Annotated in this window: 50 protein-coding genes and 2 tRNA genes (1 of these 52 cut by a window edge); 33 read left to right on the forward strand and 19 right to left on the reverse strand. The window is 70.3% G+C overall.

Going from position 1 to position 57,355, the window contains the following annotated elements; all coding sequences use genetic code 11:
* Positions 1 to 86 precede the first annotated feature (86 nt).
* Positions 87 to 1,727, reverse strand: coding sequence for a phosphoglucomutase (alpha-D-glucose-1,6-bisphosphate-dependent) (pgm, locus tag QM591_RS06160; protein ID WP_415130657.1), 1,641 nt, complete (start codon positions 1,725 to 1,727; stop codon positions 87 to 89).
* 98 nt (positions 1,728 to 1,825) lie between these two features.
* Positions 1,826 to 2,443, reverse strand: coding sequence for a hypothetical protein (locus QM591_RS06165; protein WP_415130659.1), 618 nt, complete (start codon positions 2,441 to 2,443; stop codon positions 1,826 to 1,828).
* A gap of 188 nt (positions 2,444 to 2,631) precedes the next feature.
* On the opposite strand from QM591_RS06165, the gene pheA reads away from it, so the two are divergent.
* Complete coding sequence (gene pheA / locus QM591_RS06170) at positions 2,632 to 3,567, forward strand: prephenate dehydratase (RefSeq protein WP_415130759.1); 936 nt, start codon at positions 2,632 to 2,634, stop codon at positions 3,565 to 3,567.
* A 47-nt stretch (positions 3,568 to 3,614) separates the two neighbouring features.
* Here pheA and QM591_RS06175 read toward each other — a convergent pair whose 3' ends face one another.
* The gene (locus QM591_RS06175) at positions 3,615 to 4,700 is read right to left on the reverse strand and encodes an LLM class flavin-dependent oxidoreductase (RefSeq protein ID WP_415130661.1); all 1,086 of its coding nucleotides are present in this window, start codon (positions 4,698 to 4,700) and stop codon (positions 3,615 to 3,617) included.
* A 111-nt stretch (positions 4,701 to 4,811) separates the two neighbouring features.
* On the opposite strand from QM591_RS06175, the gene QM591_RS06180 reads away from it, so the two are divergent.
* From QM591_RS06180 to QM591_RS06200, 5 genes are all read left to right on the forward strand, one after another.
* A complete protein-coding gene (locus QM591_RS06180) occupies positions 4,812 to 5,837 on the forward strand; it encodes a LacI family DNA-binding transcriptional regulator (protein ID WP_415130761.1) in 1,026 nt (341 codons plus the stop codon).
* 246 nt (positions 5,838 to 6,083) lie between these two features.
* Positions 6,084 to 7,751, forward strand: coding sequence for a glycoside hydrolase family 13 protein (locus tag QM591_RS06185; RefSeq protein ID WP_415130663.1), 1,668 nt, complete (start codon positions 6,084 to 6,086; stop codon positions 7,749 to 7,751).
* 46 nt (positions 7,752 to 7,797) lie between these two features.
* Positions 7,798 to 9,168, forward strand: coding sequence for an ABC transporter substrate-binding protein (locus QM591_RS06190; RefSeq protein WP_415130665.1), 1,371 nt, complete (start codon positions 7,798 to 7,800; stop codon positions 9,166 to 9,168).
* 97 nt (positions 9,169 to 9,265) lie between these two features.
* Positions 9,266 to 10,225 (forward strand): carbohydrate ABC transporter permease, encoded by a 960-nt coding sequence (locus tag QM591_RS06195; RefSeq protein ID WP_415130667.1) that lies wholly within the window; start codon positions 9,266 to 9,268, stop codon positions 10,223 to 10,225.
* Positions 10,222 to 11,190, forward strand: a complete 969-nt coding sequence (locus QM591_RS06200; protein ID WP_415130669.1) for a carbohydrate ABC transporter permease — start codon at positions 10,222 to 10,224, stop codon at positions 11,188 to 11,190. The genes QM591_RS06195 and QM591_RS06200 overlap by 4 nt, the downstream gene beginning before the upstream one ends.
* 114 nt (positions 11,191 to 11,304) lie before the next feature.
* On the opposite strand, the gene QM591_RS06205 is transcribed toward QM591_RS06200, so the two are convergent.
* Positions 11,305 to 12,693 carry a cryptochrome/photolyase family protein gene (locus tag QM591_RS06205; RefSeq protein WP_415130671.1) on the reverse strand — a complete coding sequence of 463 codons (1,389 nt, stop codon included), beginning with the start codon at positions 12,691 to 12,693 and terminating at the stop codon, positions 11,305 to 11,307.
* The gene (locus tag QM591_RS06210; RefSeq protein WP_415130673.1) at positions 12,690 to 13,916 is read right to left on the reverse strand and encodes a diacylglycerol/lipid kinase family protein; all 1,227 of its coding nucleotides are present in this window, start codon (positions 13,914 to 13,916) and stop codon (positions 12,690 to 12,692) included. Before QM591_RS06210 ends, QM591_RS06205 begins: the two co-directional genes overlap by 4 nt.
* Before the next feature lie 215 nt (positions 13,917 to 14,131).
* Here QM591_RS06210 and serS point away from each other — a divergent pair, with 215 nt between their 5' ends.
* From serS to QM591_RS06240, 6 genes are all read left to right on the forward strand, one after another.
* A complete protein-coding gene (gene serS / locus QM591_RS06215) occupies positions 14,132 to 15,412 on the forward strand; it encodes a serine--tRNA ligase (protein WP_415130675.1) in 1,281 nt (426 codons plus the stop codon).
* A complete protein-coding gene (locus tag QM591_RS06220) occupies positions 15,409 to 16,341 on the forward strand; it encodes an HAD family hydrolase (RefSeq protein ID WP_415130677.1) in 933 nt (310 codons plus the stop codon). Before serS ends, QM591_RS06220 begins: the two co-directional genes overlap by 4 nt.
* Positions 16,342 to 16,491: 150 nt before the next feature.
* A tRNA-Ser gene (locus QM591_RS06225) sits at positions 16,492 to 16,576 on the forward strand.
* Positions 16,577 to 16,593: 17 nt separating this feature from the next.
* Complete coding sequence (locus QM591_RS06230; RefSeq protein ID WP_415130679.1) at positions 16,594 to 17,904, forward strand: LCP family protein; 1,311 nt, start codon at positions 16,594 to 16,596, stop codon at positions 17,902 to 17,904.
* An 80-nt stretch (positions 17,905 to 17,984) separates the two neighbouring features.
* Positions 17,985 to 18,076: transfer RNA gene (locus QM591_RS06235), tRNA-Ser, on the forward strand.
* 105 nt (positions 18,077 to 18,181) lie between these two features.
* A complete protein-coding gene (locus QM591_RS06240) occupies positions 18,182 to 18,976 on the forward strand; it encodes a hypothetical protein (RefSeq protein WP_415130681.1) in 795 nt (264 codons plus the stop codon).
* A gap of 25 nt (positions 18,977 to 19,001) precedes the next feature.
* On the opposite strand, the gene QM591_RS06245 is transcribed toward QM591_RS06240, so the two are convergent.
* Both QM591_RS06245 and QM591_RS06250 read right to left on the reverse strand, forming a co-directional pair.
* Positions 19,002 to 20,000 (reverse strand): glycerate kinase, encoded by a 999-nt coding sequence (locus QM591_RS06245; protein ID WP_415130683.1) that lies wholly within the window; start codon positions 19,998 to 20,000, stop codon positions 19,002 to 19,004.
* A gap of 1 nt (position 20,001) precedes the next feature.
* Complete coding sequence (locus QM591_RS06250; protein ID WP_415130685.1) at positions 20,002 to 21,330, reverse strand: MFS transporter; 1,329 nt, start codon at positions 21,328 to 21,330, stop codon at positions 20,002 to 20,004.
* Positions 21,331 to 21,582: 252 nt separating this feature from the next.
* Here QM591_RS06250 and QM591_RS06255 point away from each other — a divergent pair, with 252 nt between their 5' ends.
* From QM591_RS06255 to rpiB, 6 genes are read left to right on the forward strand one after another with little or no spacing between them, the layout of a single operon-like run.
* Entirely contained in the window at positions 21,583 to 22,431 is an 849-nt protein-coding gene (locus tag QM591_RS06255) for a DeoR/GlpR family DNA-binding transcription regulator (protein WP_415130687.1), read from the forward strand.
* Positions 22,432 to 22,452: 21 nt separating this feature from the next.
* Entirely contained in the window at positions 22,453 to 23,484 is a 1,032-nt protein-coding gene (locus QM591_RS06260) for an alcohol dehydrogenase catalytic domain-containing protein (protein ID WP_415130689.1), read from the forward strand.
* Between the two features lie 35 nt (positions 23,485 to 23,519).
* Positions 23,520 to 24,356 (forward strand): class I fructose-bisphosphate aldolase, encoded by an 837-nt coding sequence (locus tag QM591_RS06265; RefSeq protein WP_415130691.1) that lies wholly within the window; start codon positions 23,520 to 23,522, stop codon positions 24,354 to 24,356.
* A gap of 28 nt (positions 24,357 to 24,384) precedes the next feature.
* Positions 24,385 to 25,872 (forward strand): xylulokinase, encoded by a 1,488-nt coding sequence (locus QM591_RS06270; RefSeq protein WP_415130693.1) that lies wholly within the window; start codon positions 24,385 to 24,387, stop codon positions 25,870 to 25,872.
* 20 nt (positions 25,873 to 25,892) lie between these two features.
* Positions 25,893 to 26,858, forward strand: a complete 966-nt coding sequence (locus QM591_RS06275) for a 2-hydroxyacid dehydrogenase (RefSeq protein WP_415130695.1) — start codon at positions 25,893 to 25,895, stop codon at positions 26,856 to 26,858.
* 39 nt (positions 26,859 to 26,897) lie between these two features.
* Positions 26,898 to 27,362 carry a ribose 5-phosphate isomerase B gene (rpiB, locus tag QM591_RS06280; protein ID WP_415130697.1) on the forward strand — a complete coding sequence of 155 codons (465 nt, stop codon included), beginning with the start codon at positions 26,898 to 26,900 and terminating at the stop codon, positions 27,360 to 27,362.
* A gap of 18 nt (positions 27,363 to 27,380) precedes the next feature.
* On the opposite strand, the gene QM591_RS06285 is transcribed toward rpiB, so the two are convergent.
* Complete coding sequence (locus QM591_RS06285; protein ID WP_415130699.1) at positions 27,381 to 30,347, reverse strand: aminotransferase; 2,967 nt, start codon at positions 30,345 to 30,347, stop codon at positions 27,381 to 27,383.
* 434 nt (positions 30,348 to 30,781) lie between these two features.
* Between QM591_RS06285 and QM591_RS06290 the strand changes: the two genes are divergently transcribed.
* The 8 genes from QM591_RS06290 (at position 30,782) to QM591_RS06325 (ending at position 38,267) form a co-directional block, all read left to right on the forward strand.
* Positions 30,782 to 31,702, forward strand: a complete 921-nt coding sequence (locus QM591_RS06290; protein ID WP_415130702.1) for a ribokinase — start codon at positions 30,782 to 30,784, stop codon at positions 31,700 to 31,702.
* Positions 31,699 to 32,694 (forward strand): ABC transporter permease, encoded by a 996-nt coding sequence (locus QM591_RS06295; protein WP_415130704.1) that lies wholly within the window; start codon positions 31,699 to 31,701, stop codon positions 32,692 to 32,694. Before QM591_RS06290 ends, QM591_RS06295 begins: the two co-directional genes overlap by 4 nt.
* 119 nt (positions 32,695 to 32,813) lie before the next feature.
* Positions 32,814 to 33,848 (forward strand): sugar ABC transporter substrate-binding protein, encoded by a 1,035-nt coding sequence (locus QM591_RS06300; RefSeq protein ID WP_415130706.1) that lies wholly within the window; start codon positions 32,814 to 32,816, stop codon positions 33,846 to 33,848.
* Entirely contained in the window at positions 33,848 to 35,392 is a 1,545-nt protein-coding gene (locus QM591_RS06305; protein ID WP_415130708.1) for a sugar ABC transporter ATP-binding protein, read from the forward strand. Before QM591_RS06300 ends, QM591_RS06305 begins: the two co-directional genes overlap by 1 nt.
* A 35-nt stretch (positions 35,393 to 35,427) precedes the next feature.
* The gene (gene rbsD / locus QM591_RS06310; protein ID WP_415130710.1) at positions 35,428 to 35,883 is read left to right on the forward strand and encodes a D-ribose pyranase; all 456 of its coding nucleotides are present in this window, start codon (positions 35,428 to 35,430) and stop codon (positions 35,881 to 35,883) included.
* Positions 35,884 to 35,941: 58 nt separating this feature from the next.
* Entirely contained in the window at positions 35,942 to 36,652 is a 711-nt protein-coding gene (gene deoC, locus QM591_RS06315) for a deoxyribose-phosphate aldolase (RefSeq protein ID WP_067166546.1), read from the forward strand.
* An 86-nt stretch (positions 36,653 to 36,738) separates the two neighbouring features.
* Positions 36,739 to 37,497 (forward strand): GntR family transcriptional regulator, encoded by a 759-nt coding sequence (locus QM591_RS06320; protein WP_415130713.1) that lies wholly within the window; start codon positions 36,739 to 36,741, stop codon positions 37,495 to 37,497.
* A gap of 275 nt (positions 37,498 to 37,772) precedes the next feature.
* Positions 37,773 to 38,267 (forward strand): MarR family winged helix-turn-helix transcriptional regulator, encoded by a 495-nt coding sequence (locus tag QM591_RS06325; protein WP_415130715.1) that lies wholly within the window; start codon positions 37,773 to 37,775, stop codon positions 38,265 to 38,267.
* A 42-nt stretch (positions 38,268 to 38,309) separates the two neighbouring features.
* Here QM591_RS06325 and QM591_RS06330 read toward each other — a convergent pair whose 3' ends face one another.
* Entirely contained in the window at positions 38,310 to 38,780 is a 471-nt protein-coding gene (locus QM591_RS06330) for a MarR family winged helix-turn-helix transcriptional regulator (protein WP_415130717.1), read from the reverse strand.
* A 137-nt stretch (positions 38,781 to 38,917) separates the two neighbouring features.
* Between QM591_RS06330 and QM591_RS06335 the strand changes: the two genes are divergently transcribed.
* Entirely contained in the window at positions 38,918 to 39,295 is a 378-nt protein-coding gene (locus tag QM591_RS06335) for a hypothetical protein (RefSeq protein ID WP_415130719.1), read from the forward strand.
* A complete protein-coding gene (locus QM591_RS06340; RefSeq protein ID WP_415130721.1) occupies positions 39,292 to 39,633 on the forward strand; it encodes a peptide ABC transporter permease in 342 nt (113 codons plus the stop codon). Before QM591_RS06335 ends, QM591_RS06340 begins: the two co-directional genes overlap by 4 nt.
* A 12-nt stretch (positions 39,634 to 39,645) precedes the next feature.
* Here the strand turns inward: QM591_RS06340 and QM591_RS06345 are convergent, their stop codons facing one another.
* Positions 39,646 to 39,984 carry a protein-L-isoaspartate carboxylmethyltransferase gene (locus tag QM591_RS06345; protein WP_415130723.1) on the reverse strand — a complete coding sequence of 113 codons (339 nt, stop codon included), beginning with the start codon at positions 39,982 to 39,984 and terminating at the stop codon, positions 39,646 to 39,648.
* Between the two features lie 96 nt (positions 39,985 to 40,080).
* Positions 40,081 to 40,746, reverse strand: a complete 666-nt coding sequence (locus QM591_RS06350; protein ID WP_415130725.1) for a TetR/AcrR family transcriptional regulator — start codon at positions 40,744 to 40,746, stop codon at positions 40,081 to 40,083.
* Between the two features lie 77 nt (positions 40,747 to 40,823).
* Here QM591_RS06350 and QM591_RS06355 point away from each other — a divergent pair, with 77 nt between their 5' ends.
* On the forward strand, positions 40,824 to 42,932 hold the full coding sequence (locus tag QM591_RS06355; protein WP_415130727.1) for a beta-galactosidase: 2,109 nt from the start codon (positions 40,824 to 40,826) through the stop codon (positions 42,930 to 42,932).
* 2 nt (positions 42,933 to 42,934) lie between these two features.
* Positions 42,935 to 43,549 (forward strand): DUF1349 domain-containing protein, encoded by a 615-nt coding sequence (locus QM591_RS06360; RefSeq protein WP_415130729.1) that lies wholly within the window; start codon positions 42,935 to 42,937, stop codon positions 43,547 to 43,549.
* A 13-nt stretch (positions 43,550 to 43,562) separates the two neighbouring features.
* Here the strand turns inward: QM591_RS06360 and QM591_RS06365 are convergent, their stop codons facing one another.
* From QM591_RS06365 to QM591_RS06385, 5 genes are read right to left on the reverse strand one after another with little or no spacing between them, the layout of a single operon-like run.
* A complete protein-coding gene (locus QM591_RS06365) occupies positions 43,563 to 45,023 on the reverse strand; it encodes a rhamnulokinase (RefSeq protein WP_415130731.1) in 1,461 nt (486 codons plus the stop codon).
* Positions 45,020 to 47,056: a bifunctional aldolase/short-chain dehydrogenase gene (locus QM591_RS06370; protein ID WP_415130733.1), complete on the reverse strand. Its 2,037-nt coding sequence runs from the start codon at positions 47,054 to 47,056 to the stop codon at positions 45,020 to 45,022. Before QM591_RS06370 ends, QM591_RS06365 begins: the two co-directional genes overlap by 4 nt.
* Entirely contained in the window at positions 47,053 to 47,913 is an 861-nt protein-coding gene (locus QM591_RS06375) for an alpha/beta hydrolase fold domain-containing protein (RefSeq protein WP_415130735.1), read from the reverse strand. Before QM591_RS06375 ends, QM591_RS06370 begins: the two co-directional genes overlap by 4 nt.
* Positions 47,910 to 49,076 carry an L-rhamnose isomerase gene (gene rhaI, locus QM591_RS06380; protein ID WP_415130737.1) on the reverse strand — a complete coding sequence of 389 codons (1,167 nt, stop codon included), beginning with the start codon at positions 49,074 to 49,076 and terminating at the stop codon, positions 47,910 to 47,912. Before rhaI ends, QM591_RS06375 begins: the two co-directional genes overlap by 4 nt.
* Positions 49,073 to 49,453 (reverse strand): L-rhamnose mutarotase, encoded by a 381-nt coding sequence (locus QM591_RS06385; RefSeq protein ID WP_415130739.1) that lies wholly within the window; start codon positions 49,451 to 49,453, stop codon positions 49,073 to 49,075. The genes rhaI and QM591_RS06385 overlap by 4 nt, the downstream gene beginning before the upstream one ends.
* Before the next feature lie 131 nt (positions 49,454 to 49,584).
* Here QM591_RS06385 and QM591_RS06390 point away from each other — a divergent pair, with 131 nt between their 5' ends.
* Positions 49,585 to 50,586, forward strand: a complete 1,002-nt coding sequence (locus QM591_RS06390; RefSeq protein ID WP_415130741.1) for a LacI family DNA-binding transcriptional regulator — start codon at positions 49,585 to 49,587, stop codon at positions 50,584 to 50,586.
* A 197-nt stretch (positions 50,587 to 50,783) separates the two neighbouring features.
* Here QM591_RS06390 and QM591_RS06395 read toward each other — a convergent pair whose 3' ends face one another.
* From QM591_RS06395 to QM591_RS06405, 3 genes are all read right to left on the reverse strand, one after another.
* Positions 50,784 to 51,617: a class II aldolase/adducin family protein gene (locus QM591_RS06395; protein ID WP_415130743.1), complete on the reverse strand. Its 834-nt coding sequence runs from the start codon at positions 51,615 to 51,617 to the stop codon at positions 50,784 to 50,786.
* A gap of 96 nt (positions 51,618 to 51,713) precedes the next feature.
* Positions 51,714 to 53,957, reverse strand: a complete 2,244-nt coding sequence (locus QM591_RS06400; protein WP_415130745.1) for a beta-galactosidase — start codon at positions 53,955 to 53,957, stop codon at positions 51,714 to 51,716.
* Between the two features lie 62 nt (positions 53,958 to 54,019).
* Positions 54,020 to 55,021, reverse strand: coding sequence for a serine hydrolase domain-containing protein (locus QM591_RS06405; RefSeq protein WP_415130747.1), 1,002 nt, complete (start codon positions 55,019 to 55,021; stop codon positions 54,020 to 54,022).
* A gap of 97 nt (positions 55,022 to 55,118) precedes the next feature.
* Between QM591_RS06405 and QM591_RS06410 the strand changes: the two genes are divergently transcribed.
* Together QM591_RS06410 and QM591_RS06415 are read left to right on the forward strand one after the other, a co-directional pair.
* Entirely contained in the window at positions 55,119 to 56,237 is a 1,119-nt protein-coding gene (locus tag QM591_RS06410; protein ID WP_415130749.1) for a Gfo/Idh/MocA family protein, read from the forward strand.
* 234 nt (positions 56,238 to 56,471) lie between these two features.
* Positions 56,472 to 57,355 carry the 5' portion of an ABC transporter substrate-binding protein gene (locus QM591_RS06415; RefSeq protein WP_415130751.1) on the forward strand. Its footprint extends 400 nt past the window's final position, so only the first 884 of its 1,284 coding nucleotides appear in the window; it begins with the start codon at positions 56,472 to 56,474; the stop codon falls past the right edge of the window.

Raw genomic sequence — 57,355 nt, forward strand, 5'->3', positions numbered from 1 at the left:
CGACTCTCTTACGATCTCCCACACCCGGCTCCGGCCCGACACCCCGCGGCGGCCCCACACCCCGCGGCGGCCCCACGCCTCGCGGGTCAGCCGTCGAGGGCGGCGGACACGACGGCGCGCGCCTCGGCCTGGACCTGAGCGAGGTGCTCCGGCCCGCGCAGCGACTCCGCGTAGAGCTTGTACACGTCCTCGGTGCCGGACGGGCGCGCGGCGAACCACGCGTTCGCGGTCTGCACCTTGAGTCCTCCGATTGCGGCGCCGTTGCCGGGCGCGTGCGACAGCTTGGCGACGATCTCCTCGCCCGCGAGGGTCGTTGCCGTCACCGACTCGGGCGACAGACGAGCGAGCTCGGCCTTCTGTGCGGGGGTCGCGGGCGCATCCACGCGCGCGTACGCGGAACCGCCGTACTCCGCTTCCAGCTCGGCGTACCGCTGTGATGGGGTCTTCCCCGTGACGGCCAGGATCTCCGCCGCCAGCAGGCACAGGAGGATCCCGTCCTTGTCGGTCGTCCATACCGACCCGTCCCGGCGGAGGAACGAGGCCCCGGCCGACTCCTCGCCACCGAAGGCGACCGAGCCGTCGAGGAGGCCCGGGACGAACCACTTGAATCCCACCGGCACCTCGAGGAGGCGACGACCGAGCGCCGCGACCACCTTGTCGATGATCATCGATGAGACGAGGGTCTTTCCCACTGCAGCGTCTGCCGACCATCCCGGACGGTGCGCGTAAAGGTAGTCGATCGCGACGGCGAGATAGTGGTTGGGGTTCATGAGGCCGGCGTCGGGAGTGACGATCCCGTGACGGTCGGCATCGGCGTCGTTGCCCGTGAGGATGTCGTACTCGTGTCGTCGCGCGACCAGCGCCGCCATCGCCGACGGGGACGACGGGTCCATCCGGATCTTCTCGTCCCAGTCCAGCGTCATGAATCGCCACGTCGGGTCGACCTCGGGGTTCACAACGGTGAGGTCGAGGCCGTAGCGCTCGCCGATCAGGGCCCAGTACTCCACCGACGCGCCGCCCAGCGGGTCGGCGCCGATCCTCACGCCGGCCCGAGCGATCGCCTCGACGTCGATGATGTCGGCGAGGTCGGACACATACGCCTCGCGGAAGTCGTAGGTCGAGAGTCCGTCGGCGTCGATGTCGGCGAACCGCACCCGTCCGACTCCGGACAGGCCCGCCGTGATCAGCTCGTTCGCGCGCGCGGCGATCCACCCGGTGGCGTCGGTGTCGGCGGGGCCCCCGTGGGGCGGGTTGTACTTGAACCCGCCGTCGCGCGGCGGATTGTGCGACGGGGTCACCACGATGCCGTCGGCCCGCCCGGCATCGTCTGCCGCGCGGCCACGGTTGTAGGTGAGGATCGCGTGGCTGAGGGCGGGGGTCGGAACCCACGAATCGCGGGCGTCGACGCGCACGTCGACCCCGTTTGCGACGAGCACCTCGATCGCCGTGCGCTCGGCGGGCCGGGAGAGACCGTGCGTGTCGCGGCCGAGGAAGAGGGGGCCGGTGATCCCCTGCGCAGCCCGGTACTCCACGATCGCCTGGGTCGTCGCCAGGATGTGGTCCTCGTTGAAGCTCGCGGTCAACGACGATCCGCGGTGGCCGCTCGTCCCGAACGCCACCCGCTGCTCGGGTACCGCCGGGTCGGGTTTGCGATCGTAGTAGGCGGCGATGAGCTCGTCGATGTCGATGAGATCGGATGCTTCGGCGGGATGTCCTGCTCGGCTCATGCGTCCAGTCTGCCCCCTCCGCCGTGTGCGTGTGCGGTGGCAGGGAAATCCCTCAGAGCCTCCACAGTCTGTGCGGCCGTCCGCAAAGACGCGGCGGGTCAGTTCCGGCGTTGGAGGGTGGTGGTCACTTCGGTGTCGACGAGCGACGTCGTCAGCTCGAGCGTCGTGGGCGTGCAGGTGAAGGCCGCGTCGGCGAGCGGAACCCCGCCGATCTGCTGCGCGATGCCGCTCGCGTCCACCGGCTTGCCGTCGACGGTGCCGGTGATCTCCAGCCGGTCGTCGACGTCGGCCTCGGTGCGGATCCGTCCCGGTTCGGCCGTGTACGTGCCCGACAGGGTCCCCGTGAGCGAGACCTCCATGCTCCGCCCCGCCACGACGGAGGTGATGCGGGCGTCGGGGCGCCACACGAACGAGCCGTCGTCGCCGATCTCCAGCACCGCGTCGCCCGCGGGGCTGATCTCGGCGGTGCCGTCGAGGAGGTCGTTGACGTGCGCGTAGTAGGCACCCATCCCCTCTTCGTCCAGGACCCACGATCCGACGAGACAGGTGGGGTCGTCGTTAGCCGCCGCGGTGGGCGTCGGGCTGGGACTCGGCGACGGGGCGGTCGATGCGGGAGCCGAGGGGCTCGGGGGCGGGGTGGGCGTCGCGTCGCAGGCTGTGGCGACGAACGCCACCGTCACCAGCGCCGCCGCGGCGAACGTGCGCCGGATGGTCATGATGGGTCTCCCGATGCTTCTCGGTGTCCTTGCGAATCTACCCACGCCGAGCGAACGGTGCCACACGGCGCCGCCGGGGGAGGCCGCGCGCGTCCGGCTCGTGCGACGCCGCCCGGGTCGGAGGAGGCGCCGGTCCCGCGCGGGACTAGGCTGAGGGCGTGACCGCCGAGCCCGAGAATCCGCGTCCGATGCGTCGTACATACAGTTATCTGGGCCCGGCCGGAACCTTCACCGAAGCGGCGCTCGCGCAGGTGGCCGAGGCGCGGGATCAGACCTGGCGCCCCGTCCGCAACGTCGGGGAAGCGCTGACCGATGTCGTCGAGGGCCGTTCGGACGCGGCGATGATCGCGATCGAGAACTCCATCGACGGGGGCGTGTCGACCGCGCAGGACGCCCTGGCCACGATGCCGGGTCTGCGGATCGTGGGGGAGTACCTGGTTCCGGTGAGCTTCGTCCTCGTGGGTCGCCCCGGCACCCGGCTCGAAGACGTGTCACTGGTCGCTGCCCACCCCGTCGCCTATGCGCAGTGCCTGCAGTGGCTCACGGCGCACCTTCCCGAGCACGCGCACCTTCCCGCGGCCAGCAACGTGGCCTCGGCCATGGGACTGATCGACGGCACGAGCGATGCGCAGGCGGCGATCGCGCCCCCCGGGATCCTCGAGCACCACGATCTGCAGCTCCTCGCCTCGGGGATCGGCGACAACGCGAACGCCGTCACGCGGTTCGTGCTCGTCGGCCGTACCACCGCGCCGCCCGCACCCACCGGCGCCGACAAGACCTCGCTCATCGCGGAGCTCCCCGACGACCGTCCGGGCGCACTGCTGGAGCTGCTGGAACAGTTCTCCACGCGCGGCATCAACCTGTCGCTGATCGAGTCGCGTCCGATCGGCGATGCGCTGGGTCGCTATCGCTTCGTCATCGACGCCGACGGACACATCCGCGACGAACGCATGGCCGACGCCCTGCTGGGGCTGCGGCGGTTCAGCCCCAAGGTCATCTACCTGGGGTCGTATCCTCGCGCCGACCGGGCGATCGTGCACTATCCGGACCGCTACTCCGACGACGTCTTCGTCGAGGCGCGGGACTGGCTACGGGCCCTCATCTCGGGAGAGCCGGAGTCCTGACGCCCGGGCGGGAGTCCTGAGGCGGGAGCGGCTGGCCCGACGCGAGGTCAGCGTCCGGACGTGCTGTCGGCTCCGGCGAGGAGCGCGAGGGTCTGCAGGCGGCCGGGAGCCGTGTCGAAGGGCTCGTCGTCGAACGAGGCCGCGACGGGCGACACCATGACCTCGGCCACGCCGTAGCGCTCGGCGAATGCCGTGAGGCGTTGCCGAACGTCGTCGCCGTCCCCGACGAACCACCGCTGCTGCAGCGACTCGATCATCGCCGAGGCCAGGCCGTCCGACTTCTCGGCGTCGCGCGCTTCCTCCACCGTCTCGAGGGCCACGAGGGGCCGCCCGCCGCGGAGCCGTGCCATCATGCGCGCCTGCGGCAGCATCCGCTCGCGTGCCTCCGCCTCGGTCGGCGCGGCGATCACGTTGGCGGTCAGGAAGGTGCGCGGCTCCGAGAGCAGGTCGCTCGGGCGGAACTGCGTGCGGTAGAGGTCGAGGGCGCGCTCCAGCCCCTCGCCGGAGAAGTGGTTCGCGAACACGTAGGGCAGCCCGAAGGCGGCCGCGAGCGTCGCGGAGTAGTCGCTCGAGCCGAGGAGCCAGACCTCGGGGGTTCCGGTGGCGGCGGGCGTTGCGTGCACGGCGTAGGTGTCGCCGTCGCCGCGGCCCACTCGACTCACCAGCCGCACGTGTGATCCTTCCGGCGAGACGAGACCGAGGATGTCGCGGATGTGCTCGGGGAACCGGTCGACGTCGCTCGTCGTTCCGCTCATCCGGAGCAGCTGCGTGATCACCGGATCGCTGCCCGGGGCCCGCCCGAGGCCCAGGTCGATCCGTCCCGGGGCGATCGCCTCGAGGGCGGCGAACTGTTCCGCCACGACCAGCGGCGCGTGGTTGGGGAGCATCACCCCGCCGCTTCCCACGCGGATGCGGGAGGTGCGCGACGCGGCGGCGGCGGCGAGCACCGGAGGAGTGGTGGAGGCCACCGCGGGCATGTTGTGGTGCTCCGCGAACCAGTACCGGTGGTAGCCGAGACGGTCGGCGGCCTGCGCGAGGTCGAGCGAGGTCGCCACGGCCTGCGCACTGCTCTGGCCCGTGCGCACGGGGACGAGGTCGAGGACGGACAGCGCGGGACGGTCGGAAACGTTCATCCCCGTCCGCAACGCGCGCACGGGCCCGGCCATTCCTCTCCGCCGCGACAGACCGGAGGCTCCGCGCGTCTCACCTTCGCTCTGCAAGAGCTTGCGTGGTTGCGCAAGCTCTTGCGTAAGATGTGCGGCATGTCCCAGCGTCTTGCCGAGGTGGCCCGGAAGGTCGGCGTGAGCGAGGCGACGGTCAGTCGCGTGCTCAACGACAAGCCCGGCGTGTCCGATGCGACCCGGCAGGCGGTGCTCACCGCGCTCGACGTGCTCGGCTACGAGCGGCCGACGAAACTCCGCGGCGAACGGGCTCGTCTGGTCGGTCTCGTCCTCCCGGAGCTGACCAACCCCATCTTCCCCGCCCTCGCGGAGATCGTCGGGGGCGGCCTCACTCAGAACGGCTACACGCCGCTGTTGTGCACCCAGAACGCCGGCGGGATCACCGAATCGGACTACGTCGACCTCCTCCTGCAGCAGCAGGTGTCGGGGGTCGTGTTCCTCGGCGGCAACTACAGCCAGACCGACGCTGCCCACGAGCATTACGAGAAGCTCCGCCGTGTGAACCTCCCGACCGTGTTCGTGAACGCCCGCGTCCCGGAGCTGCAGTTCGCGACCGTGTCCACCGACGACGCGGCGGCGGCAGAGCAGGCCGTCATCCACCTGCACCAACTGGGACACCGCCGGATCGGGCTCCTCCTCGGCCCCGCCGATCACGTGCCGTCGCAGCGCAAGCTGGCAGCCGCCCGCCGTGTGCTCGACGGGCTCGGAGCCCCGCTTCTGGACGACCTCGTCGTGCGTGGCCTCTACTCGCTGGAGTCGGGCCAGGCGGGTGCCGCGCGCCTCATCGCCGCCGGTGCGACGGCCGTCGTCTGTGCGAGCGACCCCCTCGCCCTGGGCGCGGTCCGTGCCGCGCGCCGCCAGGGACGCTCCGTTCCGGCCGACCTGTCGGTGGTGGGCTTCGACGACTCCGCGCTCATGAGCTGCACCGAACCGCCCCTCACGACGGTCCGCCAGCCCATCGAGTCGATGGGTCGGACCGTGATCGAGCTCCTCCTCAGCCAGATCCAGGGCGGTGCGGCCGTCGGCGACGAGCTGCTCTTCGAGCCGGAGCTGGTGCTGCGCTCGTCCACGGCTCCGCTGTCTCTCTGACCCTCCCGCGGGGTCGCCGCCGGTGCTTCCCCGGCGGCGTCCCTGGTCTCGATCGGGCGTCGATCGGATGCTGACCTCCGCCTCGGGCGGTGATCGCCGGTCCGCGAATCGTCATCGGCTTGCGTGATCTTGCGCACACTTGCGGGGTCACGTTTTTACGTAAGAATGTTCGGTTCTTGCAACAGAAAGCCAAAATGTGTACGTTCGTCACACCGGATCTCCCGGGTGTGAACAACGAGGAGCACAGTGGACACGGACGTCCAGAGCCGCCCGAGCCCGGTCGACGCCCCCGGCGCAGCCGACGCCGACTGGTGGCGCCACGCTGTCATCTACCAGGTGTACGTCCGCAGCTTCGCGGACGGCGATGGCGACGGCACCGGCGACCTGGCCGGCGTGCGTGCCCGGCTGCCGTACCTCAAAGAGCTCGGCGTCGACGCGATCTGGTTCAACCCGTGGTACCCCAGCCCCCTCGCCGACGGCGGTTACGACGTGGCCGACTACCGCGAGATCCATCCCCGCTTCGGCTCGCTGGTCGAGGCGGAGGCCCTCATCGCCGAAGCGCTCGCGCTCGGCATCCGCACGATCATCGACATCGTCCCCAACCACGTGAGCGACCAGCACCCGTGGTTTCAGAAGGCGCTGGCCGCCGGGCCGGGAAGCCCCGAACGGGAGCGCTTCTGGTTCCACCCCGGCCGCGGCGAGAACGGCGAGGAGATCCCGACCCACTGGGTGTCGAGCTTCCAGGGGTCGACCTGGACCCGCACGACGAGCCCCGACGGGACGCCGGGGGAGTGGTACCTCCACCTGTTCACGCCCGAGCAGCCCGACCTCAACTGGAACCACCCGGACGTCCGCCGCGAGCACGAGGACATCCTGCGGTTCTGGTTCGACCGGGGCGTCGCGGGCGTGCGGATCGACTCGGCGGCGCTCCCCGTGAAGGATCCCCGGCTGCCCGAGCTCCCGACGGGCACCCCCGCCCCCGGCACGCACCCGCACGTCGACCGCGACGAGCTCCACGACATCTACCGGTCGTGGCGCGCGATCGCCGACGGCTACGAACGACCCCGGATCCTCGTCGGCGAGGTGTGGCTCGACGACGCCGAGCGCTTCGCACGGTACCTCCGCCGCGACGAGATGCACACGGCGTTCAACTTCGATTTCATGTCGCAGCCGTGGAACGCGGCGGCGATGCGACGCTCCATCCAGCGCACCCTCGCCGAGCACGCTCCCGTCGGGGCGCCCGCCACGTGGGTGCTCTCCAATCACGACGTGACTCGCCCCGTGACCCGTTACGGGCGCGAGGACTCCGGCTTCGCCTTCGAGCGCAAGCGTTTCGGCGTTCCCACCGACCTCGCTCTCGGCACCCGGCGCGCCCGGGCGGCAGCTCTTCTTGTGGCCGCGCTCCCCGGAACGATGTACGTCTACCAGGGCGACGAGCTGGGACTTCCCGAGGTGGAGCTGCCCGTCGAGGCGATCGAGGATCCGATGCACTTCCGTTCCGGTGGCATCGACCCTGGTCGTGACGGATGCCGGGTGCCGCTGCCCTGGTCGGGCGAGCGTGCCCCCTACGGCTTCGGTACGGGCGGCAGTTGGCTGCCCCAGCCCGCTGAATGGGCGCACTACACCGTCGCCGCCGAGCAGGAGGATCCCGCCTCGATGCTGCGGCTGTACCGGGCTGCGCTGGCCGAGCGCCGCGCGAACGACGACCTCCGCACCGAGTCGCTCTCGTGGCTCGAGCTCGGCGACGACGTGGTGGCGTTCCGCCGCGGCGAGCGACGGGTCTCGGTCACCCATCTCGGCACAGCGCCGCTCGCCCTTCCGCCGGAGCTCGCCGCAGCCTCCGTCGTCCTCACCAGCGCACCCCTCGAGGAGGGTGCGCTGCCTCCCGACACCACCCTCTGGCTCGATCTCTGAGCCGGCTCCTCGAACCCTGCACAACACAGCACGAAAGGAACAGACAATGACGTCACCCAGACGCATCCTGATCGCCGGGCTCGCCGCCGCGGCCACCATCGGGGCACTGGCCGGCTGCTCGGCCGGAGACACCGCCGGTCCCTCGAACGGGAAGGTCGAGCTGCGCGTTGCGACCTTCCCGCCGGGCGCCGACGCGGCCGCGTACGAGGCCTTCGCCGCCCAGGAGAAGCAGTTCGAAGCCGAGCACAAGGACATCGACGTCATCGGCGTCGAGTACGAGTGGGAGGGCCCGACATTCGCCGTGCAGCTGGCCGGCGGCAGCCTGCCGGACGTGTTCACCGTGCCGTTCACCGACTCGAAGACGCTTCTCGAGAACGGCCAGCTGATGGACGTCACCGACGAGATCGAAGAGCTCGGCTACACCGACAGCTTCAACCCGATCGTGCTCGACGGTGTCACCGACGGCGAGGGACGCATCTTCGGCTTCCCGCGCCAGGCCTACGCGATGGGGCTGCACTACAACCGGGACCTCTTCGAGCAGGCGGGCCTGGACCCCGATGCCCCGCCCACCACGTGGGACGAGGTCCGCCAGTACGCCAAGCAGATCTCCGAGAAGACCGGCAAGGCCGGCTACGCGCAGATGGCGATCAACAACACCGGCGGCTGGCAGCTGACCGCGCAGACCGTCGCGCGCGGCGGACGCACCCAGACCGACGCGCAGGATGGCTCGGCGACCTCGACCATCGACAACGACGGCACTCGCGCGGCGCTCGAGTTCCTCCACGCCCTCCGCTTCGAGGATGACTCCTTCGGTTCCAAGGTCGACCTCGACTGGGGCACCATCAACCAGGAGTTCGCCGCCGGGAACATCGGCATGTACACGTCGGGATCCGATGTGTACACCGCCCTCGTGCGCGACTTCGGCCTCAAGCCCGAGTCGTACGGGCTCACCGTCGTTCCCACCGAGGGCGCCGACCCCGGCACGCTCGGCGGCGGCGACATCGCCGTGGTCAGCCCCACCGTCGACGAGAAGACCAAGGCCGCAGCGGTCACCTGGATCGACTGGTACTACATGCAGAAACTGCTGGACAAGGACGCGGCGATCCTCGACGCCAAGACGCTCAACGAGTCGGGGCAGGCCGTCGGCACCCCCGTGCTGCCCGTGCTCAGCCGCGAGCTCTACGAGGAGTCGCTCGGCTGGATCGAGCCGTACATCAACGTGCCCCGTGACCAGATGACGCCGTTCATCGACTCGATCTGGGACCAGACGCCGGTGGGGGAGCCCAAGAAGAAGACCCAGGAGGTCTACGCGCTCCTCGACACGGTGGTCCAGACGGTGCTCACCGATGAGAACGCCGACATCGACGCTCTCCTCGCACAGGCTCAGACCGACGCGCAGGCGAAGCTCGACGAGTGATCCCTCCGGGGCGTTCCGGCTCGCCCGCGTCTCACCCGTGACGCAGCGAGTCGGAACGCCCCACCCACCCGCAGAAGGCACCCGCAAAGGCACTCCCATGACGCTGACCCTCCCGGACCGTCCCGCGACGGCTTCCGCCCCGCCGCCACCGGAGCGGCGTCCGCGCCGCACGCCACTCACGTGGCTCCGCGGCGGCGGGCTGACGAACCTCCTGTTCGTGCTGCCGATGCTGTTCGTCTTCCTCTTCTTCTCGTGGTCGCCGATCGTCCAGTCGGTGATCATGAGCCTGCAGAAGACGAACCTGATCGTCTCCGAGTGGGTCGGGATCGACAACTACGCCGCCGTGCTGAGCGATCCCGAGCTCGGCCGCGCCGTCGTCAACACGCTGTACTTCGCGCTCCTCGCGCTGCTGTTCGGCTTCCCGCTGCCGCTGTTCATGGCCGTTCTCATGAGCGAGGTCAAGCGCGGCAAGGGCCTGTACTCCGCGCTCGCGTATCTGCCGGTCGTGATCCCTCCGGTGGTCGCCGTCCTGCTGTGGAAGTTCTTCTACGACGCGGGGCCCAACGGCGTCTTCAACACGGTCCTGGGTTGGGTGGGCATCGGCCCCCAGCCGTGGCTGTCGTCGGCCGCCCAGGCGATGCCGTCGCTCGTGCTGGAGGCGACGTGGGCGGGGGCCGGCGGATCGATCATCATCTACCTCGCGGCGCTGCTGAGCGTTCCGCCGGAGCTGTACGACGCCGCCGAGGTCGACGGCGCCGGGATCTGGCGCAAGGTGTGGCACGTCACGCTGCCGCAGCTGCGCGGGATCCTCTTCATCATGCTCATCCTGCAGGTGATCGCCACGGCCCAGGTGTTCCTGGAACCGTTCCTGTTCACGGGGGGCGGGCCGGCGGGGGCGACCAAGACCGTCCTGCTCTACATCTACGACAAGGCCTTCCGCAACAGCCTCGGCGGGGATTACGGCGAGGCCACCGCCGTGTCGGTGCTGCTGGCGATCGTGCTGGCGGTGCTGTCGTGGCTGTACTTCAGGCTCACCAACCGTTGGAGCACCTCATGACCACCTCGCTCGACCGCACGCGTCCGCCCGAGGGACTGCGCGCGTGGCTGCGCCGCCGCCGGGAGGCGCGGACGTCCGTCGACGATCTCGCCGAGCGCTCGATCGTCTCGGCATCGGAGCGACGCCGCCCCGGCACCCGCTGGGGCATGCGCGTGGTCCACGCGTTCCTCTTCGTCTCGCTCGTCGTCGCCGGACTCGGCCCGATCCTGTGGCTGATGAAGGCCGCCGTGACGCCGTCGCAGGACACCATCACCACGCCGTTCGCGCTGTGGCCGAACGGCATCGACTGGGAGAACCTGTCGACCGCGTGGAACGACATCCACATCGACCAGTACTTCCTCAACACGATCGTCATCGCGCTCGGGGCCTGGTTCACGCAGCTGTTCATCGCGACGACGGCCGGGTACGCGCTGTCGGTGCTGCGGCCGAAGTACGCCTCGATCCTCAACGCGCTCGTGCTGGCGACCCTGTTCATTCCGGGCATCGTGCTGCTCGTGCCGCTGTACCTGACGATCGTCCGGCCGCCGTTCATCGACGCATCGCTCCTGAACAACTACCTCGCGGTGTGGCTGCCCATGGGCGCGAACGCGTTCAACATCCTGCTCGTCAAGCGCTTCTTCGACTCTCTGCCGCGCGAGGTGTTCGAGGCGGCGCGCACCGACGGAGCCGGGGCGTTCCGGCTGTTCTGGTCGATCGTGCTGCCGATGTCCAAGCCCATCCTCGGCGTCGTCTCGGTGTTCGCGATCATCGCGGCCTGGAAGGACTACCTCTGGCCGAAGCTGGTGCTCCCCGATCCGGCGGTGCAACCGCTGTCGGTGAGGCTTCCCGACGTCGCCAGCCAGACCGAGCTCGACGTGTTCCTGGCCGCCCTGGCCATCGCGACGCTTATTCCCATCGTGATGTTCCTGCTGTTCCAGTCGGTGTTCCTGCGATCGGCGGGCCTCGGCGGCGCCGTCAAGGGCTGAGGGCCTGCACAACTCCTCCAATCCGTGAGCGTCGGCCGGTCGACCCGCGCGCTGGTGCCCCCGCCGCGCGCGGCGCGCGTCGGATCGGAGGAGTTCTGCAGATGCCGCCGCGGATCATCGCGCGCGCTTGACGTGCTCGTACGCGGCCAGGGCGGCACGGCGGGTCTCGCCGAGGTCCACGATCGGCTCGAGGTCGGCGCTGTCGGGTGCCCATTGGGCCACGTACGAGCCGTGCGGGTCGAACTTCTCCGCCTGCCGCTCCGGGTTGAAGATGCGGAAGTAGGGTGCGGCGTCGGCGCCCGACCCGGCGACCCACTGCCAGTTGAAAGGGTTGCTTGCCGCATCCGCGTCGACGAGCGTGTCCCAGAACCACTGCTCGCCTTCGCGCCAGTGGATGGCGAGATTCTTCGTCAGGAACGACGCCGTCACCATCCGGACGCGGTTGTGCATGACTCCGGTCTCCCACAGCTCCCGCATCCCTGCATCCACGAGCGGCACTCCCGTGCGGCCGCGCTGCCACGCGTCGAGGTGGGACGGGTCGACGTCGGGCCACGGGAAGGCGTCGAACGAGGCGCGCCAGTTGCGGGTGGCGAGATCGGGGAAGTGGAAGAGGGTGTGCCACGCGAACTCGCGCCAGCCGATCTCCGTCAGGAACCGGTGCGCGGATGCCGCGTGCGCACCGCTTCCGGCGGCCTCGATCGTCTCGTGCCAGACGGTGTGGGGGCTGAGCTCGCCCCAGCGCAGGCGCGGTGACAGCTGGGAGGTGACTCCGGCCGACGGTTCGTCGCGGGCGCGGTCGTAGTCGCCGAGGTCGTCGGAGAGGAAGGTGCGCAGGCGTCGCCGTGCGCCCAGCTCGCCGGGTTGCCACCTCTCCCGCAGTCCCCCCGCCCAGTCGGGGGCGGTCGGCAGCAGCTCCCAGTCGTCGAGGTCGTCGCCCCGGGCGCCGACGCCGTCGATCGTGCGCGGTTCGGGCAGCGGCGCTCGCGGCGAGGGCAACGCGAGGCAGGCGTTCCAGAACGGGGTGAAGACGGAGTAGGGCGAATCGCTGCCGGTGCGCACGGTCCATGGCTCGAACAGGAGATTCGCCCCGAACGACTCCACCGTGAGGCCCTGATCGCGCAGGCTCGACTTCAGAGCGGTGTCGATCTCGCGCTCGGCGCCGCCGTAGCGGCGGTTCCAGAAGACGGCGTCGGCACCGACCTCGGCCGCCACCGCAGGAACGACGTCGGCGGCCGGTCCGCGCCGGAGCACGAGCGAGCCGCCGCGGTCGGCGAGGCGCGTCGCGAGCTCGGCGAGACTGTGGTGCAGCCACCATCGTGCGGCTCCACCGAGGGGGCGGACCCCGGCCGACTCCTCGTCCAGCACGAACAGCACGGCGACACGCCCACGTCCGTCCGCCGCCCGATCGACCGCTGCCGCCCGGTCGACCGCTGCGCGGAGGGCGGGGTTGTCGGCCAGCCGCAGGTCGTCGCGGAGCCAGACCAGCGACGTCGTCGCGCTCACGCGGCCGCGACCTCCGCGGCGTCGGCGTCGGAACCCGAGCGCGCGGGCTCCTCGCCCGGAACGACGTGCCCGCGGGGCACCGCCACCTTCAGGGCGCCCTTCTCGATGCGTGCCGTGACGTGGGTGGCCTCTCCGAACTCATCGCCGTCGAGCTGCACCGCCTGCGCGCTCTGCGCGGCCAGGTCGATGCCGACCCCGCGGGTGAACCGCACCGCGTTGTCCTTCGTGCGCAGCGCCATGATCCGTCGACCGGCACGGAAGCGACGCAGCACGCTGTTGTCCCACGCCACGCGCCGCCACACCAGAAGCCAGCCGAACGCGCTCTTGGGCTGGAAGATCGCGATGTCGAGTTCGCCGTCGGTGACCGAGGCCTCCGGGATCAGCTCGAGTCCGGCCGGCAGCGACCCGCAGTTCGCGAAGACCACGCTCTGCACCTGTGCACGGTGCACCTTGTGGCCGGGCACCTGGTACATCACGGGGAACGGCTTGGCCTTCACGAGCGACCGCGCTGCGCCGTCGACGTAGGCGACCCAGCCGACCTTCTTCTTGAGGTCGCCGCTCGTGTTGGCGATCATCGCGGCGTCCAGCCCCATGCCGCCCATCACCACGAACGCGCGCTTCTCGCTCGACCCGTCCTCGCGGGCGAGCGTCGCGATCCCCACGTCGATCGGCAGCACGTCGCCGTCGAACGCGGCGGCGATCATGGACTCCGGGTTGTCGAGCGGCAGCCGCAGGTTGCGGGCGAGGAGGTTCCCGGTGCCGCTCGGCACGATCGCCAGCGGCACCCCCGAACCGCTCATCGCTTCGCTGACCGCGCGAACGGTGCCGTCGCCTCCGGCCACGAGCACCGCGTTGACGCCCTCCTTCAAGGCCTGACGCGTGACGTCGTCGCCGAGGTCGTCGACCGTCGTCTCATAGAAAAGGGGTTCGGACCAGCCCGCGTCCTTCGCCAGGCTCGCGACCTGCTCTCGCAGCGCGTCGCCGTCGACCTTGATCGGGTTGTACACGAGCGCCGCCTTGGGGTTCGGTCGGCCGGGCTCGTCGGAGAGCGGCTCGGTGCGGCCTTCCTCGTCGACCCGTCTCGCTTCGCCGCCCTCGCCGTCGGTGGTGTCGGGGGCGACGTCGTCCGGTTCCCGGATCACCTCGTCGGGGGCCGCGGCCTGCTCCGGGTCGGGCCCGGGGACTGCGGCTGCGTCGGAAGGGGAGGAACCGTGCGTCGCCATGCGTACAGAGTATTGCCGCGCAGGAGGCTGCGGCGAGGGCTTGACGCGTGATCTCCGGGATGCCGTCTGCACAACTCCTTCGATTCGTGCGCCCTCCGCGCGCCGGGGGCCGGCCCCGCCCGGGCGGGCGCCCACGTCGGCTCGGTTGTGGAGGAGTTGTGCAGGCGGCTCCCGCGCCAGAGTGGGGTGGTCGAGCCCATCACTAGACTTGAGGGGTGATCGATCTGGCTCTTCTCCGCGACAACCCGGACCTCGTCAAGCGCTCCCAGGAGGCGCGCGGCGAGTCGTCGGACACGGTCGACGCGGCGATCGCGGCCGATCACGCCCGCCGCGCGGCCATCACGACCTTCGAGGAACTGCGCGCGGCCCAGAACGCGCACGGCAAGCGGGTGGCGCAGGCGCCGAAGGAGGAGAAGGCCGCCCTGGTCGCCGAGGCGAAGGAGCTCAGCGAGCGCGTCAAGAGCGCGCAGCAGGCGGTCACCGAGGCCGAGGAGGCCGCGTCGGAGGCGCTCGGCCGCATCGAGAACATCGTCATCGAGGGCGTTCCCGCCGGCGGCGAAGACGCGTTCGTGACCCTCCGCAGGCACGGCGAGATCCCCCGGTTCGACTTCGCGCCGCGCGACCACCTCGCCCTCGCCGAGAAGCTCGGCGCCATCGACATGGAGCGCGGGGCCAAGGTCTCCGGGGCACGATTCACCTTCCTCACCGGCATCGGCGCGCGGCTGGAGATGGCCCTCATGAACCTCGGCATGGAGCGGGCGCTCGCCGCCGGATTCGTGCCCATGATCCCGCCCACCCTCGTGCGCTCCGAGGTGATGCGCGGAACGGGCTTCCTCGGTCAGCACGCCGACGAGGTCTACCGCCTCGACGACGACGACCTCTACCTCGTGGGGACGAGCGAGGTGCCCCTCGCCGGCTATCACATGGACGAGATCCTCGATCTGTCGGCGGGTGCCAAGCGCTATGCCGGCTGGTCCACCTGCTACCGCCGCGAGGCGGGCTCGCACGGCAAGGACACCCGCGGCATCATCCGCCTGCACCAGTTCAACAAGCTGGAGATGTTCGTCTTCACGACCCCCGAGGATGCCGAGGCCGAGCACCTGCGGCTCGTCGAGATGCAAGAGGCGATGCTCCGCGACCTCGGCCTGAGCTACCGCGTGATCGACGTCGCCGCCGGCGACCTCGGTTCCTCGGCCGCGCGGAAGTACGACATCGAGGCGTGGGTGCCCACGCAGGACGCCTACCGCGAGCTGACGTCGACGTCGAACTGCACGACGTATCAGGCGCGTCGCCTCAACATCCGGCACCGTCCGGCGGCCGTCGACGCGGCCGCGGCGAAGACGACACCGGTGGCGACCCTCAACGGGACGCTGGCGACGACTCGCTGGATCGTCGCGATCCTCGAGACGCATCAGCGCGAGGACGGCTCGGTCGTGATCCCGGAGGTCCTCCGCCCGTATCTCGGAGGGCTCGAGGTCGCGGAGCCGATCGCGTGAGTCGGGGCGCACGCGGCGAGGAGCGTCTCCCCGCGACCGGCTCGGTCGATGTCGTCCGTCCCAAGAAGGCGGCCAAGCTCGTCGAAGGGATCGCCGCCGACACCGAGAAGCCCGACGTCGCGGTCGGGAGGCTGCTCATCGCGCTCGACATCGACGGCACCGTCCTCCTCGAGGACGAGTCCCTGAGCCCGGGTGTGCTGGAGGCCGTCGCTCACGCGCAGCGCGTGGGGCACGAGGTCATGCTGGCCACGGGGCGGTCGTGGGAGGGGACGCGGGGCATCCTGCACGTGCTGGGTCTGGAGCCCGAGTACGTCGTGTGCTCCAATGGCGCGGTCATCATGCGGCGGCACGGTGGTGACCTCGCCGACGAGACCCGTTACGACCGGTTCCACGTCGAGACCTTCGATCCCACCGAGGTCCTGCACCTCCTGCGCACGCACCTCCCCGACGCGAAGTACATGGTCGAGCTCGCCGACGGACGCCGCCTGTACACGGAGGCGATGGACGACTGGAACCTCAGCGCGGCCGCGCGCGTCTCGTTCGAGGACCTGGCCGCGCAGCCGGTCTGTCGCGTCGTGGTGGTCTCTCCGGACGACACCGACGACGACTTCGTGGGTCTCGTGAGCCGCATCGGCCTCAACAAGGTGTCGTATGCCGTGGGCTGGTCGGCGTGGCTCGACATCGCGCCCCAGGGGGTCGACAAGTCGACGGCGCTCGAGCGCGTCCGCGTGCTGCTCGGGATCGACCCCGCTCACGTCCTCGTCATGGGTGACGGGCGCAACGACGTGGGGATGTTCCGCTGGGCACGGGAGCACGGCGGGCGTGCCATCGCCATGGCACAAGGCCCCGAAGAGGTGCTGCGCGAGGCGTCCGAGACGACGTCTTCTGTGCACGCCGGTGGCGTGGCCGCGATTCTCCGGCACCTCTGAGAGCGACCGCCTTCGGGCACCAACCGGACCCTGCGGGCGGTTAACAGCGGCCCCTCAGGCGAATTCGGCCAGAATGGGGGTGCTCGATCGTCGAGTTCCCGAGTCCAGTAGAATCGACCCCTGTCGGCCGGATGCCCCGTGCATCTGCCGGGAGGGTTGTCCGAGCGGCCGAAGGATCCGGTCTTGAAAACCGGTGGGCAGCAATGTCCCGTGGGTTCGAATCCCACACCCTCCGCTTCAGAAAGGCATGTCGTGAGCGAAACCCCCGACGCCACGCCGGCAGGTGCGACGCGCGCGCCGCTCGCTCGCCACGGCATCCAGCGTTCGCCGAGTCCGCTCGCCCAGATCCTGACGGTCCTCGGGGCGATGGTCGCCGTGGTCGCCGTCAGTGTGGGCGCCGTCGGGGCCTTCTATGTCTGGGACGCGGCGCAGGCGCTCGACCGCAACAGCGTGTCCATCGGCGAGGAGTCGCTCCCGCCGTCGATCGGTGAGATCGAGGGCGGCGTCAACCTACTCGTCGTCGGCACCGACTCGTGCGAGGGCGCCAACGCCGAGCTGTCCAAGGCGTGCAAGGCCGGGACCACGGCGGGTGAGCGCAACGACGTGACGATGCTCGTCCACATCAGCGACAAGCCGCGCCGTGTGACGGTCATCTCGTTCCCGCGCGACATGATCGTCCCCATTCCGTCGTGCCCCACCGGCGACGGCGGATCGTATTCGGCGATGAGCGCGCAGATGCTCAACTCGTCGTACATGTATGGCGGTCTGGCGTGTTCGGTGCTCACGATCGAGGAGCTCACCGGCGTCGACATCCAGTACGCGGCGTCCATTCGCTGGACCGGCGTCATCAACATGTCCGACGCGATCGGCGGCGTGGACGTCTGTGTCGCCGACGACATCAAGGACAAGCACACCGGGCTCAAGCTCAAGAAGGGCAACCACACCCTCGTCGGCAAGCAGGCCCTGCAGTTCCTGCGTATCCGCCACGGCATCGGCGACGGGTCCGACCTCGGCCGCATCTCCAACCAGCAGCAGTTCATGAGCTCGATGGTGCGAAAGCTCCAGTCCGACGGTGTGCTCGCGAACCCCGCCGTGCTCTTCAACCTCGCCACGACCGCGGTCGCGCAGGTGCAGAGCAAGCAGCTCGTGCTCAGCGACACCCTGACCAACCCGCAGCGGATGGTGCAGATCGCGATGGCCGTCAAGAGCGTGCCGTACAAGGACATCGTCTTCGTCCAGTACCCGACGGTCTACGCGCCCGGCGGCGGCCGCGTGCTGCCCGTGACGCAGGCGGCGACCGTCCTCTTCGACGCGCTCGAGGAGAACAAGGAGATCAAGCTCACCGGCAGCGCCAGCCAGGGCTACGGCGTCGAGGTGGTCGGTGAGGCCGAGCAGCCCGATCCGTCGTCGACGGCATCTCCGAGCGCGACCGGAACCCCGACCAAGAGCCCCACGCCGAGCGGCACGTCGACCCCGAAGCCCACCGAGACCGCGGTCGACCTCCCGACGCAGATCGCGGGACAGACCGCCGCCGACGTCACCTGCACGCAGGCGCAGCGCTGACGGCGTCGGCCGGTTCGTGGGCCGGGCGACGAGCAGTTATGATGGGCGGGTGTGTTCGCGCCGCGCGCGGCCGGACACCTGGAGACGTCGCATAGTCAGGCCTAGTGCACCACCCTGCTAAGGTGGAGTCCCCTTACGGGGACCGAGGGTTCAAATCCCTCCGTCTCCGCCAGAAGCTCGCCCGATCCGGCGAGCTTCTTGCGTTCGTGGGGCGGTCGCTCACCCCGTACGTGGACAGTCCACCCCGGCCGAGCAGCATCGTCGATAGCGTCGCTCCGTGACCACTCCGCACGTCTCGTTCTCCGTCTGCGCCTGGCCTGCGCCCAACAACCCGGATGGCGCGTTGCGCGCGGGCTCTCTCACCGTCACAGCCGGGGAGGCGGCGGATCCTGCCGCGTCGGTCGTGGTCCATCGATGGTTCGACGAGAGCGGTGTGGCGGCACTGCAGCGATGGCCGGACGACCCGGCGAGACGCATCCCCTGGGTGATGTGGCGCGCCACGGAGCATGGCGATCGTCTCGTCACGGTAGGCATCGACACCGACTCGGACGATCACCTGCTCGCGGTGGCATCGGTGACTGTCGACGGCATGGTGGTCTGGCAGCAGTCACCCGCCGAGAGCCTCATGGGCACTCTCGTGCGGGGCCTGGTCGACGGGCTCGCCGGCGCAGTGGCCACCAGTCCGCCCGACGTCAGTGAGGGCGAGGCCTGGGCGACGGGCGAGCGCCCTCCTGAGCCCGACGAACCCAGCGAAAGGAACGGCGAACCCCTGCGTTCGGCACACCTCGTGACGGCGGGTCGGGTGCTCCGGGCGCTCGAGGTCGAACCGGTCAGAGACCCCGAGACCGACGAGGTACGAGCACGGCGTGCGATCGTGTTGGACGGTGCTGCGCCCCTGCAGTCCCTCGGCACCCTCGTCTGGGCCGAGGGTCTGCGGTGGTGGCCGTCGGGCCGGTCGCCGTGGATCGACGCGCCCGCCACGGGCGACGACGTGCCCGTCGAGGTGCAGAAGCTGGCGCGGGCACTGCGCGAGGCGACTCCGCCGCCCGCGCCTCCGCGCGATCGCCCCTGAGTGGCGCCGCCGGAGCCGCCCAGGCTCACTCCGAGTACCACCGGTCCAGCGCGGCGCGCGTCGTCTCCGAGATGGCGCGGAGGGTGTCGTCGAAAGCTCGAGCCGTGCCCACCACCTGGTCGAGCGCGCTGTGTCGGAAGCCGGTGCCGGGGACGGCGGAGCTCCCGACCACACCGAGGACGGGGCGCTCCAGGGCGTTCGAACGCGCGAGCACACCGCCCACCACCTTGCCGCTGAACGATGTCTCATCCAGCCGGCCCTCGCCGGTGATCACGAGATCTGCGCGTCGGATGAGCCCGTCCAGATCGACGGCGTCGGCGACCGCATCGAACCCGGGCACGATGCGGGCGCCGATGGCGGCGAGGCCGCCAGCGAGGCCACCGGCAGCGCCTGTGCCGGCGATCAGGTTCACATCCACGTGGAAGAGGTCCAGGTACCGATCGCGTTGCTGCGCCAGTCGAAGGGTCAGCGTCTGGACGTCCTCCGCCGTCGCCCCCTTCTGGGGGCCGAACCTCTCGGCCGCATCGGTGAACGCGGTGGTGACATCGCTGAGCACCTCGACGTCCACGTGAGCGGGCAGACGGCCCACCACGCGCGCGGCTGCTTCGCCGCCGTCCGTGGTGGCCACACCTCCGACGGCGACCAGGATGCGCGTCGCGCCCTCATCCATCGCGGTCCGGATCAGTTCTCCCACGCCCACGGAGGTCGCCGCGACCGGATCGTTCACGCCGTCTGTCGACGCGAGCACGAGTCCGCAGCACTCCGCCGCTTCGATGATCGCCGTGCCGGCGTCGAGATACCAGCGCGCTGTCACCGGCCGGCCATGGGGTCCCGTGACGACGGAGCTCCGGTTCGGACTGCTCAAGGCGTCCAGCGTGCCGTCCCCGCCGTCCGCCAAGGGGCGGACGACGGGGAGCCAGCGGCGTCGACGGATCTCGCTCGCGATCGCTTCGGCGACCTCTGCAGCGTCTGCGGTGCCCTTGAACTTGTCGGGGCACACCAGGACGGTCGGCACGGCGGTCATCTCAGACCGCGAGCCTCTCGACCGCCGGCACGAGCGGCTCGACTCGGCGCAGCATCAGTCCGAAGATCAGCGCGCCGGCCACAGCCACGGCTCCGCTGAGCACCAGCGGGAACACGAACGATCCGGTGGCGCCGTAGAGCGCACCGATCACGATCGGGCTGAGGGCAGAGCCGATGTTGGAGAAGAAGTTCTGCGACGCTCCGAGCGAGGCAACCGTTCCGGTGGGAGCGACATCGGCGGGGAGGCACCAGATCGTGACGATCGTGAACGAGGCGGCAGCGTAGGAGATCGACATGAGAGTCAGGACCTGCCACGACTCGGGCGCGACCGCGGCGAGTGCGATGACGGAGCAGATGAGCATTCCGCTCACCAGGCAGGTCTTGCGCACCCGGGTCAGTGTCCATCCGCGGGCGAGGAGCGCGTCGCCCACGAGCCCACCGATCCACGAACCGGCGATGGCAGCGATCGGCGGGATCGCTCCGAAGACGCCGAGGCCGAGCAGGTCGAACCCGCGCTCGTTCACGAGGTAGGACGGGAACCACGTGAGGAAGAAGGTGACCATGAAGTTCACGCAGAAGAAGCCGAGCATCATGGCCCAGACCGTACGGAATCGCAGCAGCTTGCCCAGCGCCATCGGCCGCTCTTGAGTAGCGGGCGCCTCGGCTCGTCCTTCGTTGATGAAGTCCAGCTCCGCCTGGTTGACCGATCGCAGCGCCTCGGGGTGCCGGTACAGGGCCCACCATCCCGCGGTCCAGAGCACGCCGATGACGAAGGCGAGCACGAACACGGAGCGCCAGCCCCAGATCGCGATGATGGCGACGATCAGGGGAGTGGCCACGGCGCTGCCGATCCGCGCGCCCGAGTCGTACACGGCGGTGGCGCGCCCGCGCTGGCGGGGGTTGAACCAGCGCGCGACGGTCTTCGCGGACGACGGGTAGGCGCCGGCCTCGCCGATGCCGAGGCCGAGGCGAAGTCCGAGGAGGACGCCGAACGAGGATGCGATCGCAGTGAGCCCGGTGAACACCGACCAGACCAGCACGGATGCGCCGAACATGAGGCGCTCACCGAATCGGTCGATCAAGCGTCCGGCCGGGATCTGCATGAGGGCATACGACCACGAGAACGCGGAGAGGATGAGTCCTTGCTCGGTGGGTGTCAGATGGAAGTCCTGCGTCATGAAGGGAAGCGACACCGAGATCGCCGACCTGTCGATGTAGTTGATGGCGAGGCCGATCGCGCAGGCGATGGCGATCAACCACCGGATCTTCGATGCCTTCGTGCCGTCCATTCTCGGGACGCGTCCGCGACTGTCCACGGGCCTGCTTGTCATGGGTACCTCCTCGTACGTCAGCGGACTGGGGGGTTCGCTGTGGGGTGACTGCTGAACGTCGGGTGTTCAGGAGCGCGAGGCTCTGTTGCCTCTCGCGATGATGATAGAACCGCGCATCTTGCGGTGTCAATCGCAGATATGTGCGCGTATCAAGCGTTCTAGCGTGGTCATGATGCGCAAGGTGACGGCTTAGATGAGCGAAACACGCGTATTGACTTGACATGAGCGGATCGCGCGTCTTACGGTGAGGTCATGGACAACGACCACTCGGGCCGACGGCGAGACCTCAAAGGTGATGCTCGCCGCAATCAGATCCTCGCGCTGCTTGAGCAGAGCGATCAGGACCTCACCGTCGAGCAGATCGCCGCACACTTCAACGTGTCGTTCGCCACGGTTCGTCGTGACCTGGCGCGCCTTCGAGGCGCTGAAGGGGTCGCGCGCACTTATGGCGGCGTCACCCTCGTGCGGCCGCACGAGCTCTCCACGCGGGAGCGCCGCTCGGAACGCAGCGCGCAGAAGACGGCGATCGGGCGGGTCGCCGCGGACTACGTGGAAGACGGCGACCTGGTCATCCTCGATGCCGGGACGACGACCACATGCGTGGCCGAGGGGCTGCGTGGTCGTGAGGACGTCACCGTCGTCACCAACGGCATCGGCGTGATGACGACCCTCCTGGAAGCGCCCGGTGTCGACATCATCGCCCTCGGAGGCCACCTCCGCGCGATCAACGAGACGATCACCGGCCCCGTCGCCGAAGGCATGCTCCGGCAGGTGTACGCCGCCGTCGCGTTCCTGGGCGTCGACGCGATCGTCCCCGACCGCGGAGTCGCGTCTCGTACGCCGGATCAGAGCACGCTGAAGTCGCTCATGATGCGGCGTGCCGCTCGAGTCGTCGTCGTCGCAGACTCCTCGAAGCTCGTCGACGGGGACTTCGCCTACTGGTCGCCTCTCGAGGTTCCGTGGGAGTTGGTGACGGACGCCGGCGCCACCGGCGAGCAGATCGCCACCGCTGTCGCAGCCGGCGCAGTCCAGGTCGTTCTCGCACACGACGACCACTACACCGTCGCATGGCCGCCATCCCCCCGAGACGACCGCGGCTGAACCCTCCCGAAAGGAACAACGATGAGACAAGCCATCCTTCGCGCACCACAGGACCTTCGGGTCGAGGAAGTGCCCGTGCCCACCCTGGAGCCCGGGGATGTGCTCGTCCAGGTGGACGCCACCTTGCTGTGCGGCACGGATGTCCGCATCTTCGACGGCACGAAGTCACGCAACGTGAGCTTCCCCACGGTGCTCGGTCACGAGTTCGCCGGTCACATCGTCGACAGCAACGGATCACTCCCCGACGGTGTACGCGAAGGTCAGCAGGTCTGCGTCTACCCCCTCGTGCCCTGTGGCGAATGCGCCGCGTGCCGCAAGGGACACGAGAACATCTGCCGCAACCGAGTCGCGTTCGGGTATCAGCTTCCGGGCGGGCTCTCGCAGTTCGTCCGCGTGCCGGCCCGTGCCGTGAAGAACCTCGTCCCCCTCGAAGGCGTGAGCGCGGCCGAGGCGGCCATCGTCGAGCCGACCGCGTGCGCCTACAACGCTCAGAAGCTCGTGCGCAGCCAGCAGGCCGAGACGATGCTCGTGGTGGGCTGCGGACCGCTCGGCCTGATGCACATCCGGCTCGCGAAAGCCCTCGGGGTCCCGAGAGTCGCCGCCGTGGACCCGATCGAGGCGCGCCGCGCCGTCGCCTCCGCCTCCGGCGCCGACCTCGTGCTTGCTCCCGGAGAAGGCGCGTCCGACCAGATTCGCGAGTGGAGCGACGGCGGCATCGACGTGCTCATCATGGCCATCGGTCGCACGGACGCCCTCACTCCCTACGTCTCGGCACTCGCGCCGGGTGCGCGGATCTCGGTCTTCGCGGGCTTCGCCTCCGCGGCCGAGATCTCCATCGTCGCCAACGACATCCACTACAACGAGTGGGAGATCGTGGGCGCGTCGTCCTGTCGGCTCGACGGCTTCCACGCTGTCGCCGATCTCATCACGTCGGGCCGACTGAAGGTAGACGACCTCGTCGGCTCTCGACTCCCGCTCGCCCAGACCGTCGACGCTCTCGCCCTCGCCGCATCCGGCAAGGACATGCGCGTCGGCGTCGATCCCTGGTCCTGACCACACCCGCAGCACCCTCGAAAGGAACACCTTCCATGTCCACGAACGCCTACGCACTCAACACGACGGGCACCACGGCCGGTCTCGGTCGCGAGATCCGTCTCCGGCGTCTGTTCGGTCTCGACGGGCGCACGGTGACCGTCGCCCTCGACCAGGCCGTGCCGCGCGGAGTCGCGCCCCGACTGGCGAGCATGGCGGAGACCTACGCCTCGATCGCCGACGGGCGCCCCGATGCCGTGACGATCACGAAGGGGATCGCGGGACACCTGTTCGGCGGAAACCCGGCGCCGATTCCCTGGATCCTCAAGGCGTCGATGTTCTCCGTGGACTTCCACCCGACCTACGACGCGACCATCGCCTCCGTCGAGGACGCCATCCGGCTCGGTGCCGACGGAGTCGCGGTGGGGATCTCCGCGGGATCCTCCCACCAGGTCGCAATGCTCGAGATGCTCAACAAGGTGGTCGAAGAGGCGCACGTCTGGGGCATCCCGGTCGTCTGCCACGCCTACCCGAGCGGCGAGCTGTGGGGCGATCGGAAGGGTTCCACCGAGGCGGTGCTCTACGCGTCGCGAGCCGCGGCCGAACTCGGAACCGACATCGTCAAGACCTGGTACACCGGATCGGCCGAAGAGTTCCGGAAGGTAGTCGCGGGTACCCCCGCGATCGTCGTCGCAGCCGGTGGCGCGCCCGCGAAGAACCCGCGCGACGTGCTCGAGCAGGCCGCCGCCGTGGTCGAAGCCGGCGGACACGGAATGACCGCCGGTCGTAACGTCTGGCAGGCGGCCGACCCCGCGGCGATGGTCCGTGCGCTCAAGGCCGTCATCCACGACGGTGTGTCGCCCGCGGAGGCGGAGAAACTCCTCACAGCCTGATCCGAAGGCACGACAGAAAGGCTCGATGATGAGTACGTACGTGGGGATCGACCTCGGCACGACCGCGACCAAAGCGGCGCTGATCGATTCGGACGGGACAGTGCACGCGCGGTCGCGCGTCGCGCACGCCCATGCTCGGTCGGCCGAGCATGGGCGGGTCGACCCGACCGCATGGGTCGCCTCCATCCGGGGCGCGTGCGAGGCGCTGGGGCCGCGCGCCGCCCAGGCGAGCGGAGTCGGCTTGTCGGTGCATTGCCCCACCGCGCTCCTCATCGACCGCGATGGCGCGCCATTGGCGCGCGGCCTCACCTGGGATCATCCGGAGATGGCGGAGCTGACCTTCGCCGGCCTGGAGCTCGTCGATGACGGCGCCGTGCGGCTGTCGGGAAACCGGCCGTCGCCGGCGACGTTCATGATCGCCGCGCACGCGTTCTTCGCCAAGAACGAGCCCGAAGCACTCGCACGAGCACACCATCTGGGACTCGTCGGCACCTGGCTGGGCCTGTGGCTCACGGGCCAGTCAGGGATCGACGCGACGCAGGCCTCGTACACCGGTGCCTACGACACGATGAGGGCGACGGGCTGGATGCCCGACGTGCTCGAGGCGCTCGGAGTGCCGCTCGATCTTCTCCCTCCCCTCCGCGCGTCGCTTTCGGTGCTCGGTGAGCTGCGCGCCTCCGTCTCGCAGATGCTCGGTCTCCCCGCCGGCATCCCCGTGGTCATGGGGTCGGCCGACACCCCTGCGGCGTCCTACGCGCTCGGTGCGCGGCAGGGCGGCACTCCTCTGTTCATCATGGGAACCACCCACGTGATCTCCAACTGCGTGGGTGCTCCCGATAACCGGGCACAGGCGCTGCAGCGTGCGGACGTGCGCCCCGGCCAGTGGCTGCTCAACGGTGTCACGAACGGTGGTGATGCACTCGCGATCGGTGCGCGCCTGCTGGGATACGGCAGGTCGGGAGGTTCGGTGCAGAGCCTGGTCGAGGATGCCTGGGCCGTCGGCCGGCGAGACACCGCATCCGCCCCCGTCTTCATCCCGCACGTCGTTCCCGAACGCGGTCCGCTCTGGTTCAACCGGCCGCACACGGCGCTCATCGGCCTCGTCGCCTCCACCCGCACCGCCACAGCGGCCCGCGGAGTGCTCGAAGGGGTGCTCTTCGCCGATCGCCTCGTGATCGAGAGCTGTGTCGCCGATGACCAAGGACCCATCATGCTCTCGGGGGCGTTCGGGTCGGACGTCGCCTTGCCGCAGATCCTCTCCGACATCCTCGGAAAGGACACCTGTGTGCTCGACGAGAGCCACCTGCCATCGATCGGCGCCGCGGCGATGGCCCTCGAGACCCTCGAGGGGACCGTGTTCCCGGTGCCGATCTCACGACCCGTCCACCCGAGGGAGTCGTGGCGCGACACGGTCGGGGAACGGTGGAACGAGTACCGCGACCGCTGGACCGCGATCGTCGGCACGCCGCCACCCCGCCCCCTCGGCAGTCACACCCCCGCCGCTGAAGCGGCATGACCCAACGAAGGATCACAGACATGACCAACCACCTCTACATCGCTCGCACCCTGTCCGACGACGCGATGGGTCGAGCCCACGAGCTCGGGCTGCCGGTTGTCGTCGGAGTCGACGAGCCGCCGACCCGTGAGCGTCTGCTCGCCGATGTCGCGGGCGCCACCGCCGCCGTCGTGACGCTCACCGAGCGAGTCGACGCGGAGTTCCTGGATGCGGCGGGACCGAACCTGCGCTTGGTGGCCAATGTCGCCGTGGGCTTCGACAACATCGATGTCGCCGAGGCGCAGCGCCGAGGAGTCGCGGTGAGCAACACTCCCGGCGTGCTCGACGACGCGACGGCAGACCACACGTTCGCGATGATCCTCGCCGTCACGCGGCGCGTCGCCGAAGCGGATCGTTTCGTTCGATCCGGCACACCCTGGGTGTGGGGTCCCCGCATGTTCGTCGGACTGGATCTGTCGGGCGGCACCAAGCTCGGCGTGATCGGCATCGGCAGGATCGGTCGCGCGGTGGCCCGTCGCGCGCAGGCGTTCTCGATGACGGTGCTCGGCTACGACCCGCAGTATGAACCGGGCGATCGGGTCGACGGGGTGCGGATGCTCTCGCTGCCGGATCTTCTCGCGGAGTCCGACATCGTCTCTGTGCACGTGCCCCTCCTACCCGCGACACGCCATCTCATCGATGCCGCGGCGATCGCGAGCATGAAGGACGGTGCCTACGTCATCAATGCTGCTCGCGGGGGGATCGTCGATGAGAAGGCCCTCATCGCGGCGCTGCGGTCGGGAAAGCTCGCCGGTGCAGCGCTCGACACGTTCGAGGGGGAGCCTCACGTCGACCCCGAACTGCTCGAGATCGAGTCGGTCGTTCTGCAACCTCACATCGCGAGTGCGGGGTCGGCCACGCGCAGCCGGATGTGCCTTCTCGCGCTCGACAACGTGCGGGAGGTTCTGGCGGACCGTGAACCGGTCACCCCGGTGCTGGCGCATTGAGGTTCGGGCGAGGTTGGGGCGATCGTTGAGGAGCTGCCGATGGATGTCGTGATCGCGAGCGATCACGCCGCGCGGGAGATGACCCTGGAGCTCGGCCGTCGCCTTCACGAAGGCGGGCGTCGCGTGACCGAGCTCCCGGCGGGGGACGGTCGCTCCGACTACCCCTCCCGCGCCGAAGAGGTCGCTCGTGCCGTGGTCGAGGGACGCTACGACAGGGGCATCCTCCTGTGTGGCACGGGAGTCGGCATGGCCATTGCGGCGAACAAGGTCGCCGGGGTGAGGGCCGTCGTGTGCAGCGAACCGTACTCGGCCCTCATGTCCCGTGAGCACAACGACACGAACATCCTCGCGCTGGGCGCCCGCGTCATCGGAGTGGAGCTGGCGCAGATGATCGCCGAGACGTGGTTGGACGCGGAGTTCCAGGGACGGCGCCATCAGGAGAGGGTCGCGATGATCTCCGCACTGGAGGCGCGTGAGATCGGTACCCCGCGCGATCGCCCCTGACGACGCCGCCTCCCCGCCTCACCGGCCCTGCAGCGCGCGGGCGAAGGCGCGCACGAACGCGTCGACGTCGGCCTTCTCCAGACACAGCGGCGGCTTGATCTTCAGGACGTTCTGGTGATCGCCCGTCGGCTGCACGATCACGCCGAGTTCACGCATCCGGTCGCAGAGGGCCGCGGTCTCCTCCGTCGCCGGCTCACGGGTGGTTCGATCGCGGACGAGCTCGATGCCGAGGTAGAGGCCGGAGCCATGGACGGCCCCGACGAGGGGGTGGTCGAGTCCGAGCACCTGTGCGCGTAGATATGCGCCGACCGTCCGCGCGTTCTCCTGGAGGCCCTCGTCGCGGATGACGTCGAGCACGGTCGATCCGATGACGCTGGAGACGGGGCTTCCGCCGGTCGAGGCGAAGAAGTAGCCCTCCCGTCGGTAGGCCGCGGCGATCTCCCGCGTGGTGATGACCGCGCCGAGCGGGTGGCCGTTGCCGATCGCCTTGGCGACCGCGACGATGTCGGGGACGACGCCCTGCTGCTCGAAGCCCCAGAACCACTCGCCGAGCCGGCCGAACCCGACCTGCACCTCGTCGGCGACCGCGAGGCCGCCGTGGGCGCGGACGGCCGCGTAGACCGCGGCGAGATATCCGTCCGGGAGGGCCACTCCGCCCGCGTTGCCGAAGAACGTCTCCGCGACGAACGCCCCGGGGGCGCGGCCCTGCGCGGCGAGCCGTTCGATCTCCGCGACGGCCTCGGGCGCGTAGCGGGCGGCCTCCTCGTCACGGTGGACTCCCCGGAAGCTGTTCGGCGCGTCGATCGTGTGCACCCAGTCGGGACGGGTCGCCAGGGCCGCGGGATTGTCGGCGACCGACGTCGACACGGCGTCGGCGAGGTCGGTCCACCCGTGGTACGACTCCCGGACGGCGAGCACGTCGCGCCGCCCTGTCGCCGCCCGCGCCAGGCGCAGGGCGAGGTCGACGGCCTCCGATCCGCTGTTGACGAGGAACACCGTTTCGAGCGGTTCCGGCGTGAGCTCGGTCAAGCGCTCGGCGTACTCCACGACAGCGGAGTAGTGGAACCGGGAGTTGGTGTTGAGCGTCCGCAGCTGACGGTTCGCCGCCGCTGCGATCCGCGGGTGCGCGTGACCGAGCGCCGTGACGTTGTTGACCATGTCGAGGTACACGCGTCCGTCGGTGTCGATCAGGTACTGCTTCCAGCCGCGGGCGATGATCGGCGGCGCGTCGTAGTAGTGCTCCTGCACCTCCGCGAACACCCGGTCGCGACGCGCCAGCAGCGCCGCAGGGTCTTCCCGTTCCGCGGGGGACGGGTGCCCGGGGAGGAGCGGTGAGGGGTCGGCGACCACGGCGAGCCAGGCATCGGCCCACGCGGGGGCGACGAAAGCGGGCACGCGCGTCTCCTCACCGTATCCGTCGTCGCCCTCGCGCACGACGCGCACCGTGAGGTGCTGCGTGGCGGTTCCGATCGCGTCTCCGCGGGACACCGGGCGCTCGTCACGCCCGCCGGCCTCCGCGAGCGGGCCACCCTCGACGGACGCCGCCGTGAGCTCCAGACGGATGCCCGCCGCTTCGCCGTCGCCGCGCAGCACGAGACCGGCGTCGTCGCGGGAGAGCCGGCCGTTCCAGGGGGCGACGAGGGTCGCCGGCCGATCGAGGGTGATGTCGATGCCGGTCGCCACGGTGGCGGGGGCCTGTTGCGCATACGTCGTCGCGCGCGTCACGCGCGCCTCGCCGAACCGGGTGATCGCGGCGCGGCCGCCCGCGGCGAGCGCCCCGCGGGCGAGCCGCTCTTCGAGGCTGGCGTCGAGCCAGGCGCCGTCTTCGACGTCGGCGCTCGCCGCGGACAGATCGAGCACCGTGACGGAGTCGGCTCCGATCTCCGGCAGCAGGGGGAGGGCGGAAGGGATCTCCGTGACGACAGACGGAAGCCCCAGGGTGCGGCGCACGAGGCGCGTCGCGACGGGCAGCGGCACCGAGACCGCTGCGGCGAGGATCGCCTCCTCGTGCGGGAGGTTCTCGGCCGCGTAGGCGTTGCCCGGCTCCCGTGAGACCACGTGGTGTCCGCTTGCCACGAGGTGGACGGCCCGCAGGACCACGAGCGGCCAGAAGGCGGACGCCTCGCCGCTCGAGAGCGGGCGCCGGCGATGGTAGGCCTGGAGCGCGCGCACGGCTGCGGGCAGATCGACGCCGTCGTGGTGCAGGAGCGACGAGAACGTGATCGCCAGCCCGCCGACCGGCCACGTGCGGTTCAGGTCGCCCAGATCGATGACTCCGTCCGGTGTGCGCCGAACGGGGTCACTCCACACCACGTTGTCGTCCGTGAGGTCGCCGTGCACGGCCTGCACCGGAAGGTCGTCCTCCAGCGGGGCGAGTGCCTCCCAGGCGCGGTGGGCGATCGCTTCGAGACGGGAGCGGAGAGCGGGGTCGTCGAGGTGTCCGAACAGTTCGGGGAGCACCGAGCGCGACTGCCGCAGGTCCCACTGGTGCGGACGTTCCACTCCTGGTGCCTCGAAATCGGACAGCGCGAGGTCGACGCGGGCCGCGAGGTCGCCGAGCGCATCGACGATCGAGGGAGCGAGATGCCCGCTGCCGGAGAGTGTTCCGCCGTCGAGAAAATCGAGCAGGCGGACGTGCAGCACGGTGCCTTCATGCGGCACCTGAGCGACCGGCGCGCCGCCGGTGGTCGTCCTCGCTCGGGGGGCGCGGACGGCGGGGGCGCGCTCGGCGAGGTGTGCGGCTGCGGCGGACTGCGCCGTCACCTCGTCTATCGAGGTCGCCGGGTTCGCGACCTTCAGGAGCAGGCGCTCCGTGCCCGTCTCGAGGAGGAAGTTCCTGTCTTCGTGGCTGCCGAGGCTCCGGGCCGCCCCGGATACGCCGAAGTATGCGGCGGCGATCCGTTCTGCGTCCGCCTCGGTCACCAGCGGCGGCGCCGCCGGGATGAGCGAGGGCGTGTTCGGGTCGGTCGACCGGTCGGTGGTCATGGTGCTCCAGTCGGGTCGAGGGGGGAGGGATGCGGGATCGGGTTCGTCTGCGGGTCGCGGGCCCGCCGTGTCAGGAGAGTACCGTCCGTCTTTTTCCCGGAGAAGGTTTGCCGTGCACGACGGCGGATGGCCCGGTGACGCACAACGGCGGATGGGGCGGGCGACACGCCGCGGCGTATGACGGGCAGACCGGCGCGTCGCGGTGCGAATCCGCCGTTGTGTGCCGTCGCGGCGGCGGGTGCGAATCCGCCGTTGTGGCACGCCGGCGCGGTGCGAATCCGCCGTTGGGTGCGACGCGCGAAGCGGCGCCCGTCACCCCGCGGAGCCTTCGATCCGGACGGCCGACTTGACATCGCGCGCGCCGAGCTTCATGATCTCATGTACATAGTTGTCCACATACAAATGTCCATTACGATGACGTACGGATCGAATCGATGAAGATTGCACTTGTCGGGAGCTACGGCGTGGGTCTGACCATGCGCGTACCGCGGATGCCCGAAGCCGGAGAGACCCTGTCGGGAGGCGCGTTCGACGCGGGCCCCGGGGGAAAGGGCTCGAACCAGGCCATCGCGGCGGCACGTCTGGGCGCCGAGGTCTCCTTCCTCACCGCTGTCGGCGACGACGACTACGGACGCGCCGCGGTTGCGCTCTGGGCGGCCGAGTCGGTCGACGCGTCGAAGGTCGTCGTCACGCGCGAGGCCGCCACGATGGTGGGCATCATCCTGGTCGAGCCCTCGGGCGAGAACCGCATCGCCATCGCCCCCGGCGCGCTCGACGAGCTCGATGCCGCCGCCGTGGAGACCTTCCGCGCCGAGATCGCCGCCGCCGACATCCTCGTCGTCTCGATGGAGATCCCGCTCCCGGTCGCCGCCGCGGCCCTGCGCATCGGAGCAGAGGAGGGCACGCGTACGCTCCTCAACCCCGCTCCCGCCCAGCCCCTCCCCGACGAGGTGTGGCCGTGGATCGACGTGCTCACCCCCAACCAGTCCGAGGCGCCGGTGCTCCTCGGGCTTCCCGCCGACCACGGCCGCACCGACGAGGAGCTCCTCGTCCTGCTCGCCGCACGCTCCGGCGGAAGCGTCGTGCTCACGCGCGGCGGCGCCGGAGCGCTGCTGTCGGAGGGCGGTGTGGTCACGCCCGTCGCGCCCGTCCGCGTCGAGCGCGTGGTCGACACGACCGGTGCCGGCGACTCCTTCACCGCCGCCCTCGCCGTGGCGCTCGCCGAAGGCCGGAGCCTCGCCGACGCCGCACACTTCGCCGCTCTGGCCGGTGCCCGCACCGTGACCATCGCCGGCGTCATCCCCGCCCTTCCGACCCGAGCAGACCTCGCCGACGAGACCGGAGCCGCCTCATGACCTCGACCATCGCCATCCGCACGGCCACGAGCGCTCGCTCGTTCCTCCACGCCCGCGAAGCAGGTGTGCTGGCCGCCCTCGTCCTGCTGTTCGTCCTCGGCGCGGTGCTCTCGCCCAGCTTCCTGCAGGGCGGCAACCTGCTCTCGGTCGGTCAGCAGATCGCCCAGATCGGGATCATGGCGGTCGGGGCGACCTTCGTCATCATCAACGGCGAGATCGACCTCTCCGTCGGTTCCATCTACGCGCTCGCGGCGATCTCCACCGGCATGGCGATCGCGGCGGGAGTGGCGTGGCCCGTCGCGGTGCTGATCGGCTTGGGCGCCGGGGTGATCGCGGGCCTCCTCAACGGACTCGCCGTCGTCCTCCTCGGGGTGCCGAGCTTCATCGTGACCCTCGGAAGCCTCAGCGTCTTCCGCGGTGTCGCTCTCCTGATCTCCGACGGCGCGCCCATCTCGCTCAGCTCCGACCAGCCCGGGGTCGCCGAGTTCGGCCTCCTCGGCCAGGGCCGCCTGTTCGGCATCATCCCGATGCAGTTCCTGTTCTTCCTCTTCGTGGCCGCCGTCGGCGTCGTGCTGCTGTCGCGCTCGCGTCTGGGCTTCAACACCTACGCGGTCGGCGGGAACCAGGAAGCGGCACGACTGGTCGGCATCAACGTCAAGGCCGTCAAGGTCTCGGCCTTCGTGCTGTCGGGTCTGACCGCAGCGATCGCCGGTGTGCTCGGCCTGTCGTTCCTCTCCTATGTGCAGGGGGTGACCGGCACCGGACTGGAGCTGACCGTCATCTCGGCCGTGATCATCGGCGGGGCCGCCCTGTTCGGCGGCTCGGGGACGATGTGGGGCACCGTGATCGGTGTCGCTTTCATCGGCCTCCTGCAGAACATCCTCAACATCAACGGAATCTCGTCGTTCTGGCAGACCGTCATCACCGGTCTCGTGATCGTGGCCGCCGTGGCCGCCGACACCTGGCAACGACGCCGAAAGACCAAGGCCTGACCGGGCCGATCCCCATCGCGCGCCCACGACGCGCGCGTCCGCACCGAACACTCTCACCCGATCGAGCCCTCTCAGCGAGCGCTCACACCCTCACCCTCATTCGGATCAAAGGAGCACCGATGTCCCTTCGCACTCGCACCCGCCGCCTCCTGGCGTGGAGTGCCCTCGCCGTCGCCGGCGCACTCGCCCTCTCGGGCTGTGGCGCCATCACGACCGGCAGCCCCGCCGCCAGTAACAGCGCCGACGGCGGCTTCCAGGTGGCCGACTACATTCAGAAGCGCGTCGACGACGGCGAGCCGCTGCGCATCAAGCTGAGCTACCACGACCCGTCCCTCGCCTTCGCGACGCCGATCAAGGCCGGCATGGAGAAGGCCGGCAAGGAGTTCGGCGTCGATGTGCAGCTGATCGGACCGACCGGCGGCGACGCGGCCAAGCAGGTCTCCGAGCTGCAGACGCTCATCCAGCAGCAGGCCGTGGACGGGCTGGCCGTCTCGTCGGCGTCGAGCGACGCGCTCAAGCCCGTGATCGCGCAGGCGTACGAGGCCGGCATCCCGATCATCTCGTTCAACACCGACAACCCCGACTCCGATCAGATGGCCTTCGTCGGCCAGGATCTCGTCGGATCGGGCGAGGCCGAAGCCAAGGAGCTCGTCTCGGTGCTCGGTGAGGGCGCCACCGGCAAGGTCGTCGTCTTCTCGCTCGACACGGGTGCGGGATGGTCGCACGACCGCTTCAGCGGCTTCGAGGCGGGTATCAAGGGCAGCGGCCTCGAGATCGTCGGACCGGTCAACGTCGGCAATGAGCCCAGCGCCGCCTACAACATCGTCGAGTCGACGATGACGGGGCAGAGTGGCGTCGTCGCCATCGCGGGTCTGGACTGCTGCTCCACGACGGCCGCCGCCAAGTGGGTCGACCAGTCCGGCAACGCGGGCAAGATCACCATGGTCGGCTTCGACCTGCTGTCGGCCACCGCCGGTTACATCAAGGACGGCGTGCAGTCGTTCACGATCAGCCAGAACCCGTCGGAACAGGGCTACCAGGCCGTCAAGGTCCTCGCCGACTTCCTCCAGAAGGGCACGCCGATCGAGAGCGTCGACACCGGTGCGCAGTTCATCACCAAGGCCAACCTGGCCGAAGCGACGGTGGAGGACTGATGACGATGCTCCCGCCGCAGGACGATGCCACGGCCGGCCGCGAGGTCGCCGTGCGCATCCAGGGGATCAGCCGCAGCTTCGGACCGGTGACCGCGCTCGACGATGTGAGCTTCGACATCACCGCCGGCGAGGTGACCGCTCTCCTCGGCGAGAACGGCGCCGGGAAGTCCACGCTGCTGAAGATCCTCGCGGGCCTGCAGCCGCCCAGCGGCGGGAGCATCTCGGTCTTCGGGGAGGAGATCTCCTCGTACGATCCGAACACGGTGCTCACGCGCCATTCGGTGGCGATCGTCCCGCAGGAGCTCTCGCTCCTTCCCGATCGCACGGTCGCCGAGAACATTCTCGTGGGCATCGAGCCCGGCAGCAGGCTCTTTCCCGCCAAGCGTCGGATGAACGAGCGGGCGGGCCAGCTGTTGGCCGAGCTCGGCCTCGACATCGACCCGCAGGCGAGCGTGCGGGGACTGGACCTCGCCGTGCAGCAGCTCGTCGTGGTCGCCCGCGCGGTGGCCCGTGAGTGCCGCGTGCTGATCCTCGATGAGCCCACCGCCATGCTCACCCCCGCCGAGGCCGATCGCCTCTTCGCCCTCATGGACCGCCTCAAGGCGAACGGCACGACGATGGTCTACGTCTCACACCGGATGCCCGAGGTGTTCGCCCTCTGCGACCGGTTGGAGATCCTCCGCGACGGTCGTCACGTGGCGTCGTTCCGCCGCGACGCCGTGACTCCCGAGGCCGCCGTCGCCGCGATGGTCGGGCGTGAGCTCGGCCACTTCGCGGGACGCACGGCGCCGGCGGAGATCGCCGAGGCGGCCCCCGCGCTGCAGTTGGAGTCGCTCAGCGGACGGCGCCACCACGACGTGAGCCTGGAGGTGCGTCCGGGGGAGATCCTCGGGATCGCGGGCCTTCCCGACTCGGGCCGGGTGGAGTTGCTGGCCAACATCTTCGGTGCCTCGCCCGCGTCGGGAGGTCGGGTGCTCATCGACGGCGTCGCCTACGACGGCCGGTCGCCCATCGCGAGCGTCGGTCGGCGTCTGGGGTTCCTCCCGGGGGAGCGCCGTGCGCAGGGGATCCTCACGACGATGTCGGTCGGCGACAACATCGGGGTGCTCACCACGTCGGCCTTCGCGCGATTGGGCCTCATCCGGCGCCGGCGCCTCAACGAGAACGCGATCTCCCTCGCCCGCCGCATGCGGGTGAAGACCGCCTCGATCGATCAGCCGATCACCAACCTCTCCGGCGGCAACCAGCAGAAGGCCCTCCTGGCGCGCTGGCTCGCCGTCGATCCGCGCGTGCTCCTGCTCGACGAGCCCACGCGTGGCGTGGACGTGGGAGCGAAGGTCGAGATCTACGAGGAGATGTTCCAACTCGCCTCTCGCGGAGTCGCGATCGTCTGCTCGTCGTCCGACCTGCCCGAGCTCCTCAGCGTGACCGACCGCATCGTCGTCATGTGCCAGGGGCGCATCGCCGGCGTGCTTCCCACGGCATCGGCGACGGAGGAATCGATCATGGCGCTCGCCACCGATGCCGTCACGAGCGCGGCCTGACCCGGCGTCCCACCCACAGAAGGAGAACCACAGTCATGAAGAAGCGCGGAATCCTCAACGCTCCCCTCAGCGCAGCGTTGGCGACGCTCGGCCATACCGACCTCATCATGGTCGTCGATGCGGGGTTCCCGATCCCGCCGGGCGCGAACCGCATCGATCTCGCGATCGCTGAGAACATCCCCGACCTGCGCACGGTGCTCTCCCTCATCGCCGACGAGATCGTCGTGGAAGGCGTCGTGCGCGCCGAAGACGTGGTGACCAACAACCCGCGTCTCGATGAGTGGCTCCAGGCCACCTTCGACGACGCCGAGTTCACCACGCGCACCCACGCCGACGTCCTGGGTGAGCTCGCCCACCAGGCCAAGGTCATCGTCCGCACCGGCGCCTTCGAGCCCTGGGGGAACGTCGGCCTGTTCTGCGGAGTCGACGTGCCCCGCTGGTTCGGCGGCGAGGGAGTGATCGCGCCCGACTACTACGCCGCAAAGCTCTGACGCCCTCGACAGGCCCTTCCGACTTCCGATCCCCCCATCCGAAAAGAAAGACATTGACGTGACCGACACCACTTCGTCCGACACCCTCACCCTCACCCCGGCGCAGATGGCGCCCTACATCCAGCACACCAAGATCGAGACGGGCCTCACCCGTGACGACATGATCGCCCACGCGCGTGAGACCGCCGAGCACGGGTTCAACGCCGCGATGGTGCCGGCCTCCTGGGTTCCGCTCGTCGCCGCCGAGCTCGCGGGAACCGGCATCGGGATCGCGACCGCGCTCGACTTCCCGACGGTGGGCGTCATGACCAGCGCCGGCAAGGCGGCCGAGGCGGAGCAGATCGCGAAGCAGGGCGCGACCCAGCTCGACATCGGCGTGCAGGTCGGCTGGCTCAAGAGCGGCATGTACGACGAGTTCCGCGAGGACATCGCCGGCGTCGTGCGCGCGAGCGGGCTGCCGGTCAAGGTCATGCTCGAGCTGCCGCTGCTGACCGACGCCGAGAAGGAGGCCGCCGTCGAGCTCGCGATGGACGCCGGGGTCGCCTTCCTGAAGAACGCGTCGAGCGGGCAGATCGAGACCGCCTCGCCCGAGAGCGTCCGCTTCCTCGTCGAGCGGGCGCGGGAGGGTGTGCAGGTGAAGGCGTCGGGCTCGATCAAGTCGTACACGCAGGGCCTCAGCCTCCTGCGCGCGGGCGCGGTGCTGCTGGGCACGAGCGCCGGAATGGCGATCATCAGCGACTCCAGCGACGAGAACACTCAGAGCTACTGACACACTGGCAGGACTGGCCTCGCTCGCCGCCCCGAGATCCCCCGGCTCGGGTGCGGCGAGCACACCAGATCCAGAAGGAGGGTCGCGTGGACGCGACGGACGCGCAAGCGGCGGACATCCACCGGGAGCTGCCGGTGCCCATCCACGCCCAGATCTCCGACGGTTTCCGCTCGCGCATCGCATCGGGCGAGTGGCCGGCGCACTATCGGCTCAAGAGCGAGCCGGAGCTGGCGACCGAGCTCGGAGTCAGTCGCGGCACCCTCCGCCGCGCCCTGACGACCCTGATCGACGAGGGTCTGCTGCGTCAGGTGCGCGGGCGGGGAACCTTCGTGACGTCGACGACGATCGAGCCCGCGATCGCGCAGAAGCTCAGCACCCTGTCCGAGGACTTCGCGAACCAGGGGGTCGTCACCACCACCCGTGTGGTGGCGTGCGAGCTCATCGACCCGCCCCGTCCCGTGGCTGCGCTCCTCGAAGTGCCCCCGGGCGGTACCGTGTTGCGCCTCGTGCGTGTGCGGGCGGCGGACAGCGGCCCGGTCGCGCTCCTGTTCAACTACGTCCGCACCGACTTCGCGCCGGGGATCGAGCAGACCGACTTCGAGACCGCGAGCCTGTTCGGGACCCTCGAGGGCCGCTACGCCCTGCGGATCTCCTCCGCACGGCGGACCTTCAGCGCCGAGGCCGCGACCCCCGAGGTCGCCGAGCTGCTCGACCTCCCCGAAGGAAGCCCCGTGCAGTACCTCGAGCAGGTGACCTATCTGTCCGACGAGCGTCCCGTGGAGTACTCCGACGTGTGGATCCACTCCGGCCGCCTCCGGGTGACCTCGCTGCTCTCTCGCCGCTGACGCCCCGGCCGAGCCGAGTCCGATTCGGGTGCCGCGGTGCCGTGGTGCCGCGGTGCCGCGGTGCCGCGTGCACAACGGCGGAACCGCCGCTGGTGCCCAACGGCGGATTGCCGAGCCGACACGCCGCGCTCGTGGCGGTCGTGTGCGGCGTGTCTGGTTGCTGATCCGCTGCTGTGTTCGTGCGGGTCGGAGGTGCGCGGGATGGCAGAAGGGGTGAACATCGCGATTGTCAAGGGCTGGATCGCCCCAGGGATCCATCAGCGAGAATAGGACGGATGACTGGGGGAACCGAGGTCGGTGCGTCGTACTGGTACGCCGAGAACCGCGACGTGCGCGGCACCGCCGTGCTCGAGGCGATGCGCGCCTATCGGGCCGCCGAGGTGGCGATGCGCCGCCGCACGCAGCAGTCGATGGACATGGGCGAGAACGAGCTCCTGGTGCTCCGCTTCCTCGCCCGAGCCTCCCAACGCGACGAGCTGGTGACCCCCGTGCACCTCAGCCGCTACCTCGGCATCACCTCTGCCTCGACCACCGCGCTCCTGGACCGGCTGGCTCGCAGCGGGCACATCACGCGCGAGCCGCACCCCACCGACCGCCGGAGCGTGACGATCCGCTCCAGCGCGCGGGCGGAAGAGGAGATCCGGGACACGCTCGGTGCGATGCACGAGCGGATGATGTCGGTCGTGCGCCCGATGACACCGGCGGATCGCGCCGTGGTCGTCGCCTTCCTCGATGCCATGCGCGACGCGGTCGACAGCATCGACGCGTAAGGGCGCTCGAGCCTCCGCCACGCTGCCGGTCGGGTGGGGGAGTCAGGACCCGCCGTTTCCGATTCCGTCGGCGGCCTCGGTCAGCGCACCGAGGTAGGACACGACCGTTGCCCGGGCGTCGGGATCGAGTGCGGCGCTGAGATCGTGCAGACGGGTCTCGAACGCTTCGAGAGTCGAGGCGACGGCTGCCTCGGCAGCGGGAGTCGCGGCGATGAGGATGCTCCGCCGATCGGTGGGATGACTGATGCGCTCCACCATCCCGGATCGTTCCAGGCGGTCGAGGAGCGCCGTGGTCGAGGCGGACGAGATGTCCAGGTGCCGGGCGATCTCACTCGGCTTGACATCGTGGTCCTCGTCGCGTTCGTGGAGGAGGTACCTCACGATCGCGATCTCGTTGTCGCTCATCCCCGTCTCCGAACGGATCCGGAGGGTCATCGCGCTGTCGGCGAGCCGGAACCGTCGGTAGGCGTCGATGAGCGCGTCGACCGTCACGTCTGTCGTCACATCGGTCATCTCGTCTCCTCGCCCCGCCGGGTCTGGTTCTGCTTGCAGGACCACAATACAGCCTGTGAAGTATCTCGCTTGACTAACTACTTTTATTGTGAGTAACCTTTCAGGCAAGCAACCAAACAAGTGAGGGAGAACACGCGATGGGTCGTCTGTACTACGGAACAACCACCGATGCGATCGAACTGCCCGACCGCATGCTCGCTCACCTCCGTATCGTCGCCTCGACGAAGCTGCGCCGGTCCGAGAGCTTCACGGTGTCGTGGACTCACTCTTCCGGCGACGGAGAAGGACGCTCGACCATCTGGCTGCACTGCTCGATCCCGCTGCGCTTCGATTTCGACCGCGCGGAGGCGGAGCAGATCGACCGTGCCTACCTCGAGCAGCTGGCCCAGGAGGCGGCGTCCTCGAACGGCATCGTCTTCGACCTCACCGAGCAGACGCAGACGGCGCCGGTGACTCACACCGACATTCCCCGGGCCGACATCGCCGGCCCCGAGCCCGCACGGAGGGCGGCATGAGCACCACCGCCTGGCCCTTGGACGCCCTCGTTCCCGCTCGGCCGACATGGGCACGAGTGGACACCGACTTCTACGTCGCCTCGCGAGACGGCGAGTTCGTCGGCTACGTGGATCGCGCTGCAGACGGCACCTACATCGCCTTCGACGGACGGTCGACGCCGGTCGGTCGCTATGACGATCTGCGCGACGCGCAGCGCGCTGCCGAAGGCGTGACGTCTCCGGCTCAGGCGCGTCAGCGTCGGCGAGTCACGCGTGCGCTGCAGAAGACGGCTGCGGTCACCGGGGTGGTCGCGGGGGGTGTCGCCCTCACCGCGGGTGCGCTCGCGCCCTACCTCTGAGGCCGCGACGGACTAGGCGCGGGCGATGATCTCGTCGGTCTTCGTCTGCAGGAACTCGCACAGTTGCGCGAGCATCGAGAGGTCGTGGGCGAGGGCCGCAACACCTTCGCTGTCGAGGTCGAAGCTCTCGTTGCGGGCTTCGAACGTCACGGTCCAGCGGGGGAGATCCTCGATGAGGACGGGCTGGATGTACGTGACGGTGGAGGCCGTTCGAAGGGAGACGACGACGAGCCCGGAGTCGGGCCCGGAGGTGAAGTCCTTCTCCAGAACGGAGACGTGGGTCTTCACGGGCTGCAGCCCGCGAAACTCCTCCACCCATCGCTCGACCGTCGCTTGGTCGCGATAGGGCATGGCACCTCATTCGGATCGGTGTGCGGTCACCCTCTGCCTCGGCTGGCACCCGTCGCCGTCGCGTCAACGCGACGATGCGCCGGGGGGTGGCACCCCTCAATTATGCAGGCTGTCGTCAAATGTGCCGGAGGGGGTTGACGGGGGGCCCGCTCGTCCCTCATGATTCTCAGCGGTCGGCTGCAGGATCTTCGTGAGCATCGCGTGCATGGCCGCCACAGGGTCGGTGTCGTCGGCCAGCCAGCGCACCTGGATACCCTCCCAGCCGGTGATGACGAGGCCGGCGAGGGTGAGCTCGTCGCCGTCGGCGCGGATCCTCCCCGCGTCGCGGTCGTGCGCGATGAGCCGTGCGTAGTCGGCGGTGACCTGCGCATAGCGGCGGCGGAGCCAGTCGTGCGCCTCGTGCCCGGGGAAGGTCGCCTCCGCCGACACGATCGAGAACATCCGGACGAGCTCCCGTCTGCCCAGGTTCCGCTCGACGGTTCCCAGGATCGTCGGGATCAGCCCGTCGCGCCGGGCGCGATCGTCGAAGTCTGCGTCGGCGGCGTCCTCCTGCTCGAGCACGGCGGCCAGGAGGGAGACCTTCGTGGGGAAGTGGTGCATGACGGTCGTGAGCCCGAGATCGAGTTGCTTTGCGATCTGCCGGAGCGACCCGCCGCGATAACCGTGCTCGCTGAAGACGGCCGTGGCCGACTCGATGATCTCGAGGCGTCGCTCGGCCGACTTGGCATACGGGCCGCGGCGGGCGGGCGCGGTCTCGCTCATGAGGACGAGGGTAGTCCGAACGTCTCGACGACGTTCAGAAAACGTGCACATGCACGGTATTGCCGTATGCTGACGGAGTGACGACGAATCTCCCACCCTCCCGATGGGTCGCAGACGGTGCCCTCGGCGCCGGACGCCTCCGATTCGGTGCCGACTACAACCCCGAGCAGTGGCCGCGGGAGGTGTGGGCGGAGGACATGCGCCTCATGCGGGAGGCGGGCGTGAACATCGTCTCGCTCGGCATCTTCTCGTGGGCACTCCTCGAGCCACGGCCCGGGGAATGGGACTTCGGCTGGCTCGACGAGGTGATGGACCTGCTGCACGAGAACGGCATCGATGTCGACCTCGCCACTGCCACCGCTTCACCCCCGCCCTGGCTGACGCGGAGGCACCCCGAGGTGCTGCCGCAGACGGCCGACGGCACGGTGCTCTGGCCGGGAGCCCGTCAGCACTGGCGCCCCACCTCGCCGGTCTTCCGCCGGTACTCCCTGCGCCTCGTGCGCGCGCTCGCCGAGCGTTACGGCTCGCACCCCGCGCTCGTGGCCTGGCACGTGTCGAATGAGCTCGGATGCCACAACATCTACGACTACTCCGACGACGCGGCCGCCGCTTTCCGGGTCTGGCTGGAGGAGCGCTACGGCACCCTCGACGCTCTCAACGACGCGTGGGGAACCGCGTTCTGGTCTCAGCACTACGAAGAATGGGACGAGATCCTCCCGCCTCGCGTGGCCCCCACGCAGCGCAACCCCGGACAGCAGCTCGACTTCGAGCGCTTCTCGTCCGACGCGGTCCGCGAGCAGCTGCGTGCCGAGGGGGCGGTGCTGCGGGAGATCACGCCGGACATCCCGTACACCACCAACTTCATGGTCGCCCAGAACGTGCGAGACATCGACTACGTCTCGTGGGCGCCGGACGTCGACTTCGTCTCCAACGACCACTATCTCCGGCCGGGTGAGCTCGGTCGCGACGATCTGTCGTTCTGGGCGAACCTGACGGGCAACATCGCCGAGGGGCGCCCCTGGTTCCTCATGGAGCACGCGGCCAGCGCGGTCAACTGGCGTGAGGTGAACCCGCCCAAGCGCGCGGGGGAGCTCGTCCGCGATGCGCTCACGCATGTCGGACACGGTGCCGACGCCGTCTGCTACTTCCAGTGGCGGCAGTCCCGGGCCGGCGGCGAGCGATACCACTCGGGCATGCTCCCGCACGCGGGGAGCGATTCGCGGGTGTTCCGCGACGTCGTCCGGCTGGGATCGGAGCTGTCGGCGATCTCGGCGGTGACCGGGAGCAGGCGGGAGCCCGCGCGCGTCGCGGTGCTGTTCGACTACACCTCGTGGTGGGTGTCGGGCCGTGATTCGCACCCGACCGAGTCGGTGAGCTACGACGCGGAGACCCTCGCGTGGTACCGCGCGCTCCTCGACCTCGGTGTCCGCGCCGACGTGCGACCGGCCTCGGCCGGATTCGAGGGATACGACGTCCTCGTCGCGCCGATGCTCCACGTCGTCTCGCCCGGGCTCCGCGAGCGGCTGGAAGCGTTCGTGGAGGCGGGTGGGCATCTGGTGACCACGTACTTCTCGGGCACCGTCGACGAGAACGACCGGGTGTGGCTCGGCGGGTACCCGGGGGCGTTGCGCGACCTCGTGGGAGTCACGGTGGAGGAGTTCGTCCCCCTCCTCGCCGACGAGCGGGCGTCGCTGGCCTCCGGCGCGATCGCCGAGCACTGGACCGAGAGGATCGCCCGGACCAGTCCCGACGTCGAGGTGCTCGACACCTATCTCGGCGGTGACCTCGACGGCGCCCCCGCCGTCACCCGGCGGCGCACGCGCGCGGGTGGCACCGCCACCTACGTGTCCGCCGACCTCGGCCGGGGCGGTGCGCACGGCGTGCTGCGGGCGCTCGCGGTAGAGGTCGACGCGCTCGCTTCCGATCCGCTCGCCGCCGACGGGCGCGTGGAGGTCATCGTCCGCACCGCCGACGACGCGCGCTTCGTCTTCCTCGCCAACCGCACCGACGAGAGCGTGCTGCTCGACGTCGACGGCCGAGCGATCGGTGGAGTCCGCGCCGACGACACGGGCACCGTGAGCCTCCCGCCTCGCGCCGTCGCAGTCCTGATGACGACGGGTGCGGGCGCTCTCGCCCATCGGAACGACGCGGCGCACGAGCCCGACCGCGAACCTGAGAGAGTGTGAGCATGTCCCACGAGCAGCACCCCACCGATCCGATCCCGACGCGCACCATCGCCTGGTCCGAAGGATCCTGGACGACGACGCCGGTCGCCGTGACCGAAGAGGGCGCCTCGCTGCGGGTGACCGCCGCCGAGGGAAGCGACGCGTGGCGTCACACGGCCTACGGGTTCGTCCACGACACCGAGCACGCCCTCGTCGCCCCGTTCCCCGTCGGATCGGCGATGGAGGTGGAGTTCCACGCCGACTTCCATGAGGAGTTCGACCAGGCCGGCCTGTTCGTGCGCACCGACGAGGAGCGGTGGATGAAGGCGGGGGTGGAGTACGCCGACGGCGTGCTGGGGCTCGGGGCCGTGGTCACCGACGTCCGCTCGGACTGGTCGATCGCGCCGGTGCCGGAGTGGTCGGGCCGACGCATCCGCGTGCGCGTGAGCCGCGGAGCCGACGCGCTCACCCTCCGCGCCGCCGCCGACGATGAGGAGTTCCGCCTCGTGCGGGTCGTGCCCTTCGCCGGCGACCGCGACACGTTCGCCGGACCCTTCGTGTGCGCGCCGACGCGCGCGGGACTCGAGGTGACCTTCACCGCGTGGCGGCAGACCGCGGCGGACGCCTCGCTCCACTGAGCGGGCGCTCGCCTCAGCGCGGCTCGTAGCGAACGGGGGTATGGGTCTGCGCCACGAGGCCGCGCATCGTCTCCACGTCTCCCGTGACGAGCCCCTGGGCCCGCGCCTGCACGAGGACGTTCCCGAGCGCCGTGGCCTCCACGGGGCCGGCGAGTACCGGCATCCCCGACCGATCGGCGATGCGCTGGCACAGGAGCCCGTTCAGCGCGCCACCGCCCACGACGTGGATCGTCCGCGCATCGACGCCTCCGAGCGCGGCGGCGGTGCGGCCGGCCTCGGCGAACGCCTGCGCGAGCGACTCCACGATGGCGCGGGCGTACGCGGCGCGGGAGCGCGGCGCTGCGACGTCGTGCTCGTCGCACCACGCGTCGATCCGCGACGGCATGTCGCCGGGCGGCAGGAAACGAGGGTCGTCCACGTCGAACACCGGCACGGCGGACACCGGCACCTCGGCCGCCTCGGCCAGCAACGCGGGGAGGTCGATCGCCGGAGCGGTGCCGGAGGATCGGGCCGCGTCGTCCCGCTCCCACCCCCGGATCGTCTCGCTCAGCACCCACAGCCCCATCACGTTGTGCAGCAGGCGCACGCGTCCGTCGACACCGCCCTCATTGGTGAAGTTCGCCGCGAGAGCGGCGGCGCTGCGGACCGGCTCGGCGACCTCGACGCCGACCAGCCCCCACGTTCCGCACGAGACGTAGATTGCCGACTCGGCGCGCATGGGTACCGCGACCACCGCGGAGGCGGTGTCGTGCGACCCCACGGCCGTGACGGTCGCGCCCGATCCGGTCGCACCGAGCGACCGGGCCACCTCCGCCCGCAGTGACCCGACGGTGTCGCCGGGGGCGATGAGCGGCGGAAGGAGACCGGCGGAGAGGCCGAGGTCGGTGGCGAGCGCGGTGTCCCAGCGGGCGTTCGTCCAGTCCAGCAGGCCCGTCGTGGAGGCGTTCGTCACCTCGGCGCGGGCGGTTCCGGTGAGCCAGTACGCGAGGAGGTCGGGAACCAGCAGCACGGTGTCGGCGGCCGCGAGGACGGCGGGGTCCTCGGCGGCCAGCTGATAGAGCGTCGTGAACGGCAGGAACTGCAGGCCGTTGCGGGCATACAGGTCGGCGTGGGGGTGCCGGGCATGGACGGCGTCCACTCCGCGCGCCGTCCGCGCGTCGCGGTAGTGGAACGGATCGCCGAGGAGGCGTCCGTCCGATCCGTGCCGCGCGCCGCGGAGGAGGCCATAGTCCACCGCCCACGAGTCGATGCCGATCGAGCGGATCTCGGGGTGGGCGGTGAAGGCCGATCGCAGACCGTCCAGCGCCGCGGCATAGAGGCCCAGGATGTTCCAGTGCAGTCCATCGGCCGTGGCGACCGGCTCGTTGGCGAAGCGAGCCACGGTCGTCGTCTCCAGCACGGCGGGACCCACGCGGCCGACGATGACGCGGCCGCTCGTCGCGCCGAGGTCGACGGCGGCGACCTCCTCGGTCATCGCAGGAACGCGGCAGCGACGCCGGAGTCGACCGGGATGTGCAGCCCCGTGGTGCGCGAGAGCTCGGGGCCGGTGAGCACCGACACGGCGTCGGCGACGTTCTCGGGCACGACCTCGCGCTTGAGGATCGTGCGGTCTGCGTAGAACTTCCCGAGATCCTCTTCCTTCACGCCGTAGGTGGCGGCCCGGTTGGCTCCCCAGCCTGCGGCGAAGATGCCCGAGCCGCGCACGACGCCGTCGGGGTTGATCCCGTTCACGCGCACGCCGTACTCGCCGAGCTCGACGGCGAGGAGGCGCACCTGGTGGGCTTGGTCGGCTTTGGTGGCGGAATAGGCGATGTTGTTCGGACCGGCGAACACCGAGTTCTTGGAGGAGATGTAGATCACGTCGCCTCCCATCCCTTGCGCGATGAGCGCGGCAGCGGCGGTGCGGGAGACGAGGAAGGAGCCCTTCGCCATGACGTCGTGCTGCAGGTCCCAGTCCTTCTCGGTGGTCTCCAGGAGGGGCTTGGACAGCGAGAGGCCGGCGTTGTTGACGACGAGGTCGACCCCGCCGAAGGCGAGCACCGTCTCGTCGATCGCCGCCTGGACTGCCGCCTCGTCGGCGACGTTGACCGCCACGCCGATCGCGACGTCGGTCCCGCCCAGCTCCGCGGCCACCGCGCGCGCCTTGTCGAGGTCGAGGTCGGCGACCACCACGCAGGCGCCGTCGGAGACCAGGCGCGTGGCGATGGCCTTGCCGATCCCCGACGCGGCACCGGTCACGAACGCGATCCGGCCCTGGTGCGTCTTGGGCTTCGGCATCCGCTGGAGCTTGGCCTCCTCCAGCGCCCAGTACTCGATGCGGAACTTCTCCGCGTCGGAGATCGGCGCGTACGTCGACAGCGCTTCTGCGCCGCGCATGACGTTGATCGCATTGACGTAGAACTCGCCGGCCACCCGCGCCGTCTGCGTGTTGGCGCCGTAGCTGAACATGCCGACTCCCGGGACCAGCACGATCAGGGGATCTGCGCCGCGCATCGCGGGGGAGTCGGCGCTCGCGTGCGCCTGGTAGTAGGCCTGGTAGTCGGCGCGGTAGTCGGCGTGCAGCTCTCGCAGGCGAGTGATCGTCTCCTCGACCGAGGCGGTCGCCGGGAGATCCACCAGGAGCGGCTTCACCTTCGTGCGGAGGAAGTGGTCGGGGCAGCTCGTGCCCAGCGCCGCCAGCGCGGGCGCCTTCTCCGAGGAGAGGAAGTCGAGGACGACGGCGCTGTCGGTGTAGTGGCCGACGACCACGCGGTCGGTCGAGGCGAGACCGCGGATGGTGGGGGCCAGGGCCGCCGCCTTCTTCCGCCGCTCGGCCTCGGGGAGCGCCGCATAGCCGGGACGAGTTCGTCCAAAGGGCTCGGGGTCCCCGTGCTGCTGGATGTAGGCCGCGGCCGTCTCGATGATCCACCGCGAGTTGGCCTCGGCCTCCTCCGAGGTGTCTCCCCATGCCGTGATGCCGTGGCCGCCGAGGATCGTCCCGATCGCCTGGGGGTGGGCGGCCTTCACCGCCGCGATGTCCAGTCCGAGCTGGAACCCCGGCCGCCGCCACGGCACCCACACGACGCGGTCGCCGAAGATGCGGCCCGTCAGCTCCTCGCCCTCGACCGCGGTGGCGATCGCGATCCCCGAGTCGGGGTGGAGGTGGTCCACGTGGGCCGCGTCGACGAGGCCGTGCATCGCGGTGTCGATCGAGGGCGCGGCTCCGCCCTTTCCATGAAGGCAGTAATCGAAGGCGGCGACCATCTCGTCTTCGCGCTCCACTCCCGGATACACGGCGGTGAGCGCGCGCAGGCGGTCGAGGCGCAGGACGGCCAGCCCGGACTCGGTGAGCGTGCCGAGATCGCCGCCCGACCCCTTCACCCACAGCAGTTCCACCGGCTCACCCGTGACCGGGTCGGTCTCGGTGCCCTTGGCCGACGTGTTGCCGCCCGCGTAGTTGGTGTTGCGGGGGTCGGCTCCCAGGCGGTTGCTGCGGGCGAGCAGATCGGCGACCGTGGCGTTCGTCATGCGGATTCCTTCGTGGTGGGGTCAGAGGCGGAGAGGAGGGCGGCGGCGATGCGGTCGATCGTCGCCGTGGCGGCGGGGCCGGGGCGGTTGAGGTGGCCGTGCGCCTGGTCCGGCTCGACCGACACCTCCACGGCGACGCCGGCGGAGGCGAGGGCCCGCGCGAACTCCTCGCCGGAGGGACGGAGACCGTCGACCTCATCGTTGATCATCAGCACGGGCGGCAGTCCCGACAGCTCGTCGGCGGAGGCCGTTCCGGGAATGGCGTAGACGTCGGCGTCGCCGACCGGTCCGCCCACGTAGTTCTCGTACATCTCCAGGATCAGCTCCGCCGTGAAGACGTCGTCGGCGGGCCGGGCATCCAGGATGGCGCGGAGCTCGGGGCTCGCCGGGGTCTGGACGGCGTGGAGGGTGGGATAGGCGAGCACGAGATGGGCGGGAACCGGTCCGCCCGTGTGCACGAGACGCAGCGCGGCGCCGGTCGCGAGGTTCGCTCCGGCGCTGGCGCCGCCGAGGCTCCATGGCCCCGTCGCCCGTCCGCTCGCGGCGGCCCACGTGAAGGCGGCGACGACTTCGTCGTGGGCGACGGGATAGCGTCCGTCCTCCTCGTGGCGCAGCTCGTGGTCCCAGCCCTCCGGCACGGGAGAGCGGCGGTAGTCGACGCTGACGACCGTGACGCCGTGGGCCGCGAGGTCTCGGGCGACCCCGTGCCCCTCGGGCATGTCGAGATCGCCGGCCACGAACCCGCCGCCGTGCGCCCACACCAGGCCTGGCCCCGCGGGGGTGTCGGGGAGGTATGTCCGCACACGGAGGGGGCCGTGCGGGCCCTCGATCCGTTCCTCGGCGATCGTGACGCTCACGCGCCCCACCCCGCCTGCGTTCCGCCCACCCGCTCGTCGGCGATGCGCTGGGCGTACCCGGAAGCGAGGTACGCGGCCATCGGGTCGGCGGGGAGCCCGCGCGACTCGCGCCACTGTGCCAGCGCCGGGCGGACGTCGGTCTGGAACGCGTCCATGAACACGGCGTTCGCCGCGAGCACGTCGTTCGCCTCCTGCGCGGCCGCGAGGGCGCCGCGGTCGAGGAGCAGAGCGCGTGCGGTCATCTCCTGGACGTTGAGCACCGAGCGGATCTGACCCGGGATCTTGTCTTCGATGTTGTGGCACTGGTCGAGCATGAACGCGACGTCGGGGTTGTTCAGCCCGCCGCCGCGGACCACCTCGACGAGGATCCGGAAGAGCTGGAAGGGGTCCGCGGCGCCCACGATGAGGTCGTCGTCGGCGTAGAAGCGTGAGTTGAAGTCGAACGAGCCCAGTTTCCCGAGGCGCAGCAGCTGCATGACGATGAACTCGATGTTCGTGCCGGGGGCGTGGTGGCCGGTGTCCAGGCACACCATCGCACGCTCGCCGAGGGCCGCCACCTGCACGTAGGAGGTTCCCCAGTCCGGAACATCGGTGTGGTAGAACGCCGGCTCGAAGAACTTGTACTCCAGGACGAGGCGCTGGTCGCCCGTGAGGCGCGCGTAGATCTCCTGGAGCGAGTCGTGGAGGCGGTCCTGGCGGGCCCGCATGTCGTTCTGCCCGGGGTAGTTCGAGCCTTCCGCGAGCCAGATCTTCAGGTCTCGGGAGCCGGTCGCGTCCATGATGTCGATGCACGCGAGGTGGTGGTCGATGGCCTTGCGGCGGATGCGCTCGTCGTGGTGGGTGAGGGCACCGAACTTGTAGTCCTCATCCTGGAAGGTGTTGGAGTTGATCGTGCCGAGGGAGACCCCGAGGTCTTCCGCGTGGCGGCGGAGCGCCGCGTAGTCGTCGACGGCGTCCCACGGGATGTGGAGTGCGACACTCGGCGCCAGCGCCGTGTAGCGGTGCACCTGGGCGGCGTCGGCGATCTTTTCGAACGGATCGCGCGGCGTCCCCGGGGTGGGGAAGACGCGGAACCGCGTGCCGGAGTTGCCGAACGCCCAGCTGGGGAGCTCGATCGCCTGCGCGGCGAGGGCGGACTGGACGTCGGAGGAGAGGATGCTCACGAGGGGTCGCTTTCGGGGTCGGGCGCGGAGGACGGGGCCGGTGCCGCGCGCAGCTGGTCGTGCAGATGGAAGATCTCGGTGAGGGCCGTGGCGGCCTGATCGGGGCGCCCGTCGAGACCGACGAAGAACTCCGCCATCTCGGCCTCCCAGCGCGCGGCCACGGGGGAGGCGGCAAGGTAGGCCTGTGCGGCGACGTCGTCATCCGTCTCGTAGTAGCCGAACAGGCGGCCGCCCTCGCCGAGGAACAGCGAGTAGTTGCGGCGGCCGGCGGCGGCGATCTCCGCGAGCATCTCGGGCCAGACCGGACTGTGGCGGGCGACGTACTCCTCGATGCGCTCCGGTGCGATGCGAAGCTCGAAGGCGACTCGGGTCGTCATGACACTCCTTCGTGGGCGGCGGACGGGCCGGCGGCGGTGCGTGGCTGCGTCGACAGCGATGAAACGATTCAAACTGTAGTGTGATCGGGAGGATCCGTCAATCCGGACGATCCATCGGCGACGGGCGGGGTATGGCAGTCAGCGTGAAGGACGTCGCGGCGGCGGCCGCGGTGTCGGTCGGCACCGTCTCGAACGTCCTCAATCGGCCCGACAAGGTCTCGCCCGACACGGTCGCCCGCGTGCACGAGGTGATCGAGCGCCTCGGGTTCGTCCGCAACGACGCCGCCCGCCAGCTGCGGGCGGGGCGCAGCCGGAGCATCGGGCTCATCGTGCTCGACAGCGCCAACCCGTTCTTCGCCGAGGTGGCGCGCGGGGCCGAGGAGCGTGCGGCCGAGCGCGGCGTCTCCGTTCTCCTCGGCAACAGCGACCAGGACGCCCACCGCGAGAACGCCTACCTCGATCTCTTCCGTGAACAGCGCGTCAATGGTGTGCTGCTGTCGCCGCGCGCGCTCGACGACGGTCGGGCCGCGATGCTCGCTTCCGCGGGACTTCCCGTCGTCCTCGTCGATGCCGAGCTTCCGGGCGCCGCGCTCTCCTCGGTCGCCGTCGACGACGTCGAAGGCGGGCACCTCGCCGTCGCTCACCTCCTGGAGCGCGGGCGCCGGCGGATCGCGTTCGTCGGCCCGCCCGCCATCCGCCAGGTGGCCGACCGCCTCGAGGGGGCACGTCGAGCGCTCGCCGGAACCTTGGGCGCGACCCTCGAGGTCGTCCCGAGCGACGGGCTCACCATCCTGCACGGACGAGCCGCGGGCGAGTCCATCGCCTCGCTCTCGCCCTCCGTCCGCCCGGACGCGGTCTTCTGCGCCAATGACCTCCTTGCCGTCGGTGTGCTGCAGGGGGCGGCGATCCTCGGTGGACTCCGTGTGCCGGAAGACCTCGCCCTCGTCGGCTACGACGACATCGAGTACGCGCAGTCGACCGTCGTGCCGCTCAGTTCGGTGCGACAGCCCGCGCGCGCGATCGGCGCCGCCGCGGTCGACGCGCTCTTCGACCGGCTGGACGACCCCGACGGCGCTCCCCGCCGCGTGCGCTTCCGCCCTGAGCTGGTGATCCGCGCCTCGACCGCCGGATGAACGCGAGGTTCCGACTCACATGAAGACGCTCAGGGCTCACACGCCCGTGGTGTCTCGCGTGGCCGGACACAGCGGCGGACGCGGTGCCCGACTCGCCGGGGTGGGGCTCCTGGTGGGCGGCGTGTCGGGTCCGGCATCCGCCGTTGCCCGTTGTGCCCGTTGTGCCCCGGCAAGTGCCGCCGTGCCGGCTGCGAGGGTCAGGCGGGGTGGGGTGCCCAGGAGGAGTCGATGCCGAAGGCGTCGGCGACGTCGGCGATCTCCCGCGCGGTGAGGCCCTCCGCACGGCCGCCGGCGACGAGGTCCATGTACTCGTACTTGGCGCCGGTCTCGGCGTACTCTATGCGATCGACCGCGCGGGTGACCGAGACGTCGGAGCGTGACATCACGCCGTGCTTGCTCCACAGGACGATCTCGTGGCGGCGAAGCCCGTCGACGTTCGCGCTCATCAGGTCGGGGGAGCCCGGGACCGCGAAGTCGAGCACGCCGATGCCCTGCGGCAGCGCCACGACGGACTCCGGCTCCCAGCGCATGATGCGCTCGTTCATCGCCCTCGTGTCGCGGTAGGCCGGGATGTGGCTGAGATACGTCAGATGCGGCGGCTGCGCGTGAACGACGGCGTGGAGATCGAGGTCGTGGGATCGGAGGCGATCGTCGTGGACGGCGAGGTGGGAGTTGAACTCGCTTGTGAGGCGCTCGAACTGCCGCCGCGGTGAGGTCAGCAGCTCCGCCTCGCATCCGTCGTCGCCGACGATCACCGCGCCGACGGCGGCGAGCGGGTCGGCGGAGATCTGGCGCAGGCGCCGGCCCGAACCTGTGACGAGGAGCACGCGGCCGGCCAGCGCCGGGGCGGCCAGAGGGAGCGTCAGGGGCTCGCTGTGCGGAAAGGCGGCGCGCACGCCCGGAAGCTCTCGCAGGCACAGCGAGATGTTGCCGGCGCCGGCTTCGCTCGCGTCGATCGCGCAGATGCGCGCGCCGGCGTCGCCCATGGCGGAGAGGAGTTCGGTGAGGCGGGCGGAGGCGGGGGTGGTCATGGTGACCTCTCAAAGCGGTGTCCGATACGGGTGTCGAGGAGAATGAATCGATTCATTGTCTACGCCTCCAGCATACCGGTGTGGTCCGACCACATGTCAACCCGCGAGCGAGACCTGCCCGGAATGGAGCCGACGCCACGCGCCGCGCTCGCGCAGGGACACACTCTCGACCGTTCCTTTCGCCGCGGCGCCGCGACGGCTCGCCGTGTGCGGTGGCAGCCACACGGTGGAGTCCGACGACAGCGGCAGGACGTGGATGGTCGCGACGCTCGCGCGGGTGACGCCGACGTCGGCGAGCGAGACCGTCCACCGTTGGCCGTCCCAGAACCGGTCGTCCACGGTGACGCCATCGACGCGCAGCTCGGCGATGTCTCCGGCCCACGTGATCTCCAGCACCGCATCCGTGCCCGCGTCGTCGATCCCGAGCGCGTACACCGCGGCCGCCTCCTCGAATGCGGCGGGACTCGGTGCCCGATGGCGGGAGCCGCCGAAGCCGTAGTCGGCGGGCACAGGCCCGGCGGCCCGGGTGCGCTGGATCGCGACGGCGCGTCGCGCGGGCGGAGTGCCCGTCTCGAGTCGCTCCCAGCGCCCCTGCGCCAGGTCGTATCGATCGAGTCGAGACGCGCCACGGAACAGGACGATCTCGTCGTCCCAGGCCAGCTCGCCGTCGGTGCGGTAGAGCTCCTGCCCGCGCACCCACACGTCGTCGGCATCGTCGAGCACGAGAACGGCCGCGTCGCCGACGCGGTGGAGGCCGCCCGTCACGGTCCGCGGCGAGTCGCCCTCTCCGCAGATCTCCACCGGGATGCCGGGGTCGGCGAGCACGACGAGCGTCGGATCCGCTGCGCCGGGAGCCGGGGGGAGCACGGTGAGGGCAGAGGCGGTGACCGATCGCACCCGCGTCGATCCCAGGGAGAGGCCGACGGGCCAGCGCGCGAGCGTTCCGGGGGGAACATCGACGGGTCGAGACGGAAGGACGAGGGTCTCGTCGTCGAGCTCGACGGAGATCCGCACCCCGCGTGCCGCCTCGACACCCTCGTAGGGCTGATGGTGACTGATCACCACGAAGCCCTCGCGCCCGTCGGCGCGCAGAGCCCACCGGAGCGTCGACCGGTCATCGAGCCCGGTGGGGCGGACGGCGGGGAGGGTCGAGGTCATCACGCCGAGGCGGTCGCCGAAGGCGGCCAGGAACGCGTGCTGCGCGCGCAGCAGCGCCGACGACCGTCGCGGGTCGCCCGCCTGACTGATCGGTGCGCCGAAGTCGTATCCGCGCGAGGGAAGGTCGTTGGGGTATCCCGTGTCCTGGGTCTCCTGCAGGCCCGGGCCGGGATTGCAGCCGCCCGCGTACATGAAGTAGCCCTGCCAGCCCGACCCGTTGCCGATCTTCACGTGGGCCAGGGCGGCGACGTCGCGTGCCGACACCACCGGACGGCGGTGGTAGGCCGCCGCCATCCCCGATCCCAGTTCGCACGTGGCGGGCGGGAAGCCATGCAGGTCGGCCGCCCGGCTTATGTCGTCGGCGGCGGGTGCGAACCCGAGGCGTCCGCGGACGTCGTCGCCGACACCGGGGTCGTCCCAGTCGTGGGAGGGGAAGAAGTGGGCTCGGAAGTTCGGCTGCCATCCGCCGTCGGGGTCGACCCAGAATCCGTCGGCGTAGCCGCCGAAGAGGGGGACGACCTCTCCTGGCGGCAGCTGAGCCCCTCCCCACGCGGTGGCGGTCCACAGCGGAGCCGACATCCCGGCCTCCCGAGCGAGCGCGATGAGGGTCGAGAGATGCTGCGGCCGGTCGTACAGCTCGTTCTCGACCTGGATGCCGATGATCGGCCCGCCGGGCCGGGCGCGCCCGTCCAGCGCCTGTGCGAGCGCGCGGAACCACTCCCGCACGAGTGCGAGATAGGCGGGGTCGTCACTGCGGTGCGCCACCTCGGCCTGCTGTACATGGTCGGGGAATCCGCCGTTGCGCGCCTCGCCGTGCACCCAGGGCCCGATCCGGAGCACGAGGTCCAGCCCGGCCGCGGCGACCTCGTCGACGAAGGCCGCGAGATCCAGCTGTCCCGAGAAAGAGGTGCTGCCGTCGGCGCGCACGTGGTGATTCCAGAAGACGTAGGTCGATGCGATCGTGATCCCGCCGGCACGCAGTTGCCGCAACCGTTCCGCCCACCGGGCACGCGGCGTGCGGCTGTAGTGGATCTCGCCTGAGACCGGGACGATCGGCACGCCGTCGCGGCGGAAGGCCCGGTCGGTCGCCGACAGCCCTCGGGCGGCCTCCTCGGGGCGCGGCAACGACGCCGAGCGCTCGGGGTGCGGCCAGGGGTCGTGGTGGACGTGATGCAGTGGCATGGGGCTTCCGGGAAGGGGCGAGGGCAGCGGATCGAGGCGGGCGCTTCGGCGGAGCGGCGCTCTCAGCGGCGGGCCACGATGGCATTGTCCACCGCGTCGGCATCCACGCCCTCCCGCTGGGCGCGGGCGGTGAGCAGCACCCACGCGAGCCCCGCGGTCGGATGCACCCAGAACTCCGTGCCGGACCAGCCGCTGTGACCGTAGACGTCGCGATCGATGAGCCCCGGCGCCCGCGAGCGCAGGTTCCAGGTGAAGCCCCAGTCCTGCCCCCGTTCGGCGGGGTGTGGCTCGAGCCGGGGGATGTCGCCGGTGAGCGGCCGGAGCATCATGGCGAGCGTCTCGGGAGCAAGGATGCCGTTGCGGTCCCCCTCGTGGATGCGCAAGAGCGCCGAACCGATCGCGAGGAGGTCGGAAGCGCGCCCGACCAGGGCCGCACCCGCCGAGCGGGTCGCGACGAAGCGGTCGTAGTCGAGTCCGGCCTGGGCGGCGTCGAGGATCGGCACCGCGCCCTCGGGGTCGAGCCGCAGCCCGTCGGCGCCGAGTGGTGAGGCCCAGTCGGCGATGCTCGTCTGCCAGTCCCGCCCCGTGGCGTGCTCGATGAGGGCGGCGACTCCTTCGAAGGCGATCGTGGAGTAGCGCGCGGCCGTCCCTGCGGCGAAGTCGCGTCCGCGCGTGGTCAGTTCGGTCCGCAGCGACGCCCGTGTGTCCAGCGGCGGCTCCGTGATCCCCGATGTGTGGGAGACCAGGTGGCTGAGCCGGACGGTGTCCTCGCGCGCGGCCCCGAACCCGGGGACGGCGTCGCGCAGCGGCGTGTGCGGCGTGAGGAGCCCGCGTTCGACCGCCCGTGCGGCGCTGATGCCGGTGAGGACTTTCGTGATCGAGAACAGCGCGTGCGGATCATCGACCCGCGCGGGCCTGCCCTCGACAGTGCCGAACGCATCGAGGGCGACGACCCCAGCCGCGGTCGCGATCCCGAGGACTGCGCTGGGGAGACGCCCCGCGCTCACGTGGCGACGGACCGCATCGAAGGCCGCGGGGAAGGAAGCCGGAGGGGTGGCGGGCATGGCGTCAGCCTAACCGCACCCGGCGCGATGGGATAGCGCTTTCCTCCCTGCCTCCCTAGGGTGGACGTCGACCCCGTCCCCACCGGAGGAGAAACCGATGACCCCGTCTCTGCGCTGCGCGATCGTGGGCACCGGTGCCGTCGCGCACCTCCACGCCCGTGCCGTGGCCGCCTATCCCCATGCCGAGCTCGTGGCCGTCACCGATCGGGACCGCGCGGCGGCGGAGGCGTTCGCCGCCGCCTGGGGGGAGCCCGTCGTGCACGACACGCTCGACGACCTTCTCGCGGCGACGCACCCCGACGTGGTCCTGGTCTGCACGCCGCCGGGCGCCCACCGGGACCAGACGCTGGCCGCCCTCGCCGCGGGGGCCCATGTCGTCGTCGAGAAGCCCCCGGCGCCGTCGCTCGACGAGGTGGCGGACATGGTCGCGGCGGCGGAGGCCGCAGATCGACGATTCGCGGTCGTGTTCCAGCAACGCACCGGAACGGCCGCCGCCCACGTGCGCGACCTGCTCCGGCGCGGGGACCTGGGGCGCCCGCTCCTGGCGGTGTGTCAGACCCTCTGGTACCGCGGCGAGGAGTACTTTGCGGCGCCGTGGCGCGGCTCCTGGGTGACGGAGGGCGGCGGCACGACGCTCGGTCACGGGATCCACCAGCTCGACCTCCTCGGCTTTCTCCTCGGCGAGTGGACGAGCGTCCAAGGGAGGCTCTGGCGCCTGGACCGCGAGATCGAGACGGAGGACACCTCGACGGCCACGGTGACCTTCGCCGGCGGCGTCGTCGCCCAGGTGGTCACGAGCGCCGTCGCTCCGCGCGAGACCAGTTCGATCCGGATCGACACCCAGAAGGCCACCGTCACCGTCGATCACCTCTACGGGCACGGCCACGAGAACTGGCGCATCACCCCCGCCCCCGGATACGAGAGGGAAGCGGAGGCATGGAGCCTTCCTGATCAGGAGGAGCGCAGCGATCACGCTCCGCTCCTGCGCGACGTGTTCGATGCGCTCCGCGCCGACGCCCCGCTGCCCCCCACGGCCACCGATCCGGAGCGCTCTCTCGGCCTCGTCGCGGCGATCTACGCCTCCGCTGCTGCGGACGGCGCCGTGGTCACGCCCGCCGATCTCGCCGCACATCCCACGCATCGCGCCGGTTTCGCGAGTCCCGTGATCGACCAGCGCGGCATCGACGCCCCGGACGCCGGCGGTGCCCGAGGCTGAGGGCTGTGGCAGGCTGTGACCGGTGTCAGTCGCCGCTCGTCGCCATCGGAAAGCGATTTCCGAGATTCCTTGCAAAACGATTCATCGCGTAGTACGGTAACCGGCAAGCGCTTTCCCGTCACCCGAGCTTCCCCCATCGTCATCTGGAGGCCGTGCGTGCGGGAGGCGTCCTGCACACACGGACAACGAGCGTCCGCCGCCCCTCGGACGCGGACGTTCGAAGAGAGGACAAGGATGTTCACGAAGAATCGGGTCGCCGCCGTCGTCGCCCTCGCGACCGGCGCCGCTCTGGCCCTCGCCGGCTGCGCCGGATCCAGCGAACCGGCGGCATCGTTCGATCCCGATGAGAAGGTCACGCTGACCTTCACGTGGTGGGGCAACGACGATCGCGCCGCCCGCTACGAGTCGCTCATCGACGCGTTCAACGAGAAGTACCCCAACATCACCATCAAGGGGCAGTTCACCGACTTCCCGAGCTACTGGGAGAAGCGGCAGACCGAGGCGGCCGGCGGTGGCCTCCCCGACGTGTGGCAGTTCTCAGACAGCTACCTGCGTCAGTACGGTGAGCCGGGCTATGTGCTCGACCTGCAGACCGTCTCCGACTACATCGACTTCTCGACCTTCGACGACGCTCTGCTGGGCACCGGTCAGCTGGGCGGCACGCAGTACTCCCTGCCCACCGGCTACAGCGCGTGGGCGAACTTCGTGAACGACGATCTCCTCGCCGAGCATGACCTCACCGCGCCCGAAGGGGGCACGTCGTTCGAGGACTACACCGCCTGGATGAAGGACGTGACCGACAAGACCGGCGGCAAGGTCTACGGCGGCACGGACATGACCCAGCGCATCCAGACCTTCGAGCTCGTGCTGCGGGCGGAAGGCAAGAACCTCTACACAGACGACGGCGCGCTGGGGTTCACGGAGGACGAGCTGAAGGCGTTCTGGGAGTCCGGAGCAGCCGCCCGCGACGGCATCACCATTCCGCAGAGCAAGCTGGAGGAGATCACGCCCAAGTCGGGCTTCGGAGCGGGGCTGACGGCGAGCGAGACGAGCTGGAGCAACTTCCTGGGCGGCTACCTCGCCGACTCGGGGGCGTCGTCGCTGACCCTCGTCGCCCC

The sequence above is a fragment of the Microbacterium sp. genome, assembly GCF_047607225.1.
Taxonomy (GTDB): Bacteria; Actinomycetota; Actinomycetes; order Actinomycetales; family Microbacteriaceae; genus Microbacterium.

Coding starts and splice junctions, on each gene's coding strand:
- pgm (WP_415130657.1), bottom strand. CDS start 1,727: ATGAGCCGAGCAGGACATCCCGCCGAAGCATCCGATCTCATCGACATC.
- QM591_RS06165 (WP_415130659.1), bottom strand. CDS start 2,443: ATGACCATCCGGCGCACGTTCGCCGCGGCGGCGCTGGTGACGGTGGCG.
- pheA (WP_415130759.1), top strand. CDS start 2,632: ATGCGTCGTACATACAGTTATCTGGGCCCGGCCGGAACCTTCACCGAA.
- QM591_RS06175 (WP_415130661.1), bottom strand. CDS start 4,700: ATGAACGTTTCCGACCGTCCCGCGCTGTCCGTCCTCGACCTCGTCCCC.
- QM591_RS06190 (WP_415130665.1), top strand. CDS start 7,798: ATGACGTCACCCAGACGCATCCTGATCGCCGGGCTCGCCGCCGCGGCC.
- QM591_RS06195 (WP_415130667.1), top strand. CDS start 9,266: ATGACGCTGACCCTCCCGGACCGTCCCGCGACGGCTTCCGCCCCGCCG.
- QM591_RS06200 (WP_415130669.1), top strand. CDS start 10,222: ATGACCACCTCGCTCGACCGCACGCGTCCGCCCGAGGGACTGCGCGCG.
- QM591_RS06210 (WP_415130673.1), bottom strand. CDS start 13,916: ATGGCGACGCACGGTTCCTCCCCTTCCGACGCAGCCGCAGTCCCCGGG.
- QM591_RS06245 (WP_415130683.1), bottom strand. CDS start 20,000: ATGACCGCCGTGCCGACCGTCCTGGTGTGCCCCGACAAGTTCAAGGGC.
- QM591_RS06250 (WP_415130685.1), bottom strand. CDS start 21,330: ATGACAAGCAGGCCCGTGGACAGTCGCGGACGCGTCCCGAGAATGGAC.
- QM591_RS06255 (WP_415130687.1), top strand. CDS start 21,583: ATGGACAACGACCACTCGGGCCGACGGCGAGACCTCAAAGGTGATGCT.
- QM591_RS06260 (WP_415130689.1), top strand. CDS start 22,453: ATGAGACAAGCCATCCTTCGCGCACCACAGGACCTTCGGGTCGAGGAA.
- QM591_RS06265 (WP_415130691.1), top strand. CDS start 23,520: ATGTCCACGAACGCCTACGCACTCAACACGACGGGCACCACGGCCGGT.
- QM591_RS06270 (WP_415130693.1), top strand. CDS start 24,385: ATGAGTACGTACGTGGGGATCGACCTCGGCACGACCGCGACCAAAGCG.
- QM591_RS06275 (WP_415130695.1), top strand. CDS start 25,893: ATGACCAACCACCTCTACATCGCTCGCACCCTGTCCGACGACGCGATG.
- rpiB (WP_415130697.1), top strand. CDS start 26,898: ATGGATGTCGTGATCGCGAGCGATCACGCCGCGCGGGAGATGACCCTG.
- QM591_RS06285 (WP_415130699.1), bottom strand. CDS start 30,347: ATGACCACCGACCGGTCGACCGACCCGAACACGCCCTCGCTCATCCCG.
- QM591_RS06290 (WP_415130702.1), top strand. CDS start 30,782: ATGAAGATTGCACTTGTCGGGAGCTACGGCGTGGGTCTGACCATGCGC.
- QM591_RS06295 (WP_415130704.1), top strand. CDS start 31,699: ATGACCTCGACCATCGCCATCCGCACGGCCACGAGCGCTCGCTCGTTC.
- QM591_RS06300 (WP_415130706.1), top strand. CDS start 32,814: ATGTCCCTTCGCACTCGCACCCGCCGCCTCCTGGCGTGGAGTGCCCTC.
- QM591_RS06305 (WP_415130708.1), top strand. CDS start 33,848: ATGACGATGCTCCCGCCGCAGGACGATGCCACGGCCGGCCGCGAGGTC.
- rbsD (WP_415130710.1), top strand. CDS start 35,428: ATGAAGAAGCGCGGAATCCTCAACGCTCCCCTCAGCGCAGCGTTGGCG.
- QM591_RS06325 (WP_415130715.1), top strand. CDS start 37,773: ATGACTGGGGGAACCGAGGTCGGTGCGTCGTACTGGTACGCCGAGAAC.
- QM591_RS06330 (WP_415130717.1), bottom strand. CDS start 38,780: ATGACCGATGTGACGACAGACGTGACGGTCGACGCGCTCATCGACGCC.
- QM591_RS06335 (WP_415130719.1), top strand. CDS start 38,918: ATGGGTCGTCTGTACTACGGAACAACCACCGATGCGATCGAACTGCCC.
- QM591_RS06340 (WP_415130721.1), top strand. CDS start 39,292: ATGAGCACCACCGCCTGGCCCTTGGACGCCCTCGTTCCCGCTCGGCCG.
- QM591_RS06345 (WP_415130723.1), bottom strand. CDS start 39,984: ATGCCCTATCGCGACCAAGCGACGGTCGAGCGATGGGTGGAGGAGTTT.
- QM591_RS06350 (WP_415130725.1), bottom strand. CDS start 40,746: ATGAGCGAGACCGCGCCCGCCCGCCGCGGCCCGTATGCCAAGTCGGCC.
- QM591_RS06360 (WP_415130729.1), top strand. CDS start 42,935: ATGTCCCACGAGCAGCACCCCACCGATCCGATCCCGACGCGCACCATC.
- QM591_RS06365 (WP_415130731.1), bottom strand. CDS start 45,023: ATGACCGAGGAGGTCGCCGCCGTCGACCTCGGCGCGACGAGCGGCCGC.
- QM591_RS06370 (WP_415130733.1), bottom strand. CDS start 47,056: ATGACGAACGCCACGGTCGCCGATCTGCTCGCCCGCAGCAACCGCCTG.
- QM591_RS06385 (WP_415130739.1), bottom strand. CDS start 49,453: ATGACGACCCGAGTCGCCTTCGAGCTTCGCATCGCACCGGAGCGCATC.
- QM591_RS06390 (WP_415130741.1), top strand. CDS start 49,585: ATGGCAGTCAGCGTGAAGGACGTCGCGGCGGCGGCCGCGGTGTCGGTC.
- QM591_RS06395 (WP_415130743.1), bottom strand. CDS start 51,617: ATGACCACCCCCGCCTCCGCCCGCCTCACCGAACTCCTCTCCGCCATG.
- QM591_RS06400 (WP_415130745.1), bottom strand. CDS start 53,957: ATGCCACTGCATCACGTCCACCACGACCCCTGGCCGCACCCCGAGCGC.
- QM591_RS06405 (WP_415130747.1), bottom strand. CDS start 55,021: ATGCCCGCCACCCCTCCGGCTTCCTTCCCCGCGGCCTTCGATGCGGTC.
- QM591_RS06410 (WP_415130749.1), top strand. CDS start 55,119: ATGACCCCGTCTCTGCGCTGCGCGATCGTGGGCACCGGTGCCGTCGCG.